Here is a 56,066-nt window from a genome sequence, read left to right on the forward strand (position 1 = left end):
AGGCTTTGCCGTCGATACCGGTGACACGCTTGACCTCGGTGGCCAGCAAGGTTTCGACACCTGCGGCGCACGGTAGAAAGAGTTGGAGTTGATTCATGACTGACTTTGAGGGGCGGGGCTGCGCGGCCTGATCGGGCGGCTAGAGTGATTTGCGCAAATTGGCGGGCGCGATGCGCAGGGCTTCGCGGTACTTGGCCACGGTGCGGCGCGCGCATTCAATGCCCTGCTCTTTCAGCATCTCGGAAATCTGGTTGTCGCTGAGAGGCTTCTTGAGGCTTTCGGACGAGACGAACTGCTTGATCAGCGCGCGCACCGCCGTGCTGGAGGCATTGCCGCCGGTTTCGGTGCCGAGTGCGGAGCCAAAGAAATACTTGAGCTCGAAGGTGCCGAAGGGCGTACCCATGTACTTGGCCGTGGTCACGCGTGAGATGGTGGACTCATGCAGGCCCAGCTCGTCGGCAATTTCGCGCAGCACCAGCGGGCGCATGGCGAGTTCGCCGTGTGTGAAGAAGTTTTTCTGCCGCTCCACAATCGCGCTGCTCACGCGCAGGATGGTGTCAAAGCGCTGCTGGATGTTCTTGATGAACCAGCGGGCTTCCTGCAGGCGCTGCTGCAAGGCCTGGCCACCCTGGCCCTTGTGCTGCTTGAGGGCATTGGCGTAAATGTCGTGCACGCGCAGGCGCGGCATGACGTCGCCATTGAGCGAAACCTTGAAGCCCCGGCCCGATTTGATGACGATGACGTCGGGAACGATCAGGTTGCGCTCCACGTTCACAAAGCGGCGCCCGGGCTTGGGGTCGAGCCGGCCAATCACCGTGATCGCGCCCTTGATGGCGGCTTCGGTGAACCCACACAGGTGCGACAGGCGCTTGACGTCGCGCTTGGCCAGCAGCTCCATGGGTTGCTTGCACATGGCAATGGCTGCGCGGGTTTCTTCGCAGTCCTTGCAGTCCAGCAGCTGCAGGCTCAGGCATTCGGCCAGGTTGCGCGCACCGACACCGGCCGGCTCCATGTGGTGCAGCAGCTTGAGCGCCATCGCAAAACGCTGCTCCAGCTCTTCCGCCTGCGCCATGTCATCTCCTGCAAGACCGGCCGCGAGCGACGCCAGGCTGTCTTCAAGGTAGCCGTCGTCGTTGAGCGACTCAATGAGGAAGTGCAGCGCGGCGCGGTCTTCTTCCGACAGGCGCAGGCTCAGCGACTGACGGTGCAGGTGGTCCTGTAGCGATTCATGGCTGCCGGTCAGGTCAGACGCCTCGGCTTCGCTCTCTTCATTGTTATTCTTGCGCGGCGGCGCATCGCTGCCCCACTCGCTGTCGTCGGGCGTGGTTTCTACCGTGCCATCGCCTTCCCAGCTTTCCTCGAGCTTGGGCTCCGCACTGACTTCGGTGTCATTTGGGGCTGTAGCGCTAGTCTCGTCTGTGCCGCCAGCTATCGAATCCGTAGCAGATTCAAACTCGCGGCTGTCCTGGCTCACCGGTGTGTTGATGTGCTCCAGCCCAAACTCTTCGCGCACCGCCGTCTCTTCCGACACTTCCAGAAACGGGTTTTCATCGAGCATCTGCTCGACCTCCTGGCTCAGCTCGAGCGTCGACAGCTGCAACAGCCGGATCGACTGCTGCAACTGGGGCGTCAACGCAAGATGCTGCGAGACGCGGAGTGACAGACCTTGTTTCACTGGAGGTTTAACTTGGCTCGTTGATAAAAGAGCGGAAAGAATTTTTCAAGCAGGGGCCGCGGATCTGGCTTTGCCAGGCCGCAGGCGCCGCCCCCTCGAGGGGGGAGGGAGCTACACGAAGTGAGCGACAACGGGGGGGAGTCATCTCTACATCTTGAAGTGTTCGCCGAGATAGACGCGGCGCACATCGGCGTTATTCACGATCTCGGACGGTGTGCCTTGCGCCAGCACATGGCCGTCGCTGATGATGTAGGCGTGGTCGCAAATGCCCAGTGTTTCACGCACGTTGTGGTCGGTGATCAGCACGCCGATGCCGCGCGATTTGAGGAAGCCGATGATGCGCTGGATTTCGATCACGGCAATGGGGTCGATACCGGCAAAGGGCTCATCCAGCAGGATGAAGCGCGGCTGGGTTGCCAGCGCCCGCGCAATTTCGACCCGGCGGCGTTCACCGCCCGAGAGAGCTGGCGCCGGTGAATTGCGCAAATGATCTACCCGCAAATCCTGCAGCAGGGCGTCGAGCCGCGACTCAATGTCTGCGCGCCCCAGCGGTTTTCCGGCTTTGTCGAGCTGCAGCTCCAGAACGGCACGCACGTTTTCTTCCACCGTGAGCTTGCGGAAAATAGATGCTTCCTGCGGCAGGTAGCTCAGGCCCAGGCGGGCGCGCAGGTGAATCGGCATGTGCTCGACCGACTCGCCATCGATGGAGATTTCGCCTGCATCGGCGCGTACCAGGCCCACGATCATGTAGAACGAGGTCGTTTTACCCGCACCGTTGGGGCCCAGCAGGCCCACGACTTCGCCTTTTTGCACAGACAGCGAAACGTCCTGCACCACCTTGCGACTGCCGTACGATTTTTGCAGACCTTGCGCAACAAGGCGGCTGGGGGTCGGGGAAGGAGCGACCGGGGCCGCTGAAGTGTCAGTCACCACATCCATCTGTGCAGGTCTTTCTAGTTCTTTTCATTGCCCAGCGTCGTGCTGGGGCGCAGAACCGGGGCGGGGCCTGCGGGCGGCGCCGCGACGGGTGCCGAGGCTGTCGCGCGGGGTGACAGCATGGCGCGAACCCGTCCAGTGGGGTTGCTGGCCGTACGGTTTTGCGCGCCGCCATCCACGGTGAAGACGTCGGTGTTGTTGTCGTAAACAATCAGGCCGCCGGTGGTTTCGTCCACCAGGGTGGCGCCGTTGTAGCGGCGCACCACGGCCCGCTTGATGAACTTCACCAGGTCGGCGCGGCTGTCATATTCAATGCGTTCGCCTTCGCCCTCGATGTATTCGTCTACGCCGTCACGCTTTTTCCGGTAGAACGCCAGCTTGCCGGGCGCCGCGATGGACACCGCCTGCTGGTAGCCCTCGGGATCCTGCATGACGTCAACGCGCTCGCCGCGCACGATGGTCGTGCCCTTGGTGATCACCACATTGCCGGTAAAAACGCTGGTTTGCTTCAGGTCGTCATAACGCAGGGCATCTGCCTCCGCGTTCATGGGCTTGTCCCGGTCGGCTTTTTCGGCACAGACCGGGAAAGCTGCCCCCAGCGCCAGGATGGCTGACAGGATGAGGGAAAAAATGGGGTGTTTCATAAGGCACGAATCTTGCTGCTTGGTGTTGGCCCATTGTAGCCATGCCAGCTGCGGGAATGACTTACTCCGAAAAAGTAGGGGCATAAAAAGCCATAAAAAAACCCGCCGTGCAAGGGGCGGGTTTTCGAAAGGGCGGCGCCGGCGTGGCTTTGCCGGGCCTTATTTTTTCGCGTTGCGGGACTGCCCAATCAGGTAATCGGTAACCTGAAGGGCTCGCGCCATGGTCTGGGTCATGGTGCCCGTGGTGTAGTAACGCCCGGCGATGCCCAGCGCGGGAACGCCGTCAACCTTGTAGACATCCTGCAGTTGCGTGGCCTTGCGTGCCTTGGTTGTCACCGAAAAGGAGTTGTACAACTCCACAAATTTGGCCTTGTTGAGGCCTTGCTTTTCGGCCCAGACGGCGACCGTATCGGCGGTATTGAGCGGCTGTTTTTCTACGTGAATGGCGTTAAACACCTTTTTATGCAGTTCTTCGACCTTGCCCATGGCTTCGAGCACGTAATAAAGACGCTGCTGGGGTTCAAAGTCCGGGCGGAAGGACACAGGCACGCGCCTGAGCACGACGTCTTTTGGCAATTGCTTCATCCAGGCTTCGAGCTGAGGCTCAAAGGCGTGGCAGTGCGGGCAGCTGTACCAGAAGAATTCCACGACTTCAATCCGGCCTGCCGGGGCTTCGGTCGGCGCGGGCTTGTCCAGCGTCAGGTAATCCGTACCGTCCTTGAAAGCCTTGGCTTGGGCATGCGCCGCGGTGGACAGCGTGGCGCCGCCCAACGTAGCAGCGGCCACCGAGGCGGCGGAAAGCGAAAACTCACGGCGTTGCATCAAATTTTTCTCCTGAATGACGGGAATACTCGTACTCGTTGGTACTGCGGCCCCTGAAAAAGTTCAGTCGGCCATCAAAGTGTCAGCGCTGGACCCTGACCAGGGCCGTTTCTATCGAATTGTTGTCCAGGCGCTCCTTGGCCTTGTCGGCATCTTCCTTTTTATCGAAAGGGCCAAGGCGCACGCGGTACACCGTGCGGCCGGCCTGCTCGCGCTCCGTCACTTTGGCCTGCATGCCCAGCAGCAACAGCTTGGCGCGTTGCTGTTCCGCATCTTCCGGCGTGCGAAAGGCACCGGCCTGAATGAAATAGCTGAAGGGATCCGCGCCCGGACCGGACGACAGGCCTTCGACCTTGGCCTTTGCCAGATCGCCCAGCGGATCGGCAGGCGCTGGTTTGGCCACTTTGGCCGGCGCTGAAGCGGCGGCCCTGGGTGCGGGCCCGGCGGAGGGGTCGGGTACTGGAACACCGGGCACTTCAATCGCTGCCGGAGGCGGCGGCTTGGGCTGGTTTTTACCGGCCAGCGGGGCGTTCGGATTCCAGTCCTTGTTTTTCTTGGCTTCCGCCGCGTCGCTGTCGGGATTGCGTGCCTGGCTCTTGTTCATGAACGGAACCGGCACCTTGGTGATGTAAACCGCCACCGCCAGCGCCGCGCCCAGGCCGATCAGCGCGCCAATGATCAAACCCAACAGGGTTCCGCCTCGTTGTGTATTCATACCTTGCCCACGTTCATTGTCTTGTCCTGAAATTCGCATGGTTTACATCTTGCGCGGGGCGCTCACGCCCAGCACTGCGAGGCCATTGTGCAACACCTGCGCGGTCGCGGCGACCAGCGCCAGACGGGCAAGCTTCACAGCTTCGTCGTCCACCAGGATGCGCTCGGCATCGTAATAGCTGTGATAACTTGCCGCCAGTTCCCGCAGGTAAAAAGCCACGTCGTGTGGTGCAAAACCATCAGCCGCGTTGGTCAGCATGTCGGGGTACTTGGCCAGCAGCAGCATCAATGACTGCGCCTGAGGGCTGTCCAGCGCCGAGAGGTCGACAGCTTTGAGGCTGGCTTCATCGCCACCCTGGCCGGCCCAGGTGGTGAGGATGGAGCAGATGCGCGCATGCGCGTACTGCACGTAGTACACCGGGTTTTCATTGTTCTTGGCCAGTGCCAGGTCGATGTCGAAGATGTATTCGGTGTCGGGCTTGCGGCTGAGCAAAAAGAAACGCACCGCGTCGGCGCTGGTCCATTCGATCAGGTCACGCAGGGTGACGTAGCTGCCGGCGCGCTTGGAGATCTTGACCTCTTCGCCATTGCGCACCACACGCACCATGGTATGCAGCACGTAGTCGGGGTAGCCCTGGGGAATGCCTTCGCCGGCGGCCTGCAAGCCGGCGCGCACGCGGGCGATGGTGCCGTGGTGGTCCATGCCCTGGATGTTGATGGCCTTACCGAAGCCGCGTTCCCATTTGGCCAGGTGATAGGCCACGTCCGGCACAAAGTAGGTATAGCTGCCGTCGCTCTTTTTCATCACGCGGTCTTTGTCGTCGCCGTAATCAGTCGACTTCAGCCACAGCGCGCCGTTCTGCTCGTAGGTCTTGCCGGCGTCTTTCAGTCTGGCCACGGCGGTGTCGACACGGCCCGAACTGTACAGGCTGGACTCTAGGTAGTAGTTGTCGAACTTGACTGAGAAGGCCTTGAGGTCCAGGTCCTGCTCGTGGCGCAGGTAGGCCACGGCGAACTGGCGGATCGAATCGATGTCTTCCACGTCGCCCGAAGCGGTGTATTCGCGGTCGTCAGACTTGACGGTTTTTTTGGCCAGGAAGTCGGCCGCGATGTCGGCGATGTAGTCGCCGTTGTAGGCCGACTCGGGCCAGCCGGCGTCGCCGGGCTTGATGCCCTTGGCGCGTGCCTGCGTGCTGGTGGCGAGCGTCTGGATCTGCACGCCCGCGTCGTTGTAATAGAACTCGCGCCAGACCTTTGCGCCTTGCGTGGCGAAGAGGTTGCAGATGGCATCGCCCAGCGCGGCCTGCCGGCCATGGCCCACATGCAGAGGGCCGGTCGGGTTGGCCGAGACGAACTCGACGATCATCTTGCGTGCCGGGTCGGCCGGCTGCACGCCGAACTGCGCGCCGGCGGCCAGCACTTCGCGCACGGTCTCCTGCTTGGCGGCGGGCTTGAGGCGGATGTTGATGAAACCGGGGCCGGCGATTTCGATGGCGTCTACCCAGCGTTCAAACGCGGGCTGCTTGAGCAGGTTGGCGCGCAGGCTCTCGGCCACCTGGCGCGGGTTGAGCTTGAGCGGCTTGGCCAGCTGCATGGCGGCCGTACAGGCGAAGTCGCCATGGGCCGCCACCTTGGGGGATTCAAAGGCAGCTTTGTCGCCTGCGCCGGGGGAAAGTTCTTCCAGCCCCGCGGCCAGAGCCGCGAGCAGGTCTTTTTTAATCGAGAGCATGGGCCGATTTTACGATTAAGCCATGTGCCGTCCGGAGCCCGCAGATACCCGGTCATCGAATTTGCCCGCCGCGGCGTTATGTGTTGGAATTCCAGCCGGAACTCAAACCTGTTTCCCCAACCCAATGGAGCCACCATGAAAAAGCTGTTATCCCTGATCGCCGCCGTTTTTGCCGTCTCGATGGCCTTGTCTCCGGTGGCGCACGCCGCGGACGCTCCAGCCAAAACCGCACAGCAAACCAAAATGGGCGCCTGCAACAAGGACGCTGAAGGCAAGAAGGGCGATGAGCGCAAGGCATTCATGAAAGAGTGCCTGAGCGCCAAGAAGGAAGCGCCAACGCAGCAAACCAAAATGAAGACCTGCAACGTCGAAGCCAAGGGCAAAAAGGGCGACGAGCGCAAAGCCTTCATGAAGGAATGCCTGAGCAAGTAAGCCAGCCGTATCAAGCCGAACCAGCCCGCCATGGATGTTATGGCGGGCTTTTTTGCGCCAAAATTCTTTCTGGATGCTATTAATTCGATAGCAGCTTGCGCTTGTCTACAAAGCGCAAGCGGTACTTGTTGTCTATAAACGCACCGTCACACCTGCAGCAGCTGCCCCTGTGCCGCCTGCTTGACCGCCTGCGTCAATCGTTGCGCCGCAGCGGGTTCACGTGCCCAGTGCTGCCAGTACAGCCGCACATCGACCGTGCAGCCCGGCAGCACTTCCTCCAGCGGCGGCTTGCGGGTGCGCGCGGCCAGCAACAGGTCGGGCACCATGCCCCAGCCCATGCCAAGCTCCAGCGCAAGCTCGAATGCATCCACCGCCGGCACGAAGTGGCGCGGGTACAGCGCGTCGCGCAGCCCGAAATGCTGTTCGAGAAAAGTGTCCTGCAGCGCGTCCTTGCGGTTGAAGATCACGGCGGGGCTGGCCAGCAGGCGATGGGCCAGGCGGCTTGGTGCAGCCTTGCCCCCCGCCGCAGGCTCGTTCCACTGCGCCACCAGCGCGGGCGAGGCCATGCAGCGGTAACGCATCACGCCCAGCGGTTCAGCCACGCAGCCCCGCATGGCCTGCGCCAATGCAGTCACGCAGCCCGTGACATCTCCGCTTTTCAGCGCTTCGTGGGTGTGGTCCTGGTCGTCCACCACGACATCGAGCAGCAGGCCGTGAGCGTGCAGGGCTGAGGCCACGCCCGGCAAGAACCACGTGCTCAGGGAGTCAGCGTTCACCGCCACGCTGAGGCATTGCAGGCGCGCGGGCTTTCCCCCGCCCTGCAGCCCTGCCAGCAGGTCGCCTTCCATGAGGCGAACCTGCCGGGTGTGCCCGAGCAAAGCCTGGCCGGCCGGTGTGGCGCGTACCTGTTTGCCGCGCACCAGGAGCCGCTGCCCCAGTGCGTTCTCAAGTGACTTGATCCGCAGGGACACGGCAGCCAGCGTCAGGCTCAAGGCCTTGGCGGCTTCGCCGAAAGTGCCGTGTTCGATCACGGCGGCCAAGGCCTCAAGTTGTCGGGCGTCCAGCATGCTGTTGGAGTAAGGTCGTTATGGAATCAATTATTAATTGATAAAAGCTAATTTTAGTTAATTTTGTTTAATCATTATGAGCCTTGGCACACACTTGGGCCATGAACCCCCTCATCACCCCCGCTTTCCTGACCGGCATGGTCCTCAGCCTCTCGCTCATCATGGCCATAGGCCCGCAAAACGCCCATGTGATCCGCATGGGCCTGCTGCGCCAGCACCTCTGGCTGACGGTTGCCGTCTGCGTGCTGACTGACGTGGCGCTCATCGGCCTGGGTGTGATGGGGCTCGCGCAGCTGGGCGGCCTGTCAGACAAACTGGTGGGCGCCATGACGGGCGCGGGTGCGCTGGTGCTGATGGTGTACGGAACACACGCGATGCGCCGCTTTGTGCAGCCGGCGCCGCAGGCGGCAGAAGGCGCGCCCCTTGTCGCCGAAGCCATGCCGCGCCGCAAGGCCATCGGGCTGGCACTGGCGCTGTCATGGCTCAACCCCCATGCCTGGCTGGACACCGCCGTCGTCATCGGCACTGCGTCGCTGGCTTATGCCCGGCCGGACAACGCCGTGTTCGGCCTGGGCGCCATCACGGGTTCATTGCTGTGGTTTACCGGCCTGGGCGTGGCGCTGTGGTGCGTGGGGCGCAAGCTCAACACGCCGGCCATATGGCGCGCCATGGACCTGCTGGTGGCGCTGATGATGTGGGGCACCGCCTTCTGGCTGGTGCTTGGCCTGTTTTCAGCCTGACCTCGGCTGCAGCACTGGCGTGCGCCTAGCCAAAGCCACGGGCCAGAAAGACGGCGGCCAGCGGAATGAACGGCAGGATGTGCGCCTGCACCATCACCAGCCGCCGCGCTTGTTTGACTTCCAGCGCGTCGGGCAGGGCACCGCCGGCGCGCAGCTCGCGGCGCCAGCGCGAAAACATCATGGTCGGCTTGATGGAAATCAGCCCGATCGCCAGGAACATGACGAGCTTGACGTACAGCAAGGGGTTGTGGGCGTACCAGGCCGCGCCCTTGCTGCCCAGAAATACGCGCGCCAGGCCGGTCAGGAACACCGCGCCGGCCGAGATGCCGTAGACCATGTCGATCTTGCCGAGCCTCTCGATCACAGCGGCGTTCAGCCACTCGGTGCGGCACAGTGCCGCCTCGCTCGCCAGAAAAACCACCATGGTGAGAATCGCCAGCAGGTGGGCATAGGCTAAAAGAGATTCGAGAACCATCGTCGGGATCCTTTCCAGTCAGGGTTTTGTGGTGGTGTTGGTGGTGGCAGCTGGCGACGAGCACCAGAACTCCGGTTGGCTGTAGTGGTGTTTCAGAAAATCCAGCCATAGACGAACCCGCAGCGGCAAGTGCTTGCGTTGCGGAAATACGGCGTATATACCATTGGGTGGCGCGGCAAAATCCTCCAGCACCGCCACCAGCTGGCCGGCGGCGATCTCCGCCTCGACCTCCCAGGTGCTGCGCCAGGCAATGCCGTAGCCCCCCAGGCACCAGTCATGCAGGACCTGGCCGTCCGAGCAGTCGAGCGGCCCGCCCGGCTTGAGGTGGATTACTTCCCCTTCGACCCGAAACGCCCAGCCCCGCGTTTGCGAGGCGTCGCTGGACAGCGTCAGGCAGTCGAATTTCGCCAGCTCGCTGGGGTGCTGGGGCGTGCCGTGGCGAGCCAGGTAGGCCGGCGTGGCGACGCACAGGCGGCGGTTGTCGGCCATACGCACACTCACCAGCGAAGAGTCCGGCATGTCGCCGACGCGCACTGCGCAATCAAAACCCTCGCCAGCCAGATCAACCACGCGATCACTCAGGTTCAGCGAGATCGTGACATCGGCATGCACTTCGCGAAAGCGCGTCACCAGCGGCGCCACATGGCGGCGGCCAAAGCCGGCAGGCGCCGTGATGCGCAAGTGCCCGCTGGCCTTGACGCCGCCGGCCGACACGCTGGCTTCGGCATTGGCAAAATCAATCAGCAGGCGCTGGCAGTCTTCAAGAAAGGCACTGCCTTCGTGTGTCAGCGTGATGCGCCGGGTAGTGCGCACCAGCAGCTTGACGCCCAGGCGGCCTTCCAGTGCATCCAGCCGGCGCCCCATGATGGCCGGCGCCACGCCTTCGGCATTTGCAGCAGCGGTCAGGCTGCCGCGCGTCGCAACCGACACGAAGGATTCAAGCTGCTTGAGTTTGTCCATGCTGGATTATGTCCATGAACGTCTGAAATCAGACGTTTTCAGCATTGATTCCGACACTTCCCACCCAGGAGGCACGGTGCGCGTGTCCTCTTACACTTTTTTAATAACTCAGCCGTGCCACCGACCGCAAGACGTCCGGTGTGGTGGTCGGCAGGCCAAAAAATTCCAGGTAGGCCGGGATCTGCTCGAACAGCATGTCCGAACCCACCTGCACGGTGCAACCTCGCGCCTTGGCCGCCGCCAGAAACGCGGTCATTTCCGACTTCATGACCACTTCACCCACGAAACTGCTGGCGGCGATACGTGAAACATCCATGGGCAGCGGATCGCCTTCGTTCATGCCCATGGGCGTGGCATTGACGACAAGGTCGTAGCCTGCCGGGTCGCTGGAGCCGGTGGAAAGTTCCAGCGTCGCGTAGTGCTGGCGCAGCCGCCCTGCCAGGGCCTGCGCGGAGCCCGCATTGACGTCGCACAGCCCCAGCGCGCGCGTGCCGGCCTTGGCGAGCGAAGCAGCGATTGCCGAGCCCACGCCGCCGCTGCCGACGACCAGGGCACGCTTGCCGCGCGGATCAAAGCCCTTGCGTTGCACGCCGCGCACAAAACCTTCCCCATCGAACATGTCGCCCACGAGCTTGCCGTTGGCGTCACGCTTGATGGCATTGCAGGCGCCGGCGATGCGTACCGTGGGTGTGGCTTCGTCCAGCAAATCGACTGTCGTGACCTTGTGCGGCATGGTGATCAGCGCGCCGCGGAAATTCTCCAGGCAAGACACCGACCGCAGAAAGGCCGGGTAGTCTTCGGCCTTGCAACCCATGGGCACGACCACCGCGTTCACCCCTGCCTGTTCAAAGTAGGGGTTGTAGATCATCGGCGCCTTGAAAGAATGCGTCGGGTAGCCGATGTGGGCGATAAGTTCGGTATGGCCATTGATCAGCATGAGGTTCTATTTCTTTGCTGCGTTGGCTGCGGAGACTGCCGCGCGCAGAGCCAGCAGGTAGCTGTCCGCGCCAAAACCGCAGATCTGCCCCTTGACGATTTCGGCGAACACTGACACATGGCGGAAAGGCTCGCGGGCGTGGATGTTCGACATATGCAGCTCGACCACCGGCACGGTGAGGATGGCCAGCGCGTCGCGGATGCCGTAGCTGTAATGCGTCCAGGCGCCGGCGTTGATCAGCACGGCATCGACCTTGTCGGTAAATGCCTGGTGAATCCGTTCACACATGTCACATTCGCTGTTGGTCTGGAAATGGTCCACCTCGGCGCCGAGCTCCCGGCCCAAAGCCTGCAGGCTGGTGTTGATTTCGTCCAGCGTGATGGTGCCGTACTGTGCCGGGTCGCGTTTGCCGAACATGTTGTGGTTGATGCCGTGAAGCATGAGCACTTTCATGGTGATTTCTTTCCTGGTGGTTGACGTTGTTTGTCGCTGTTTGTATTTGGGAGGACTGAATTGCTTAAGAAGTGGGCAGATCGATCACCTGGCCGGTTTGGGCGGCCTGCGCGATGGCCTCGGTGACGCGCAGGTTCAGCAGGCCGTCGCGGGCACTGACCAGCGGCGGCGCCTCACCACGAATAACGGCGCCGAAGTGCTCCAATTGGTGCTTGAGTGGATCGTCGCGCACCATGTCGGCCACGCTCTCGTCAAATGGCTTCCACCAGGAACGGTCTTCCGGCGTGGAATAGGTTTTCAGGCGCATGGTCGGAACCGACAGGCTTCCGTTGGTGCCCGAAATCACGTAACAGTCTTCGTCGCCATAGCTTGGGTAGGCCTTGTTTTCCTGGGAGGTTTGCTCCCAGCTGCGCGCGCAGGCGGCGGTGTCCGACAACATGAAGCTGCCCAGCGCGCCGTTGGCAAAACGCAGATTGATGGCCACCGTGTCTTCCACCGGAAAACCGCGTGTGGCATTGGAGGCAAAAGCCTGCACGGCCACAATGTCACCGCACAGCATGCGCAGGTTATGCACCTCATGGATCATGTTCAGCAAAATGGGGCCGCCGCCGACTTCGCGGCGCCAGGGTGCATCGTCGTAGTAGCGGTCAGGCTTGAAGAATGTGGCACTGCCCATCACCGCGACCAGCTTGCCGAGCTGGCCCGAGTCCACGATTTCTTTCGCCTTGGCCATGACGGGGCTGTGCGCGCGATGGTGGCCGATCAGTACCTTGGCGCCGGTTTCGGCGACCGCCTTGACCAACTGCTCGCCCTCGGCCAGCGTGGGTGCGATGGGTTTTTCCAGCAGGATGGGAACGCCCGCCTTGATGCACTGCAGGGCCTGCGGCACGTGCAGCTGGTTCGGCGTCGCAAGGATTACGCCGTCGGGCCGGTCTCTGGTGAACAGCTCCTCCAGCGATTGGTAGAGGGGCACACCCGCCTTGGCGGCGATGGCCTTTGCCGCCGGCGCAGGATCGACAATGGCCGAAAGGACGCAGGTTGGGCTCTCTTGAGCCACATCCATGTGGGCGAGACCGATGTAGCCGGCCCCTGCGACAGCGATGCGGATTTTGCTCATGAAGGAAAGATACCCGGAACCGGAATGAAAGAACAGGCCCACCCGGCGCTCCGGTGCACAGGGCCGGCCGGGCGTGAAATCTTATTTGCGCAGTTTGGCAAGCTCTGCCTGCAGTGCGCCGACCACATCGGCACCCACGATGGCCGAGTGCTTCTCGATCACGGGCTTCATCTTCTCGCGGAATTTGGCCATTTCTGCGGGGCTGAACTCGCTGACCTGCATGCCGTTCTTCTTCAGGTTTTCGAGCGCGGTGCCGGACTGTTCACGCGAGGCCTTGCGCTGGTACACAGCAGCTTCGGCGGCCGCATCCGAGAAGATTTTTTTCTCATCATTACTCAGGGTGTCCCACAGCTTTTTGCTAACGATCACGGTTTGTGGGTTGTACTGGTGGTTGGTCACCGCCAGGTACTTTTGCACTTCATAGAACTTGTTCGCGTTGATGACCGTGAACGGGTTTTCATGGCCGTCAATGGCTTTCTGTTCCATCGCGGCATAGACCTCGGGAAAAGCCATGGGCGTCGGGTTGGCGCCCAGTGCGGTCACCCAGTCGATGTTGATGGCATTGGGAATCACGCGCAGTTTCAGGCCGGCAATGTCGTCCACCTTGGTGATGGGGCGCTTGCTGTTGGTGATGTTGCGAAAACCGAGTTCCCAGTAAGCCAGCCCGTGGATGTTTTTGGCGTCAAGCCTGGAAAGCATCATTTTCCCGAAGGGGCCGTCCACCACGGCATCGGCTTCCTGCGAGCTGGCAAACATGAACGGAAAATCGAAAACGGCAAATTCCTTGGCCTGGCTGGCCAGGATGCCGGAATTCATCACCACCATTTCCAGCGTGCCGCCTTGCAGCGCGGAGATGTTCGGTGCATCCCCGCCTAGCACGCCGCCGGGGAAGAGGTTGACCTTGATCTTGCCGCCCGATTTCGCTGCCACGGTTTCAGCGAATTTTTTCATGCCTATCACAATCGGGTGGCCGTCCGGGTTTTGCGTAGCAAACTTGACGGTGCGTTCCTTGATGTCCTGGGCCGAGGCCATGCTGAAGGCCGCCAGGGCGACGGTGGCGAGGACGGATTTGATAAAGAGGCGTTTCATGGTTGTCTCCGGTTTTTTGAGGGGATGAGGTGTCACGGTACGCTTTGACGTGGCTGCCGGCCGTGGCGTACCCAGCACGCCCGGCAGCGCGGAAAGTTGTCAGCCGCCGTAGAACCAGCGCGCCGGAATGATGACGATTTGCGGAAAAGCCACCATCAGGAACATGATGGCGAACTGGGCCCACATGAAGGGCAACACGCCCTTGGTGACTTCGTCCATGCTCACCTTGCCCACCCCGGCCACCGTGTTCAGCACCGTGCCCACCGGCGGGGTGATCAGCCCGATGGCGTTGTTGATGATGAACAGCACGCCAAAGTACACCGGGTCAATGCCGGCGGCCTTGACGACCGGCATGAGCACCGGCGTCAGCAGCAAGATGGTGGGTGTCATGTCCAGCGCGGTTCCCACCACCATCACCAGCACCATGATGGCCAACATCAGCAACTTCGGGCTGTCCAGAAGCGGCTGCAGCAGGGCAACCACCTGGCCCGGTATCTGCGCCACCGTGATCAGCCAGGCCGACACCATGGCCGCAGCCACCAGGAACATCACGATCGCGCTGGTCTTGGCGGCGCCCACGAACAGCGGGTAGAGCTTCCTGAGCGTGAGTTCCTTGTAGACGAGCACGGAAACCAGCGTTGCGTACACCGCGGCAACCACGGCAGCCTCGGTCGGCGTGAAGATGCCGAACTTCAGGCCGAACACCACAATCAGCGGCAGCACCAGCGCCCAGGTCGACTCCTTCAACGCAACCAGCACCTCTGCGCGGCTCTTGCGCGGCGGGGCTTTCACCACTTCCTTGCGCACCAGCCACCACCAGGTGAGCCACAGCGACAACCCGAGCAGGACACCCGGGAAAATCCCAGCAAGGAACAACTTGGAAATTGACACATTGGCGGCCACACCGAAGATGACAAAGGCGATCGAAGGCGGGATGACCGGCGCGATGATGCCCGCCGATGCAATCAGCCCTGCGGAGCGCGCCTTGTCATGGCCGGCGGCCACCATCATGGGCAGTAAAAGCGACGCCAGCGCAGCCGCATCGGCCACGGCAGAGCCCGACAGCGCCGCCATGATGACTGCCGCCACAATCGTGACATAGCCCAGGCCGCCCTTGATATGGCCGACCAGGGCCATGGCGAGGTTGACGATGCGGCGCGACAGGCCGCCTGCGTTCATGACCTCGCCGGCGAGCATGAAGAAGGGCACGGCCAGCAGCGGAAAGCTGTCGGCGCCGTTCACGACGTTCTGCGCCAGGATCTGAGCGTCGAACATGTCGAGATGCCACATCAATGCAGCACCACACAGCAGCAGGGAGAACGCGATCGGGATGCCCAGCGCCATGGCGGCCAGCAGTGATCCGAGGAATATAGCGATGGTCATGCCGGACCTCCTTCATGCGGCGTGTCTTCGGATTCCCTGATCATCATCAGCTCGCCGTCACCGGTCTTGCCGCTGAGCAGCCGGACCAGGTCCCGCAGCAGCAACAGGCCGCCGAGCACGGCGAACACCATGCCCGAGCCATAGAACCAGCTCATGGACACTTCCATCACGGCACTGGTGGTGGTCCAGTTGATCTTGACCTGCTCCCATGCACCGCGGAACATCAGCCAGCAGGCAAAAAGCATGAGCAGGTAACTGATGCAGAGGCATATCTTTTTGCCCCTGGGCCCCAGGCGACCCACCAGCATGTCGGTGCCCAGATGCCCGCGCTCGTTGATCGCCACCACGGCACCGAGAAAGGTCAGCCAGACGAACAGCCAGCGGGACAGCTCCTCTGACAGATTGATGCCCGAGTTGAAGCCATAACGCAACACCACGTTGCCGAACACCAGCACCACCATCAGTGCCAGGAACAGCGCAATCACGCCGTCCAGCACCCGGCAAAACCGGTTTATCCACTTGTCCATGTTGTCTCCTTTTTATGCGTGGCTGCGCGCGCAGCCGTCAGGCGCTGAGTCTGTTGAGGATTGCCTTAACCCATAATGTACGAACTAGTTAGTTTTAAACGAATTGGTAGAAACCCGACATGCCGGCCCTCTGGCCGGCGCGATCCGGAAGTTACTTGCGCACGAAGCGCACGATCATTTCGATGATGCTGTCGCGCCGCGCCGTCATGGCGCGCCCCGACTGCGTGTCGCTCTTGAAGATCAGCCCGAAGGTGTGCTGGTTGGACACATTGAAGAAGGTCAGCGCGGAAATCGACGCGTGGATGTCGATCGGGTCCAGTCCCGTACGGAATATGCCCGCCGCCACGCCGCGCTCGTAAAGCTTGCGGATGGCATCGATGGCCGGCACATTGAGCTGCTGGATGATTTTGCTTTGCGCCAGATAGCTGCCGCGCTCCATGTTCTCGGACATCACCAGCCGGATATAGCCCGGGTTGCTGTGGTGATGGTCGAAGGTAAAGCCCACCAGACGGCGCAGCGCGTCTTCCGGCAGCAGGTCTTCCAGGTGCAGTTCCGCTTCGATGCTGCGCATGCGCCGGTACGACTCCTCCAGCACGGCGAGGTACAGCCCCTCCTTGCTGCCGAAGTAGTAATAGATCATGCGCTTGCTGGTCCGGGTGGCCGCCGCGATCTCGTCGATGCGTGCGCCGCTCAGGCCCTTCTCGGCGAATTCGGCCGTTGCCACTTCGAGGATGCCGGCCATTGTGCGTGCCGGGTCGTTTGTGCGCGTGGCCGTCTGCACAACCGGAGTTTTGCCTTTGCGCACACGCGACTTGGCCGGGGCTGCCTGCGAATGTACTGTTTCGTCCATTCGCGCAGTATAGGGGGCAGGCCGAGGTCATGTCATACCAGCGCAACGGTGATGCGTTCAATCGCAGCGCGTGTGTCGGGCCGCACGCCGCGCCACCATGCAAACGCTTCGGCCGCCTGCTCCACCAGCATGCCCACGCCATCGGCCAGCCGCCGGGTGCCCGCGTTTTGCGCCAGGCGTAAAAACGGCGTGAGCCCTTTTCCGTACGCCAGTTCGTAGGCCAGGCAGCCGGGGGCGAACACGCTTGCCGGCACCGGCGGCAGTTCGGCGCGCAGGCTTGCCGAGGTGGCATTGAACACCACGTCAAAGCTGTGCCCCGCCAGATCCGGATAGCCGCAGCCGCTGACGTTTGCCTGGGCCGCGCCCATGGCCTGCAGTTCAAGTGCCCTGGCAACCGTACGGTTGGCAATCACCAGTTCGGCCGGGGCCTGCGCCAGAAACGGCAGCAACGCGCCCCGGGCCGCTCCGCCTGCGCCCAGCAGCAGCACGCGTTTGCCTTGCAGCTGGCAGCCCAGGTTGTGCGTGACGTCGCGCACCAGGCCAACGCCGTCGAAGTTTTCGGCAATCACGCGTGTGCCGTCAAACCTCATGGCATTGGCCGCCCCCGCCAGCTGCGCCCGCTCCGAGCGTTCGGTGGCATAGGCAAAGGCGTCGAGCTTGAATGGCGCGGTAATGTTCATGCCTTTGCCGCCCAGGGCGCGGAAGGCATCAACGGCCCCGGTGAATCCGCCTGGCGGCCCTTCGATGGCCGTGTATTCCATGTCCTGCCCGCTAGCCTGCGCGAACATGCCGTGGATCAGCGGCGATTTGCTGAACCCTATCGGGTTGCCGATGACGGCATAGCGGTCGGTCATGGCTGCACCTCTGCATACAGCACGCCGTCGCGCTCCATCGCCTCAATGTCGGCAGCGCTATAACCAACGCTCGCGGCGATCTCGCGGTTGTGTTGGCCCATGCCGGGTGCAACGCAGGCGGGTGAGGTGTCGCACTCCGAAAACCTGAAAGGCAGGTTGGGCAGGCGGATTTTGCCCAGCACCGGGTGGTCCTGCTCAATCACCATGTTGCGCGCCTGAATTTGCGGGTCATTCAGCACTTCCTCGATGTTCTGCACCTTGGCGCAGGGCACGTCAATCGCATCCAGCGCGGCCAGGCATTCGGCCACGGTACGGCCCGCCACCCAGGCTTTCGCCAGGGCCAGTATTTCGGTGCCGTTTTCGTTGCGGCCTGCGGCGCTGTGAAAGCGCGCGTCAAGCGCCAGCGCTTCGCCGCCTATCAGCAAAGCAAAACGCTTCCAGGCGTCGTCGACCTGCGCGGCAATCACGAGGTAACCGTTGCTGGCGGCAAACACGCCGTACAGCGTGCTTTGAGGCATGTCGTGCCCGGTTTGCTGCGGAATTTCCTTGCCGCCCGAGAGGGTGTAGCACTGCACCGCATAGTCGTGCATGGACACCAGGCAGTCGTACAGGGACAAGTCAATATGCTGGCCCCTGCCCGACTTGATACGGCCCAGCAGCGCGGCACATACCGCCGCCACGCCATGGATGCCGGTGTACATGTCGCCCAGTGAAACGCGCAGCAGTGGCGGTGCGCTGCCGGGCTCGCCGACCATGGCCATGATGCCGCTCTTGGCCTCGGCAATCAGGCCGAAGCCGGCACGGTGCGCGTCCGGCCCGGTATGGCCATAGGCGGAAATCGAGCAGTACACCAGGCCAGGGTTGCGCCCGGACAGCTCTTCGTAGCCCAGGCCGAGTTTTTTCAATGCGCCGGGGCGGTAGTTCTCGACGAACACGTCAGCCGTGTCGGTGAGCTTGTGCATCATTTCCAGGCCACGCGGGTCCTTGAGGTTGATGCAGAGGCCTTTTTTACCCATGTTCTGCTGCAAAAAATAGCCGCTTTGTCCCTTGATGAAGTAAGCGTGGGCGCGTCCCGCATCCCCCTCCTTGGGCCGCTCGACCTTGATGACGTCTGCGCCCATGGCCGCCAGGCAGCGCGACAAATAGGGCCCAGCCAGGAAATGGCTGTAATCGACGACGCGGATGCCCGCCAGCGGCAGCGCCTGTGTAGTTTTATCCATAAAAACCTGAGTTCATCCTTGTATAGCGGGCGCAAGCAGCTATGCTTTTAATAGCAGATCATTTCTCAACTGATAGCCGGCGTGGCACCATCAGGCGGTGCTCGCCCTTTTGCACCACCTGCCCGGCCTGGTTGATCAGCTCGGCCGGCAGCACCACGATGCCCCAGCCCGGCCTGCTTTTGGAGGGCCGCATGCTGTCCACACGAAACTTCACATGCAGCGTGTCATTGATCTTGATGGGCAGCAGGAAGTCCCAGGTCCAGCCCAGCGACATGCCGGGCAGGAAGCGGTATTCGCTCTGGGTTTTCAGGCCGTCGGCAACCGACAGCCCCATCAGGCCGTGCGCAACACGGCAGCCGAAGTGCGAGGCATTGGCGTAGGCCTCATCCACATGCACCGGCGTGAAGTCGCCCGTGAGTTCGGCGTAGGCATCAATGCGCGCGGCGGTGAAGGTGTAGGACGGGCTGGTGCACTCGTCGCCGACCTGTGCGTCGTCCCAGTATTTTTCCGGCGTGGCGAACTGGATGTTGGGGTTGGGCATGAGGTGCCTTTCAGGCCGTGGCGGCTCTGGGATTGACGGCCAATACAGCAGATACGCTGCCTGCACTGGCCTGGATCAGCTCGACGGCCAGGCCATCGGGCAGCTGCAGCCAGTTGCGGCCCTGCGGCAGTTGTTTCACGCCCCATGCCTTCGCTCCGGCCAGTGCGGCTTCCAGGTCTTGCACCATAATGCCCAGATGCGCCAGCCAGCCAGCGTCGTTGGACGGCGGCGCCGCAAAGCCGGGCGTACTCATGAGTTGCAGGCCGCCAATCGTCCAGTACTGGTACGGTGCATCGGCGGGTCCGTCGATCTCGCGCACATCCATGCCCAGCACCTCCAGGAAGAAGTTGATGTGCCACCGGATGTCTTTGACGCGTACCGCAACGTGTTCTACATAGGATTTTTGTTTGTGAGGGGCCATGGTGTGCTCTTTCGAATCGCGTTGACGAGGCTGTGCGCGCTCAATACCCTTGATGCAGGCCACCAGGGCCTGGTTGACGGGCGTGGGCACGCCGCATTTCGCGCCCTGGCGCACCACCGCACCGTTCACAAAGTCGATCTCGGTGATGGAGCCTTTCTCCAGGCTTTGCAGCATCGAGGTCTTGAAGGCGTAGGGCAGGCCTTCGCCCGCATTGACCCAGGGCTGGCGCGGGTCGGTGGTGGCAAGCGTGATGCCGCTGGCTTTCGCCACCGCCATTGCTTCGGCCACGGCCGCAATGCCGCAGGCCTCAAGCTCGGGCACCTGGTACATATCGCCATAGGGCAGGCGCGTGGCGGCGCTGACAGCGCCGGTGGCCACATTGACCAGCAGCTTGTCCCAGACGGTGCCGATGATGTTGCGGCTGACGGTGGTGTCGAGCCCGGCGGCGTTGAAGGCGGCGGCGATGCGCTGCACGCGCTCCGTGATGCGGCCGTCCAGTTCGCCCAGGTGGGTGTCCTTGCCGCGCGTTCCAATCAGCACATGCCCGGCGCCAAGCTGCGTGCCGCCCGCATAGGTTTTGCCGGCCAGCACACGTTCGCGGCCCACGATGCTGCCCAGGATGTCTTCGTGTCCCAGCCCGTTTTGCAGTGACAGCACGACCGTGTCCGGCCCCAGCAGCGACAGGGCTGCCTCCATGGCCGGACGGGTATCGAAGGACTTGACCAGCACGATTACCAGGTGCACCGCACCGGTGTCCATGGCCACGCCTGCGGCGGAGGTCGCTGCATGCACCTGCACGCAACGGTCTACACCGCCGTCGCGCAGGATCAGCCCGCGGCTGTTCAGGGCCTCGACCTGGGCGGCATTGCGGTTGATGAGCCAGACCTCGTGTCCAGCCTCCGTCAGCACGCCGCCTAGGGCACAGCCCAGCGCGCCGGCGCCCAGAACACAAATCTTCACTGCACAACTCCTTCGTGATTCAGGAACGAATTCTGGGCGGGTCCAACCATGTCGTCCATGCAATGAAGGCAATACCAATCATTGCGTATAACAATAGAGGTATGGAAAAAGACCTGGACCTGCTGGACATCAAGTTGCTGCGGCTGCTGGACCAGCTCTACACCACCCGCAGCGTCACCCGGTCGGCCGAGGCCCTGGGGCAAAGCCAGCCCACGGTCAGCATCTGGCTGGCGCGCCTGCGCAAGCAGCTTGGCGACCCTCTGTTTGTGCGCACGGCAGGCGGCATGCTGCCCACGCCGCGCACCGATATGCTGATTGCCACGGTGCGCGAAGTGCTGGGCGGGTTGCAGCGGCTGGCCCAGTCAGAGGCTGCCTTTGAACCGTCTACGGCGCAGCGGCGCTTTCGCATCTGCATGACCGACGCCAGCCACGTCACGCTGTTGCCCCGGCTGCTGTCCCATGTGCGGGCTGTGGCGCCGGGCGTGGCGCTGGAAGCCGCGCGTATCGATGCCGGCCTGTCGCATGCCCTGCAGGCAGGCGAGGCCGATCTGGCTGTCGGCTTTTTGCCCTGGCTCGACACCGGCTTTTATCAGCAGACGCTGTACGGCCAGGACTGGATTTGCCTGGCCAATGCCCGGCATCCGCGGGTGGGCAGCGAATTGGGCGCCGACTGGAGCCTGGCTGTTTACCAGGCCGAGGCGCACATCGGCATCAGTTCCGGCACCGGCTACCAGCTGCTGGACAGCGCCCTGGCGTCACAAAACATCTCGCGCCGCGTGTTGCTGGAGCTGCCGGGCTTTCTGGGCCTCTCGGCGATCTTGTCGACCACCGACCTGATCGCCACACTGCCGCGCCACATCGGCGAAACCCTGGCCCGCGCCGCCGGCCTCCAGGTGCTGCCCTGCCCGCTGGCGATTCCCGGATTTACCGTGAAGCAACACTGGCATGCCCGCTACCACCACGACCCGGCCTCCCGCTGGCTGCGCAGCGTGTGCGCCGAGTTGTTTATGAAAAGTGACTCCAGCCCTTTATAGACGCGCGCGGGCAGCTATATGTTTTATAGCAACATAACTCAGCGCGTCACCCCGGTGGCCTGCAGCGCCTGGATCGCGTCCTCGCCGTAACCGAGCTCCCGCAGCAGTTCGCGCGTGTGCTCGCCCAGCCGGGGTGGGTTCAGGCGCACCCCGGGGCGCTTGCCGCCCAGGGTCAGCGGCAGCAGCACGGTGGCGCTTTCTTTTCCAGCGCGGGCGCCGTCAGTCAAGGTGATGGGCGCCAGCCCGCCGGTGGCCTTGAGGTGCGGGTCGTCAAACAAATCCTGTGGCCGGGTGATGGGTGCAAAGGGCAGTGCATGTTTTTCAAACACGGCGCCCAGTTCGGCGGCGCTGTGCCCAGCCAGGTGCGAGCGCAGCAGGGGCATCAGCCACTCGCGCGCAAGTACGCGCTCGTTGTTGGACAGCAGCCGCGGGTCGGCCCGCAGGTCTTGCAATCCAAAAGCCTCGCAGAAGACAACCCACTGTGTGTCGCTGACCACGGCCAGGAAAATCTGCTCGCCATCCCTGACCGTGAACACGTCATAAATCGCCCAGGCCGAAATGCGGCAGGGCATGGGCGCGGCGGGCTGCCCCGTCATCGCGAACTGCATCATGTGCTGGGCCACCAGGAAAACATTGTTTTCAAACAGCGCGGCCTGCACTTCCTGGCCCCTGCCCGTTTTCTCGCGCGCGGCCAGCGCAGCCATGGCGCCGATGGCGCCGAACATGCCGCCCATGATGTCGTTAACGCTGCTGCCGGCGCGCAGCGGGTCACCGGCGCGGCCCGTCATGTAAGCCAGGCCGCCCATCATCTGCACCACTTCATCGAGCGCAGTGCGATGGTCGTAAGGCCCCGGCAGAAAACCCTTGTGGCTCACGTAAATCAGGCGCTCATTAAGCTGCGAAAGGCTGGCGTAATCCAGGCCAAGCTTCTTCATGGTGCCGGGCTTGAAGTTTTCGCTGACGATGTCGGCGGTGGCAACCAGCTTGAGCACCAGCTCGCGGCCCTCGGGTGTCTGCAGGTCGACGGCAATGCTTTTTTTGTTGCGGTTGAACAGGGGGAAAAATCCCGCACCGGAGCCGAGCAGCTTGCGGGTGTTGTCCCCCGCGATTGGCTCGACCTTGATGACCTCGGCCCCCAGGTCGGCCAGCAGCATGCCGCAGGTCGGCCCCATGACCATATGGGTGAATTCGACGACACGCAGGCCTGCATAGGGCAGGCCTTGTTCGCCGGATACGCAGGCTTCAGGCATGCAAACGTCCTTGTACAAAATTTTTGGGGAGGCCCGCCTCGGGCGTCATGCCATATACCGGTTCGCCCGGCAATCCGGCCTTGAGCGGCTCGCGCGCAGCCATCAGCTTTGCAAGGTCCACCCCCGTGGAAATGCCCATGGCTTCAAACATGAAGACCAGGTCTTCGGTGACCACATTGCCTGACGCCCCCGGTGCATAGGGGCAGCCGCCCAGGCCACCCAGCGAAGCATCGAAGGTGCGCACGCCTTCTTCATACGCAGCCAGGCAATTGGCCAGGCCCAGGCCGCGCGTGTTGTGCATGTGCGCGGCGCCCGCCTTGTCGCCAAGCTCGGCACGCAGGCGCCTGAAGAGGCGGCGTACCTGCGCGGGGTTGGCATAACCCACGGTGTCCGACAAACCCGACTCATCCGCGCCGGCGGCAACACATTGCGCGGCCAGCCGGATCACATCATCCTCAGGCACCTCACCCTGCAGCGTGCAGCCGAACGCGGTGGAGATGGCGGCCTCGAGTTTTACTTGTGGTGCAAGTTCCCGGCGCAGGCCGGCAATGGCCCGCACTTCTTCGACCATCTCTTCGCGCATCTTGCGCACGTTGGCCAGCGAATGGGCCGCACTGGCCGACACCGGCATGGTCAGCTTGTGCACGCCGGCCTGTAGTGCTGCTTCAGCGCCGCGGCGATTGGGTACCAGGGCCATCACGGTGAGGCCGGGCAAGGTGAGCGCGTGCCGCACCACCTCCGCCACATCGGCCATTTGCGGCAGCAGCCTGGCGGGCACAAACGAGCCCACCTCGATTTCGTGCAGGCCGGCCGCGTGCAGGGCTGTGATCCAGCGCAACTTGTCGGCGGTCGCCATGGTGCGCGCAACACTTTGAAGGCCATCGCGTGGGCCGACTTCACTGATCAGCACCTGGCTGGGCTGCGTGGTTTGCATCATTCTTGGTATTCTGTAAGATAGAACTATATTCTTTCTCATAAAATGATGAAGCAGGTTGCCGGCACTGTCAAGCAGGCAATCGACACGAAAGTCCAGGAGATAGAGGCATGCCGCGCAAAGCCCAGACCGAATCCGTTGCAGACGTCCATGCCGCGCCCGGCGGTGCCGCTGCAGTGGACCGCGCCCTGTCGCTGCTGTCGGCCTTCAGGGCGGGCGACATCTCACTGGGCCTGAGCGAGTTGGCGGAGCGCACGCAGCTATACAAGAGCACGGTGCTGCGGCTGCTGGCTTCGCTGGAGCATGCGCGGCTGGTCCAGAAACTGGGCGACGGCCGCTACGCGCTGGGCGCTGAGGTGGCGCGCCTGCATGGTGTTTACGCCGCCTCGTTTTCGCTGGATCGTGTGGTGCTGCCGGTGCTGCGTGAGCTGGTGGCGGCCACCGGCGAGAGCGCGGCCTACCATGTGCGCCAGGGCGAGGCCCGCCTGTGCCTGTACCGCGTGGACTCGCCGCACCCGATCCGCGACCACATCAAGGCCGGCGACCTGCTGCCCGCCGACCGCGGCACGGGTGCTCGCATTTTGATAGCGTTCGGCGCAGGACAGCTAAGGGCTAGAGGCCAAAAAGACCGTCAGCTATACGCCAAAATCCGCGGACAGGGGTACTACACGGCTGTGGGCGACCGCCTGGCCGAGGTGGCAGGCATTTCGGCCCCGGTGTTTGGGGCCGACGGTGCACTGGCAGGCGCGCTGACGCTGACCATGCCCGGCAACCGTTACAGCGAACGCCATGTCAAGCCGGTACTGGAAGCAGCGCGCCGCCTGACGGGCCAGATTTAAGAACCCGCTCACGGTCTAAGCCTGTATCGCTGTTCAGCCTTGCGCGGCGACGGGCTCGATGCGCCACTGGATGCTGAGCGAAAACTGTTCCCCGGGCCCCAGCACGCGCAAGCCAGGCTGCCCTGGCAGGTGGAAAGCGTCGATGGGCTGCGTGATGGGCTCAAAACAAAACGCGGACCCCTGCGGCGGCCGGTAGACCAGGCAAAAGTGCTGCGCAGCACCGCCGTCGCGCGCAAAGTCCGGCATGCTGGCCGTGACCTGCAGGCCCAGCTCGGGCCAGGCAACGCAGGCCTTGCCGCCCCAGCCTGTGTAGCCGTTGTCGATGAGCGGGCCGTTGGCCGGCGCGCCTTCATTGAGGTCCCAGCCCGCCGGAAAGTCGGTCGTGTGCGCAACCGGCAGGGGGTCGTCACCGCAGAGCCAAAGGCCCTCCACCGGCGCGGTAATCCGTGTTTGCGGGGTGCGGGGAAACCAGGGATGCACGCCCAAACCATATGGCAGCGGCGCGATGCCCAGGTGGCGCACCTGCACCTTCTGGTCCAGCCCGCCATCAACCAGCCGGAAGGTTTGCACGGCCTCGTAGTCATACGGGTTGCCGTCGAAGCCGTGCGACACCAGCGTCATCATCAGCGTGTCGGCAGCAGGCTGTGAAACCTGCCACGGCTGCAGCCAGCCGTCGCCATGAATGGGATAGGGTTCGCCCGCGCGATTCGGGCGCATGGCGTGGGATTGCCCCTCATGCGTGAAGCCGCCACCGCCGATGCGGTTGGACCACGGCACCATGGCAAACGAAGCGGTCTGGTAGAGATCGTCCGTTTTGCCATCCCAGGGCCGCCAGAGGTCCAGCGGCCCTTGCGGACGGTCAAGCTGCCAGGCGGCCACACTGCCGCCGAGCGAAGGAACCAGTCCCAGGCGTTGGCCGGCGTGGCGCAGCCAGACAACAGGATGTGCTGAATCGGTCATGGGAGAACTTTCATGGCGAGGTGTTAAAGGAAACGCTTTGCGCGGGCGTCATCCGCCAAACAAGCCGGCTGGCACACCCGGACTGTCAATCGCCACCGCGAACAGGCCGCCGGCCAGCGGCTGGTCTGCGAGCTGCCCGGGCGTGAGCCCGGTGCGTGCCGTGCTGATAAAAAGCGTGCGCATGTCCGGCCCGCCAAAGGCGCAGTTGGTCACATGGCTTGTCGGCAGCGGCACGCGGCACAGTTCCTGCGCAGTGACCGGGTCATGGCAGCTGACGCAGGCACTGCCCCAGTGGGCAATCCACAGGCGGCCGTCGGCGTCGGTGGTCATGCCGTCGGGAACACCGTCGCCGGCCGCAAAAGCCAGCCACAGCCGCTTGCCTGACAGGGTTCCCGCCGCGCCGTCGAAGTCATACGCATGAATGCGGCCGTTGACGGTATCGTTGAAATACAGCGTGCGTCCGTCGGCGGACCAGGTGGGGCCGTTGGTCACCGCAAAACCTTCTTCATGGCGCGTGCAGCGGCCATCAGGGTCATAGCGATACAGCCCGCCGGTGGTGGCCACGCAGTCAAAGTCCATCGTCCCCGCCCAAAAGCGGCCTTGCCTGTCGCACTTGCCATCGTTGAAGCGATTGCCCGGCAACGCAGCCTCGGGTTGGTGCAGGTAGTGTGGTTCGCCGCCCTCAGCGGGGTCAAACAGCGCGAAGCCCCGCCGCAGCGCCACGATCAGACCGGGCGCATGCGCCCGCTCGGCCAGCGCGGAAATTTCCTCGTCAAAGGCCCAGCTGCTGCGCGCGCCGGTGGCGGGGTGAAAGCGGTGCAGGCGGCAGCCAAGAATGTCCACCCAATACAGGGATTGCTCCCGCGGCGACCACAAGGTACCCTCACCCAGCAGGGCCCCCGCCGCATGGACGCAATGCACCTTGCCTGGGACCGGCATGGCCAGCCGCTGCTGATGCCTATCCTTGGGCGTGTCTGGAATCAATGTCACTAATGTCTCCGTATTGCGGGGCTGTGCGGTGGCCTCTTGACGCGGTGGATGATATCAATGCATAGTGATGTTGGAAACTTATTCTTTTTATATTAATTGATACATAACTTGCAATGTCAAACATTCCCAGCTCTGCCCCCATGCGTGCCGCTCCCGCAAGCGAGACCCTCTCCGTCTTTCCCAGCCTGAACAAGCGGTCGGTGTTTGTCACCGGCGGAGGCAGTGGCATAGGCGCCGCCATCGTGACAGCCTTTGCGCAGCAGGGCGCGCGCGTTGCCTTCATTGATGTCGCGAAGGAGGCCAGTAAAGCGCTTGCGCAGGAGCTGGCGGATGCGGGGCACGCACGCCCATGGTGGCGTGCCTGCGATGTGCGGGACGTGGCCGCGCTGCAGTCGGCCATCACCGACGCAGCAAGCGCGCTGGGCGACTTCTCGGTGCTGGTCAACAATGTTGCCAGCGATGACCGCCACAGCCTGGAGTCTGTAACGCCCGCCTACTACGACGACCGCATCGCGATCAATGAACGACCCGCCTTCTTTGCAATCCAGTCGGTGGTGCCGGGCATGCAACGCCTCGGTGCCGGCTCCATCATCAACCTGGGTTCCACCGGCTGGCAAGGCAAGGGCGCAGGCTACCCCTGTTATGCCATCGCCAAATCGTCGGTGAACGGCCTGACGCGCGGCCTCGCGAAAACGCTGGGCCGGGACCGCATCCGCATCAACACCGTGTCGCCGGGCTGGGTCATGACCGAGCGGCAGATCAAGCTCTGGCTGGATGCCGAAGGCGAAAAGGAACTCCAGCGCAACCAGTGCCTGCCCGACAAACTGCTGCCCCACGACATCGCGCGCATGGTGCTGTTCCTGGCATCCGACGACGCCGCCATGTGCACTGCGCAGGAGTTCACGGTGGATGCCGGCTGGGTCTAACAACCTCACCCGGGGCGCCCTCGGCGCTTCCCCCCTCAGGGGGCGACACCAGCGGCCCGGCAGAGCCGGTTCCGCGGTGTCCCTGGCCTGCGCTGCGCGATTTTGTCAGTCCATCTCCAGCCTGCGACCGTAGAGTGTCAGGCTTGCCGTCTTCAGCGCTTTCATCATGACCTTGGCCGCTGGCGATGGCAGCCGGTCGGTGCGGGTGATGATGCCGAAGGCGTCCATGTGGCAGGGCATGTCCAGCGGCAGCACCGAGACGATACCGTGCGCGGCGTAATACCGCGCCACATCGGCCGCGACCACGGCCACCATGTCGCTTTGCTGCAGCATGCGCGTGATGAAAAGCAGGGCTGAAGACTCCACCACGTTGATGGGTGGTGCAAGCCCATCCTCCCGGAACATCAGCTCGAACCGGTGCCGCAGGACGCTGCCCGCGGGCGGCACAATCCAGGCGGCCGCCACCACGTCGCGCAGGGTGAGGCCTGACACACCCAGCAGTGGGTGCCCCGGCCTGGCCATGGCGCACACCGGCTCCTCGACCAGGGGTTCGTAGCGCAAATTGGTCTTGTCATGTTCGGCAAAAAGGCGTGCCACCAGGATGTCGAGCTTGCCCTGCTCCAGCCGCTCCAGCAGCACCGGGCTGGTTTCGATGTCCAGCGAAATGCGCAGGCTCGGGTGCTCCTGTTTGACCACGGCCACCGCAGACGGCAACAAGGCCAGCCCCGGCGACGTGATGGCGCCGATGCCGACCTGGCCGAAGTGGCCTGTTTTGAGCGCGGTGAGCTCGTCATGCGCCTGGTTCAGGCTGGCCAGTGCCATGCGCGCGTGCCGGATCATGGTTTCGCCATACCAGGTTGGCCGCATGCCGCGGGGCAAGCGCTCAAAAAGCTGGACCTCCAGAACATCTTCCAGATCCTTGAGCAACTTGGACGCAGCCGGCTGGGTCATGCTGAGAACCTGCGCCGCGCGATGAATATTGCCTTCTTCGGCCAGTGCAACCAGCAACAGCAATTGCCGTGTTTTGAGCCGCGCGCGTATGAACCAGTGGTTGTAGGTGCTCATCGGGTTTTCCAGAATGCGTAGAACGATATCTATTTTGTCAAAAAAACGATTGGATTGATATCAAAATTAATTCTAGACTACAGCGCTATGAAGACGAGGCTCTCACTCTCATGAAATTCGGCGAACTGCAACAAAACGCCCGGCACTACATCAATGGGCGCTGGGAAACCGGCACCACCACAGGCACCAGCACCAACCCCTCGGATACCCGGGAGGTGATCAGCGAGTACGCACGTGCCGACCGGAATCAGACCGAACTTGCGATCCGGGCCGCCGCCGAGGCATTGCCGCACTGGAGCCACAGCACGCCGCAACGCCGGGCTGATGTGCTTGACCAGATCGGCAGCGAGATCCTGGCGCGCAAGGATGAGCTGGGCATGCTGCTGGCACGTGAAGAAGGAAAAACCTTGCCTGAAGGTGTGGGCGAAGCGGCACGGGCCGGCCAGATATTCAAGTTTTTCGCAGGCGAAGCATTGCGTGTTCAGGGGGAGACCATGGCATCGGTCCGACCCGGCATTCAGGTCGACGTGACACGTGAACCTGTCGGCGTGGTGGGAATCATCGCGCCATGGAATTTCCCGCTGGCGATTCCGGCCTGGAAAATCGCGCCGGCACTGGCCTATGGGAACACAGTGATTTTCAAACCGGCCGAGCTGGTGCCCACCTGCGGTTGGGCTCTGGCCGAAATCATCAGCCGCTGCGGGCTGCCTGCGGGCGTCTTCAACCTTGTCATGGGAAGCGGCCGGGAGGTCGGGCAAACGCTGGTCGACCATCCCCTGGTCAATGCGCTGAGTTTCACGGGCTCGGTGACAACCGGCGAACGCATCCTTCAGTCGGCTTCCGCGCGCCGCGCCAAGGTGCAACTTGAAATGGGGGGCAAAAATCCGCTGGTGATATTGGCTGATGCCGATCTTGACCAGGCCGTCGAATGCGCCGTGCAAGGCTCGTACTTTTCGACCGGCCAGCGCTGCACGGCGTCAAGTCGGCTCATCGTGGAAGCGCCCGTACACGATGCATTCGTTGCGCGCTTGCGCCATCGCATTGCCGGGCTCAAGGTGGGCCACGCGCTGGAGCGGGGCATCGATATGGGTCCGGTGGTTGACCGCAGCCAGCTCGAACAGAACCAGTCGTATCTGGACATAGGGCGCAACGAAGGCGCCGAGCATGTCTGGGGCGGGGAGTTGCTTGAACGCCCGACACCGGGGCATTACATGAACCCGGCGCTTTTCCTGGCCCGGCCTGAGCACCGTATCGCGCGCGAAGAGATTTTCGGGCCCGTGGCATGTGTATTGCAGGCCGATGACTTTGAACACGCGCTGGCCCTGGCCAACGACACACCTTTCGGTCTCTGTGCAGGCATCTGCACGACTTCCCTCAAGCACGCCATGCATTTCAAGCGTCACGCGGAAGTCGGCATGACCATGGTGAACCTGCCTACTGCGGGTGTCGACTTTCACGTTCCGTTCGGCGGGCGCAAGGGGTCGAGCTACGGCTCACGCGAACAGGGCCGCTACGCCGCCGAGTTTTACACCACCGTCAAGACCGGTTACGTGCTAGCCTGAGCCAACGAAGATCACCAGAGAGCTGTCAGTTCCATTTCAACCAAGGAGACAAAATGAAGATCCATCGCCGCACCCTCGCCGTCGCGCTCGCGTGCGCCCCCCTTGCCGGCCTGTTGCCGGTTTCAGTATGGGCACAAAAGCCCATCGTGCTGGGCTTTAGCCAGGTCGGCGCGGAGAGCGAATGGCGCACCGCCAATACCGAATCCATCAAATCGGCCGCCAAGGACGCGGGCATCGAACTTAAATTCTCCGATGCCCAGCAGAAGCAGGAAAACCAGATCAAGGCGATCCGCTCCTTCATTGCCCAAAAGGTCGACGTGATCGCGTTCTCGCCCGTGGTCGAGTCGGGCTGGGAAACCGTTTTGCGTGAAGCCAAGGCCGCCAAAATTCCGGTAGTCCTGACTGACCGCTCCGTCAACGTGAAAGACACCTCGCTGTATGTCTCTTTCATGGGTTCCGACTTCGTGGAAGAAGGCCGCAAGGCCGGCCGCTGGCTGGTCGAGAACATGAAGGGCACAAGCGGCCAGGTCAACATCGTTGAGCTGCAGGGAACCGTAGGCTCCGCACCGGCGATTGACCGCAAAAAAGGTTTTGAAGAAATCATCAAGGCCGACCCGAAATTCAAGATCATCCGCTCGCAGACGGGTGATTTCACCCGGGCCAAGGGCAAGGAAGTGATGGAAGCCTTCCTCAAGGCCGAAGGCAAGAAGATCAATGTGCTTTTCGCGCACAACGACGACATGGCTATCGGCGCGATCCAGGCGATTGAAGAGGCTGGCATGAAGCCGGCAAAGGACATCACCATCATCTCGATCGATGCCGTCAAGGGCGCTTTCGAAGCCATGATGGCCGGCAAGCTTAACGTCTCCGTGGAGTGCAGCCCCTTGCTGGGCCCGCAACTGATGGCGGCAGTCAAGGATATCAAGGCCGGCAAGTCCGTTCAGAAACGTATCGTTACCGAAGAGGGAATTTTTCCGATGGAAGTAGCCGCCAAAGAATTCCCCAAGCGTAAATACTGATCAGCATCCGGGCCGGCGCCCCGATACTGGGGCGCTCTTTCAAACCTCCAGAAGGAAACTATTTCATGAAACGTACATTTCTCCAGACCCTGCTTGCCGGCCTCGTGCTGGGAACCCTCGGCATTGCGCCGTCAGTCCAGGCGCAGGACAAAGGCAGCATCGGCATTTCGATGCCCACCAAGTCCTCTGCCCGCTGGATCGCCGACGGCGACAACATGGTCAAGGTGCTCAAGGAGCGCGGCTACAAAACCGACCTGCAGTATGCCGATGACGACATCCCGAACCAGCTTGCCCAGATCGAGAACATGATCACCAAGGGCGCGAAGGTGCTGGTGATCGCCTCCATCGACGGCACCACACTGTCCAAGGCGTTGCAGAACGCGGCCGACAAGGGTGTCAAGGTCATCGCCTATGACCGTCTGATCAAGGGTTCGAAGAACGTGGATTACTACGCCACCTTCGACAACTTCCAGGTTGGCGTGCTGCAGGCCACTTCCATCGTCGACAAGCTGGGCCTGAAGCAGGGCAAGGGCCCTTTCAACATCGAACTCTTCGGTGGCTCCCCGGATGACAACAATGCATTTTTCTTCTACGACGGCGCCATGAGTGTGCTCAAGCCCTACATCGACAGCGGCAAGCTGGTGGTGCGTAGCAAGCAAATGGGCATGAACAAGGTCGGCACGCTGCGCTGGGACGGTGCGGTGGCACAGGCACGCATGGACAACCTTCTCTCGGCCTACTACGGCAAGGAAAAAGTCCACGCGGTCCTCTCGCCATATGACGGCCTGTCCATCGGCATTCTGTCCTCGCTCAAAGGCGTCGGCTACTGCACGGCGCAGCAGCCTTGCCCGGTGGTCAGCGGGCAGGACGCCGAAATTCCTTCGGTGAAGTCCATCCTGAAAGGCGAGCAGTACTCCACGGTGTTCAAGGACACGCGTGAGCTGGCCAAGGTGACGGCCAACATGGTGGATGCCACCCTCTCCGGCAAGCAGCCCGAGATCAATGACACCAAGACCTACAACAATGGCGTGAAAGTGGTGCCCTCCTATCTGCTCAAGCCGGTGGCTGTGGATGCGTCTAACTGGAACCAGGTTCTGATTGGCAGCGGTTACTACAAAGAGTCACAAATCAAGTAACCCGGCTGAAGGTTGAAAGCACGACGGTCCCGTGCCGGGGAGGCGCGGGACTGTTTGCGCCCATGGGTGTCCATCACCTGCGGAGCGATTTTTGTACCAAAGGACAGGCATTGGAAACGATTCTCGAGATGCGCGACATCCGCAAAACCTTCCCAGGGGTGGTCGCGCTGAACAAGGTCAACCTGCGTGTGCGCGCGGGTGAGATTCATGCCATCGTCGGTGAAAACGGCGCCGGAAAATCGACCTTGATGAAAGTGCTCTCGGGGGTCTATCCGCATGGCTCCTACAGCGGGGACATCGTCTACGAAGGCCAGGAGCGCCAGTTCCTCGGCATCCACGACAGTGAGCAGCTGGGCGTCATCATCATCCACCAGGAGCTGGCGCTGGTGCCGCTGCTGTCCATTGCGGAGAACATCTTCCTCGGCAACGAGACCGCACAGCGCGGCGTGATCGACTGGATGGCTGCGCACAGCAAGACGCAGGCCCTGCTGAAAAAAGTGGGCCTCAAGGAATCACCCGCCACGCTGATCACGGACATCGGCGTGGGCAAGCAGCAACTGGTGGAAATTGCCAAGGCCCTGTCCAGGCAGGTCAAGTTGCTGATCCTCGACGAGCCGACGGCGAGCCTCAACGAAAACGACAGCCAGGCCTTGCTGGACCTGTTGCTGGAACTCAAGGGGCAGGGCATCACCTGCATCCTTATTTCACACAAGCTCAACGAAATTTCACGCGTGGCGGACGCGATCACCATCCTGCGCGACGGCAGCACCGTCGAAACACTGGACTGCCGTGCCGAAGCCATCAGCGAGGACCGCGTGATCCGCGGCATGGTGGGCCGCGAGATGGCTGACCGATACCCGCAGCGCCAGCCGCAAATTGGCGAGACCGTGTTTGAAGTGCGCGACTGGAACGTCTATCACCCGCTGCACACGGACCGGAAATTCATCAAAGGTGTCAGCCTGCAGGTGCGGCGCGGTGAAATCGTCGGCATTGCCGGGCTGATGGGGGCGGGGCGTACAGAGCTTGCCATGAGCATCTTCGGCCGTTCGTGGGGGCGCCGCATCAGCGGCCACGTCCTTCTGAACGGCCAGCCTGTTGATGTCGGCACGGTAGAGAAAGCCGTTCGCCATGGTCTGGCCTATGTGACTGAAGACCGCAAGGGCAACGGGCTGATATTGAACGAAGACATCCAGTTCAATGTGTCGCTGGCCAACCTCAAGGGCGTTTCAAGTGCCTCCGTCATCGACAGCGGCCGCGAATACCAGGTCGCGCAGAGCTACCGCGAAAAACTCCGCATCCGGTGCTCAAGCGTCGGCCAGAAAGTCCTCAACCTCTCGGGCGGGAACCAGCAGAAAGTGGTGCTCGGGAAATGGCTGTTCACCAGTCCCGAAGTGCTCATCCTCGACGAGCCCACGCGCGGCATCGACGTGGGCGCCAAGTACGAGATTTACACCCTGATGGCCCAGCTCGCGGCAGAAGGGAAATGCATCATCATGATTTCCTCGGAAATGCCGGAATTGCTGGGCATGACGGACCGGATCTACGTCATGAACGAAGGCCGCTTCATCGCCGAGATGCCGACGGCCGAAGCCTCCCAGGAAAAGATCATGCGCGCGATCATGAAAGCAAGCTGAAATGAACAACGAGTCCTCCAACGCCACCGCGATTGCGGCAAAAACCGCCGCTGCCAGCGGCAAATCGCCGCTCGACTACCTGAAGCACAACTTCCGCGAGTACGGCATGCTGATCACGCTGGTGGCCATCATGGGCTTCTTCCAGTACATGACCGAGGGTACGCTCATGCAGCCCCTCAACCTCACCAACCTGGTCCTGCAGAACAGCTACATCGTCATCATGGCGCTGGGCATGCTGATGGTAATCGTGGCCGGGCATATCGACCTGTCGGTCGGTTCGGTGTGCGGCTTCATAGGCGCACTGGCGGCCGTGCTGATGGTGGAGTACGGCTGGCATTTCGTGCCGGCCTCGCTGGTGTGCCTGCTCTGCGGCGCGCTGATAGGCGGGGTTCAGGGCTGGTTTGTCGCGTTCTTCCGCATCCCTTCTTTTATCGTCACGCTGGCCGGCATGCTGGTGTTCAAGGGGCTGGCGTTGGCACTGCTGCAAGGCCAGTCGGTCGGTCCCTTCCCCGATTCATTCCAGATGCTCAGCTCGGGTTTCATGCCCGACCTGCTGAGCAGCGAAGGCCTGCGCATGACTTCGCTGCTGCTGGGCGTGGCGCTGGCCGCTGTGCTCGCCGTGGCCGGCATACACGCGCGGGCCAAGCAGCTCAAGCACGGCATCCAGGCCGAGCCCGCCGCCATTTTCTTCGTCAAAACGGCGATGTTCTCGGCGCTCCTGATCTATTTCAGCTACCTGCTGGCTTCTTACAGGGGGCTGCCGAATGTGCTGATCGTGATGGCCGCGCTTATTTTCCTGTTCCACTTCATCACAGGTCGCACCACCATCGGGCGGCGCGTCTATGCGCTGGGCGGTAACGAAAAGGCCGCCAAGCTGTCGGGCATCAAGACCGAGCGACTGGCCTTCTATACCTTCGTGAACATGGGCGTGCTGGCGGCGCTGGCGGGCCTGGTGTTCGCCGCGCGCCTGAATACAGCGACGCCCAAGGCCGGCCTGGGCTTTGAGCTCGACGTCATCGCCGCCTGTTTCATCGGCGGGGCCTCGGCCTCGGGCGGTGTTGGCAAGGTCATGGGCGCGGTGATCGGTGCGTTTGTGATGGGCGTGATGAACAACGGCATGTCCATCCTGGGCATCGGCATCGACTACCAGCAGGTCATCAAGGGCGTGGTGTTGCTGGCCGCCGTGTTTGTCGACGTCTACAACAAGAACAAGGCATGAGCCGTCCGGCCGTTTCGAAGACCAATACCGCAGCGCACAGCACGGAACTTGTTCTATGACCCTGGCCACTACCGCCACTGACATCGCCCCCGTGCTGGAACTCACGGGCATCCACAAGCAGTTTGCGGGCATTGATGCGTTACGCGATGTGCGTTTGCGTCTGTATCCCGGTGAAATCCATGCCTTGATGGGGCAAAACGGTGCGGGCAAGTCCACCCTGATCAAGGTCCTGACCGGAGTGCTCGAGGCCAGCGGGGGCCAGATGCAGCTGGCCGGCAAACCGGTGTGGCCGGGCTCTCCCCTGGCCGCACAGCGTCTGGGCATCAGCACGGTCTATCAGGAAGTCAATCTGTGCCCCAACCTCTCCGTGGCGGAAAACATCTTCGCGGGCCGCTATCCGCGGTACGGGTTTGCGCAGGGATTTCGCATCGACTGGACCACCGTGAACCGCCGCGCGCGCGAACTGGTCGCGCGCATGGGCCTGGACATCGACGTCACGCGCCTGTTGTCCAGCTACCCGGTCGCGGTGCAGCAACTCGTTGCCATCGCGCGTGCCATCAGCATCGAATCGAAAGTCCTTATCCTTGACGAGCCGACTTCCAGCCTGGATGACGACGAAGTCCAAAAACTCTTTGGGGTGCTGCGCCGCTTGCGCGACGATGGGCTCGCCATCGTTTTTGTAACCCATTTCCTGAACCAGGTCTACGCGGTGTCGGATCGCATCACCGTGCTGCGCAACGGCAGCTGGGTCGGCGAGTGGCGTGCCAGTGAACTGGGGCCGCAGGCACTGATCGCGGCCATGCTGGGCCGGGAACTGGCCGCGCAATCCGCCACCGCCGCCATGCCCCCGGAATTTGACGTTGCTGCGCCGGCACTTTTGCAAGCTGAAGGCCTGGGCAAGGCCGGCCAGCTGCAGCCTGTGGACCTGCGCGTGCGCGCCGGCGAGGTCGTGGGCCTGGCCGGGCTGCTGGGCTCGGGCCGCACTGAACTGGCGCGCCTGCTGTTCGGCCTGGAGACGCCGGACCGCGGCATGCTCAGAATCGACGGCGAGGCGGTCACGTTTTCCAATCCCGCCGAGGCGATCCGGCAGGGCCTCGCCCTATGTCCCGAGGAGCGCAAGACCGATGGCATCGTGGCCGAGCTCTCAGTCCGGGAAAACATCGTACTGGCGCTGCAGGCCCGCATGGGCATGCGCCGGTTTTTATCGCGTGCCGAACAAACAGCATTGGCCGAACGCTTTGTTCAGACGATGGGCATTAAGACCGCGAGTGTGGACACCCCCATAGGCCTGCTGTCGGGCGGCAACCAGCAAAAGGCCATGATCGCGCGCTGGCTCGCGACCGAGCCGCGCCTGCTGATCCTGGACGAACCCACGCGCGGCGTCGACGTGGCCGCGAAGCAGGAAATCATGGAGCAGATCCTGCGCCTGGCAGAAGCCGGTATGGCCGTGATTTTCATCTCTTCCGAAATGAGCGAAGTGGTCCGCGTGGCGCACCGCATTGTGGTGCTGCGTGACCGCCGCAAGGTGGGTGAACTGCCGGCAGGCAGCAGCGAAGACACCATCTATGAACTGATTGCGGCTACACCATGAAACACCCCCGAAGCGCCTTCGGCGCCTCCCCCTCAAGGGGGCGCCACCAGCGGCCCGGCAAAGCCGGTTCCGCGCTGGCCCTTGCACGATTCGCGCGATGTCACGCGCCATGGATGGCGGGTAGCGCCATGGAACACTGAAATGTCATCTTCCGTTTGGACCGTAGCGTTTCGCCACCGCTTGGCTTGGCCGCTCATCACGCTGTTCCTGCTGCTGGCTGTGAACACAGTGTTTAACGCCAGTTTCCTGCACGTCGAGTGGCGTGACGGTCATTTGTACGGCAGCCTGATCGATATTCTCAACCGTGCCGCGCCGCTGGTGCTGGTGTCGCTCGGCATGACGTTGGTGATCGCTACCCGCGGCATTGACATCTCCGTGGGCGCCGTGGTGGCCATTGCTGCCGCAGTGGCCGCCTGGATGATTGGCGGGTCGGTGGCAGGGAGCGTGAGCCGTTTCCCGATGCCGCTGGCAATTCTGGCGGCATTGGCCATCGCGCTGCTGTGCGGGCTGTGGAACGGGCTGCTGGTCGCCAGGGTAGGCATGCAACCCATCATCGCCACACTGATCCTCATGGTGGCGGGCCGGGGCATCGCGCAGCTGATCACCGGCGGGCAGATCATCACCATTTACTACGCGCCATTTTTCTTCCTGGGCAGCGGTTACCTGCTGGGCCTGCCGTTCTCGCTCTCTATCGTGGCCGTGGTCTTTGCGCTGCTGTACCTGGCGGTGACGCGCACCGCCCTCGGGCTGTTCATACAGGCTGTGGGCATTAATCCAACCGCAGCACGCGTCGCCGGCGTGCAGGCCAGGCGCCTGATGGTTGCCGCCTACGCCTTCTGTGGCTTGTGCGCGGGCATTGCGGGCTTGCTGATCAGCTCCAACGTCAAAAGCGCCGATGGCAACAACGCGGGCCAGTTGCTCGAGCTGGATGCCATCCTGGCCGTGACGCTGGGCGGTACCGCGCTCACCGGTGGGCGTTTCAGCCTCGTGGGCAGTGTCATCGGCGCGCTGATCATCCAGACGCTGACTTATGCCATTTACTCGCTGGGTGTGCCGCCCGAGATCAATCTGGTGGTCAAGGCCGTGGTGGTGTTTTTGGTGATGCTGCTGCAATCGGCTGAATTCCGGGCCGAGATCGGTATCTGGATGCGGCGGCCGGCTGCGCGGGGGATGCGGCCATGAGCACAACCGTCACCCGGCCCCCCGTAGAGGCCGCCTCCAGCCAACGGCCATCTGCCGCGCCGGCTTCCGGTTTTAACCCCAAATACCTGCCGCTGGCGGCCACCATATCGCTCTTCGTCGCCATGGCGACCATGGGTTCGGTGCTCTACAGCGGGTTCTTTTCGGCCCAGGTGTTCCTCAACCTGCTGATTGACAACGCCTTTCTGGTCATCATCGCCGTGGGCATGACGTTTGTCATCCTGTCGGGCGGCATTGACCTGTCCGTAGGCTCCGTGGTGGCGCTGACCACCATGGTGTCGGCCGCGCTGGTGGAGCACCACGGCTGGAGTCCGGCCGCGGTGATTCCGCTCGTGCTCCTCATGGGCACGGCGTTCGGCGCCTTCATGGGGTTTCTGATTGAGCGTTTTCGCCTGCAGCCTTTCATCGTGACGCTGGCCGGCATGTTTCTGGCGCGCGGCCTGTGCTACCTGATCAGCGTTGACTCCATCAGCATCACCAACGAGTTTTATTCAGATGTTTCGCAGCTGCGCATTCCCTTGTGGGAAGACGCCTCGCTATCGATCAGTGCCGTGATCGCCATCGCGGTGCTGCTGGCGGCGGTGTTCATTGCACACTGCACTCCCTTTGGCCGCGCGGTGTATGCCGTCGGCGGCAACGAGCAATCGGCACTGCTGATGGGCTTGCCGGTGCGCCGCACGCTGGTGGGGGTTTACACGCTGTCGGGCTTTTGCTCGGCGCTGGCCGGTGTGGTCTTCACCTTCTACATGCTTTCGGGCTACGGCTTGCACGCCACCGGCATGGAGCTTGACGCCATTGCCGCCGTGGTCATTGGCGGCACCTTGCTCAGCGGCGGCGTGGGTTATGTGGCCGGCACCCTGTTTGGGGTGTTGATGCTCGGGATCATCCAGACCCTGATCTCTTTTGACGGCACGTTGAGTTCCTGGTGGACGCGCATTGTCGTCGGCGTGTTGCTGTTTGTTTTTTGCCTCTTGCAACGGCTGCTGGCAAATCGCACACCCAAATCTTCCTGAAACCTTATTGGCCAGACCATCATGACAAGCACCAAACGAAAACTACGTTCCACCGAGTGGTTCGGCACGGCCGACAAAAACGGCTTCATGTACCGCAGTTGGATGAAGAACCAGGGCATTCCCGACCATGAGTTCGACGGCCGCCCCATCATCGGCATCTGCAACACCTGGTCAGAACTTACCCCTTGCAATGCCCACTTCCGCAAGATCGCCGAGCATGTGAAGCGCGGCATTTCAGAGGCGGGCGGCTTTCCGGTCGAGTTTCCGGTGTTCTCGAACGGCGAGTCGAACCTGCGGCCCACCGCCATGCTCACACGCAACCTTGCCAGCATGGACGTGGAAGAAGCGATTCGCGGAAACCCCATTGATGCCGTGGTATTGCTCACCGGTTGCGACAAGACTACGCCCGCACTGCTGATGGGTGCTGCGAGTTGCGACATTCCGGCCATCGTGGTGACCGGCGGGCCCATGCTCAACGGCAAGCTTGAAGGCAAAAATATCGGCTCGGGGACGGCGGTGTGGCAGCTGCACGAGTCGCTGAAAGCGGGCGAAATCCAGCTGCACCAGTTCCTGGCGGCCGAGGGCGGCATGTCGCGTTCCGCCGGCACCTGCAATACCATGGGCACAGCCTCCACCATGGCCTGCATGGCCGAAGCTCTGGGTACTTCGCTGCCGCACAACGCCGCCATTCCCGCGGTGGATGCGCGCCGCTATGTGCTGGCGCAGATGTCGGGCGCGCGAGCCGTCGAGATGGCGCGCGAAGGCCTGACGCTGTCGAAAATCCTCACACGCGAAGCCTTCGAAAATGCGATCCGCGTCAATGCCGCCATTGGCGGCTCCACCAATGCAGTGATTCACCTGAAGGCGATCGCGGGGCGCATTGGTGTGCAGCTGGACCTGGAAGACTGGACGCGGATTGGCCGCAACACGCCCACCCTCGTCGACCTGCAGCCCTCCGGCCGTTTCCTGATGGAAGAGTTCTACTACGCTGGCGGCCTGCCCGCCGTGTTGCGCCGTCTGGGTGAAAACAGCTTGCTGCCGCATCCCGATGCGCTCACCGTCAATGGCCGGTCGATATGGGACAACGTACGCGAGGCGCCGCAGTACAACGACGAAGTGATCCGCCCCCTCGACAACCCCTTGATCGCCGACGGCGGTATCTGCATCCTGCGCGGCAACCTGGCGCCGCGCGGTGCCGTGCTCAAGCCCTCCGCGGCCTCGCCCGAACTGCTCAAGCACCGCGGCCGCGCGGTCGTCTTCGAGAACCTCGAGCACTACAAGGAGCGCATCGTCGACGAGAACCTCGACATCGATGCCAGCTGCGTGATGGTGATGAAGAACTGCGGCCCCAAGGGCTACCCCGGCATGGCCGAAGTCGGCAACATGGGCCTGCCGCCCAAGCTGCTGCGCCAGGGCGTCAAGGACATGGTGCGCATCTCGGACGCACGCATGAGCGGCACCGCTTACGGCACCGTGGTGCTGCATGTGGCGCCAGAAGCAGCGGCCGGCGGGCCGCTGGCCGCGGTACGCGACGGCGACTGGATCGAGCTCGACTGCGATGCGGGCCGCCTGCACCTGGACATCAGCGATGCCGAGCTGGCTGAGCGCCTTGCTGCCCTGCAGAAGGCCCCTGCAGGCATGCGTGGCGGCTACCAGCGCCTGTATGTCGACCACGTGCTGCAGGCCGACGAGGGCTGTGATTTCGATTTTCTGGTCGGCTGCCGCGGCTCCGAAGTTCCCCGGCACTCCCATTAAATCGCGCAAGCAGTGAATTACTGAACTTTATTCAACCTGATCCAGTCCCCATGAACACGCTCCGCCAGCCGCGCTACCGCGGTATCTTCCCCGTTGCCCCCACCACCTTCACCGAAACCGGCGAGCTTGACCTTGAAAGCCAGAAGCGCTGCATCGACTTCATGATCGACGCCGGCTCCGACGGCATCTGCATCCTGGCCAACTTCTCCGAGCAATTCGTGCTTTCGGATGAAGAGCGTGAAACCCTGACCCGCACCATCCTCGAACATGTGGCCGGCCGCGTGCCGGTGATCGTGACCACCACACACTACGGCACGAAGGTTTGCGCCGAACGCAGCCGCCGGGCGCAGGACATGGGCGCCGCCATGCTGATGGTTATGCCGCCGTATCACGGGGCCACCTTTCGCGTGAGCGAGCCGCAGATTTACGAGTTTTATGCGCGCCTGTCGGATGCGGCCAACATTCCCATCATGATCCAGGATGCGCCCGCCAGCGGCACCGTGCTTTCAGCCTGCTTCCTCGCGCGTATGGCCCGTGAGATTGAACACGTCGCCTATTTCAAGATCGAAACCGCCGGTGCAGCATCCAAACTGCGCGAACTGATCCGTTTGGGAGGCGACGCGGTGGAAGGGCCCTGGGACGGCGAGGAGGCCATCACGCTGCTGCCCGACCTCGATGCAGGCGCGACCGGCTCCATGACCGGCGGCGGCTACCCCGATGGCATTCGTCCGATCATCGAGGCGCACCGCGCCGGTGATCATGACAAGGCCTACGCCCTTTACCAGCAATGGCTGCCGTTGATCAATTATGAAAATCGCCAGGCGGGGCTGTTGGCCGCCAAGACCTTGATGAAGGAGGGCGGCGTGATCGCCTGCGAAGCACCGCGTCATCCTTTTCCGGCCATGCACCCGGACACGCGCGCTGGGCTGCTGGCGACTGCCAGCCGGCTTGATCCGCTTGTGCTGCGCTGGGGGCGGTGAGCAGGGCACGCCGCAGGGGGGGCCGCGCGTTGCTCCTTTTTTTTATAGCTTCTTGCGCCCACCGGTTAACGGCTTCAGGCGCTTTTATGTCTTGGGCGACGTTCCGGAGCCGATCTGGCGCGCGAGATGCACCTGGTGCAGCGTTATTTTCCGCACCTCGGCCTGGCTGGTTTCGATATGGGCGCGCAGCAGCATGGCGGCCTGATCGCCACGCTTGGCGCGTACCGCCTTGAGAATCTTGGCGTGCTCTTCATAGGTCGCGTCAATGCGCGGCTGCTTGATGAAGTCAAGCCGGCGAATGATGCGGATGCGGTCGGTCACGTCGCGGTGTACCCGAGCCATTTCGGCATTGCCGGCGGCCGCCACCAGCGCGCAATGAAACGCCTCGTCCCACTGTGCAACCTGCACCATGTCGGTACTGCGTTGAGCTGGCGGCGCCAGCCAGATGGCCGCCAGTTCATCAAGTAGCGCCGTGTCCACCGCCTGGCTGCCGCTGCACAGGCGTTGCACTGCGGTGGTTTCCAGCACCATGCGCAGATCGTAGAGCTGCTCAAACTTGTCGAAATCAAAAGGCAGCACGCGCCAGCCGCTGCGAAACAGCACTTCGACGAAGCCTTCCTGCTGCAGGCGAAACAGCGCCTGGCGCACCGGCGTGCGGGAGACGCCCAGGCGTTCGCTGATTTCGGTTTCGGTGAAGCGGTCGCCCGGCACCAGCTTGAACTCGGCAATGTCGCGCTTGAGTTCGGCATAGGCCTCGTCGGCGCGCGAATGAAAGGCGCTGCCGGCAACAGGCGGGGCGGCGGCCGTGCGGCTCATGCCAGCAGGCTCACGTGGGCGGCCACCACACGCCAGCCATCCCGCGTACGCAACCAGGTCTGGCTTTGGCGCCCGGTCCTGTCGCTGCCTACACGTGCAAACTCTGTGTTGGCCGTGGCGAAGTCGCGTCCGTATGTTGTGATGACTGTGGCGCGCAAGGTACGCGCGAGCCCTTGCGGGGAGCGCCCCGCGCGAAAAGCACGGATGGCGTCATAGCTGTGGAGGTTCTCGGTGACGCCGTAGCGCAGGGTGTGCTCGCTGTTCCAGAACAGCTCGTCGAGCACTTCCACGTTGTTGTTGACCAGTGCGTCTTCGTAGCGAAAAAATGCGGCAGCCACTTCGGCATGAACGTCGGGCAGGTTGATGGCATGGATCATGATTTGCCGATTGTCAGCGAAGCCAGCGGAGCGCGGGCGATGCCGGCTGCCTCCAGTATGGCTGCCACGCGCAGCGCGTGGTCTTCACGCCAGGGTGCGGTGACGAGTTGCACACCCACGGGCAGGCCTTCATCTGGCCACACCGGCACCGCGCAGACCGGCAGGCCTATGCACGAAAAAGGCTGGGTCAACAAACCCATGCTTGGGCGCAGCGGCAGTCGTTTGCCGTTCAATTCCAGCCACTCGGTTCCTATGGTCGTGGCGGCGCAGGGGGTGGCGGCGGCGAGCAGCACATCAAAGTGTTCAAACAGCCCGGCCACGGCCTGGGCATAAAGGCGGCGCACGCGCTGGGCGCGGTCTACCCAGGCAGCCGGAAGCAGGCTGCCCGCCAGAAAGCGGTCACGCGACAGGGGCTCAAAATCGCCGGCGCGGCGCCGCAGGTCGTCCAGGTGCAGGGCGCCGCCCTCGGCATTGGTGATCAGGAAGGCGGCGGCGCGGCCCGCCTCGACCATCGGCAGCGACACCGTTTCGCGGGCGCCCAGCGCCTGGGCCACACGCTGCACGGCGGCCCGGGCCTGGGGCTGGACGTGGTCCTGGAAGTAGCCGCCCAGCACACCCACGCGCAGTCCGCCCATGCCTTGCACCAGCGATGGCAATACCGGCTCGGCGGTGCGCTGTGCGCAACCCGGGTCGCGGAGGGTTGATGGCCCGGCGGCTTCCGGGCCTTGCATGAGGTCATAAGACAGTGCCAGGTCGCGCACGGAACGCGCAAACGGCCCCAGGTGGTCCAGTCCGGAAATAAAGGGGTAACTGCCGGTACGCGGCAGCCGGCCGAACGTGGGTTTGAGGCCGAATACGCCGCACAGCGAGGCCGGCACGCGAATGGAACCATTGGTATCCGACCCCAGCGTCAGCGGAACCTGCCCCGCAGCCACTGCGGCGCCTGAGCCGCCGGATGAGCCGCCGGCAATGCACGTAAGGTCGTGCGGGTTGCGAGCCGGGCCGGCATGGCTGTTTTCGGTGGTGAAGCCGTAGGCGTATTCGTCCATGTTGAGCGCGCCCACCAGCACGGCGCCCGCTGCCTCTAGCCGCCGCACCAGCAGTGCGTCGGCGCGGGCGGGCGCCCGCTCGCGCTCGATGGCCGAGCCCGCCAGGGTGGGCAGACCTTCGATGTCGAACAAATTCTTCACGGCGAACGGCACGCCCAGCAGCGGCTGCGCCACAAGGCCGGGCACGCCGGCCTCCAGTTGCTGATCCAGCAGGGCCGCGCGTTGCCGCGCGCGTGCCGCCGTCACTTCGGTAAATGCATTGACGCTGGAATTGGTAGCGGCAATGCGCGTCAGGCTGGCCTCGACCAGCGCGCCGGCGCTGACCTCGCGCGAGCGCACCGCCTGCGCCATGGCCGTGGCGTCCTCACGCAGGCACTTGTCGGCGCGGCTCACTCGGCGGTCCTTGCAGCGGCAGGCGATGAAGCGGGCTCCACCGGCACGAACACCGGCGCCGGGTCGTCATGGGCGCTCAGGGTGATAGCGTCCAGTTGCGCGGCAAAGCCGGCCGCCAGCGCGAAGAACTGCAGCACACCGGGCCGGTGCTCGGGACTCAGCGGCAAATCCAGCGCCGCGGCTGCTGCATCCACATAGCGTTCTATCTGCTCAGGCGTCATGCCGTTTAGCGCCTGACTTCGCGCTGGAAAATTTCCAGGCTCAGTTTTTTAGTGCTGATGAAGCTGGCGTCCGACAGTGTCTCGACCGTGCGCGGACGCGCATCGCCATAAGGCAGGATCTCGGCCACGCGTGTCGGGCGTTTGGTCAGCAACAGCACCTGGTCGGCCAGGTAAACAGCTTCTTCCAGGTCGTGCGAGACCAGCAGCATGGTAGTGCCGGTCTGCATGAACACCTCCTGCAGTTTTTCGCGGATGAACAGCGTCATCTCAAAGTCCAGCGCCGAAAACGGTTCATCGAGAAACAGCACTTCAGGATTGGGCGCCAGCGCCCGCATGATGGATGCCGTCTGCTGCTGTCCGCCTGAGAGCTCATAGGGGTAGCGGTTCAGGTCGAACTTCACGTCGAAAGAGGCAACGAGCTCGGCCATGCGCCTGTCCACCTCGGCCTTGGATTTGCCTTCAAGCTTGAGCGGGTAGGCGATGTTGTCGATGGTGCGCATCCACGGGAACATGGCTTCGCGGTAGTTCTGGAAGACGTAGCCGATCTTGGTGTCCTTGAGCGATTTACCGTCAAACAGGATTTCGCCTGCGTCAATGGGGATCAGGCCCGCGATCATGTTGATCAGCGTGGACTTGCCGCAACCGTTGGGACCGAACACCGAGACGATCTTGTGCTTGGGGATGTCCAGGTTGAAGTCTTCATACAGCGGCCAGCCGGCGAAGTACTTGGTCAGGCCGCGTATGGTGATGTGCGTACCGGCCGGGCCGGGCTGGAACTCACGCACCGGGACATCGGCGAATACGGGGGCGTTGATTACAGCGGACATGACGCACTCCAGCAAGTTTCACAATTGAAGAATAGGCAGGCGGACCTTCCCTTCAAGCAGGGGCCGCGGAACTGGCTTTGCCAGGCCGCAGGCGCAGCGGCCCCCTCGGGGGGCAGAGAGCTACACGCAGTGAGCGAACGTGGGGGCGACATCACCGTCCACTCCAATGCACGATGCGGCGCTCAAGCACCAGGAAAAGAATGTTGAGTGCATACCCCAGCGCACCAGCGGCCAGGATGGACGCGTACATGTCCTTCACGTTCATGACCTGCTGCGAGTTGATGATGCGGTTGCCCAGGCCGGTGTCGGCGCCGATGAACATCTCGGCGACGATCACGATGACGAGTGCCATGGACACCGCCGAGCGCAGGCCGACAAAGCTCGGCTGCAGGCTTTCCCAGATCAGCACGTCCTTGAACACCTGCCAGCGCGAGGCGCCCATGACCCTGGCCGCCATCACGCGCTGCTTGCGCGCATTGATCACGCCGTAAGCACTGTTGAACACCACAATCAGCAGCGCGCCGAACGCGGCAATCGCCACCTTGTTGATGTCCGACACGCCGAAGATCATCAGAAAGAGCGGGATCAGCGCCGACGATGGCGTGGAGCGAAAGAAGTCGATCAGGAACTCGACGCTGCGGTAGGCTTTTTCATTGCTGCCCAGCAGCACCCCCAGCGGCATGCCGACCGCGGCGGCGATCAGGAAGGCCTGCACGGTGCGCCACACGGTGACCGCAAAGTCCTTGAGCAGCGGCCCGCCGGCCAGGCCGCTGAGCAGTGCGCCCAGCGCGTCGATCGGTGGTGGCAGCAGGATGGCCTTGATGAAGCCCAGGCGCACCACCAGGTCCCAGATGATGAAGAGCACAACCGGGCCGATGAAAGGCAGGGCCTTGTCCAGCGCCGGCTTGCGCTGCAGGGCGGCCGCCGGTGCGGCCGGGGGTGCCCAGGGTTTGGCGGGCGGTGCCGCTGCGGAAGTGGTGTCCATCGCGTTCAGCCCTTGTAGAGCATGGTGTCCACGATGAGGCGCGAACTGAAGATGCCTTTTTCGGAGAACAGGTCGAAGAATTTCTGGAAATGCGCCACGTCGGCCGGGGTGAACTCGTTGTACATGGTGTAGGCGGCCAGCGGCACCTCGCCGGTGAGCGGGCCTTCGATGGCGGTATAGCCTTTCAGATACTGGCGCGCCTCGACCGATTTGCTGCGCACGTAAGCCACGCCCTTGCCATAGGCGGCGACGAATTTTTTCGCCGCGTCGGGGTTCTTCTTGATGAAGTCGGAAGACAGCGAGGCCGAGCCGCCGAACCACGGCGCCATCGGGTCACCCAGCACATAGCGCGCGATGACACCGGCTTCGAGCACGCGGGTGGTGCCGTTCATGCGGCCTATGGTGCCGGTGGGCTCCAGCGTGTAGGCGCCGTCGATCTGACCGGCAGCGAGTGCCGCCACATGCTGGCCTATGGGTAACTCGACCACTGTCGCGCCGGTGGCACCACCGCGCTCCAGCACGGTTTTGGCCAGCGTCACGTTCTGGATCCCGGGGCCGGAGCCGACGCGCTTGCCTTTGAGGTCGGCCATGACCTTGGCCGGGCTGGCCGCCGGCACGATCACCTCGTCGAGCACATTCTTCGCGTTGCTGGGGTTGGAGCAGAAGATCTTGAAGGTGCCGGGCTGGGCGATCTCGCCGATGGCGATGTTGGCCGAACCGGTGCCGTTGGCGGTGCCGTCGGCGCGGCCGGAGAGCACCGCCTCCATCACCTGCTGCGCACCGGCGAACTTCAGCGGCTCCACGTCCAGGCCGGCCTCCTTGAAGTAGCCCAGCTCAAGGGCCGAATAGAACGGCAGGCCGGCGGCGATGGGCCAGTAGCCGATGCGTATCTTGGGGCCGCCCTGCGCGTGCAGGAAGGCCGGCATGCCCAGCAAGCCCAGTGTGGCGCCGGTGGCCGTGGCCTTGAGCAGCGAGCGGCGTGCCGGGCCGTGGGGGGCGGATGACGGTGTGGGAACGGGCTTCATGAAATGCTCCTGCTGGTGATGGATAAGTGGTGAAGGAATGGGTTGGTGAAGAGGACAAAAAGCTTTCACGCCTGCGCGACTGGCTTCAGCGAGTCGAGGTAAGCGCGCCAGCCGCCCAGATGCGTGATGTCCTCGGCGCCTTGCAGCGCGTGCGCTTCGCAGACAAAACCCTGGACACTGCCGCCGTCCTCGAGCGCCAGCGTTCCTATGCCCAGCGGCGCGGGAATCAGCGCCACGAAGGAGCCGTAGTGCTGCGCTGGTATCTCCCAGATTTCCAGCGCGATGCCCGCACCTTCGTTGGCCGCCACGCGCAGCAGCCCCGGTTTGGGTGGCACCGTGCCCGGCAAGGCGTAGAAGCGGTAGTCCGGCGCGGTGCGTGCCGGGCCGACCAGCGTGGCGCCGCGCGTTGTCAACTGGCTGTTCAGCGGCATGCCCGAAAGGTGCGCGCCCACCACGGCCAGCCTGATGGTGGCCGCCGGCTGGATACACGGCAAGGCCACGAGCGCGGGCAACGCTTCGTTCAATGCGCCCTGCGGCAAGCCGCTGGCGTGGTGATAGCGCTGCCCGAGTTCGGCCAGCTGCCAGTCGCTGCCTGCCAGCCCCACCAGCGTGATGCCGAAAGGCAGGCCGTCAGGCCGCAGGCTGCTGGGCACGGAAAGGGCCGCATAGTCCAGCAGGTTAACGAAATTGGTATACGTGCCCAGGTGGCGGTTCAGCGTGACGGGGTCGCGCTGCATGGCCTGCAGCGTGTAGTGCGTGGGCGCGGTCGGCAGCAGCAGTACATCGATGTCATGCCACATCGCGGCCGCCTGCTGGCCCAGTGCGCGCAGTTTCGTCTGGGCCGCATACAGGTCGGCGGCGCTGTATTGGCGGCCTGCGCCGATGATGCTGCGCACTGGTTCGATCACCGCGTCTTCATGTGCGTCGAAAAAATCGCGCACGGCGGTATAGCGTTCGGCCACCAGCGCGCTTTCATAGAGCAGCGCGGCCGCCTCGGCCAGCGGCGCGAAGTTGACAGAGACCGGCACGCCGCCCAGGGCTTGCATGCGCTGGACGGCCTCACCAAAAGCCTGCTCGGCCAGCGCATCGCCATAGAAGCTCAGTGCCGAAGGCACCCCGAAACGAAAGCCCATAGGCAAGGCTGACCCGGCCATCGCCAGCGTTCGCGAATACGGATCCAGCGGGTCATAGCCCATCGCCGCTTCAAGCACCCGTACAGCGGTGGCTACGGTGCGCGCGAAGATGGACACGCAGTCCACGCTTTGCGCGGCAGGCACCACGCCGCGCGCACTGATGAGGCCTTTGGAGGGTTTCAGGCCCACGATATTGTTGAGGCCCGCTGGTACGCGCCCTGAGCCCGCGGTGTCGGTGCCCAGCGCAAAGTCCGCCTGCCCCGTCGCCACCACATAGGCGGAGCCGGAACTGGACCCGCCAGATACATAGTCGGCGTTGATAGCGTTGGGCACCGCACCATACGGCGAGCGTGTGCCGTTCAGGCCGCAGGCAAACTGGTCCATGTTGGTCTTGCCCAGCAGTTGCGCACCCGCATCGAGCAGCTTTTGCACCACGGCGGCGTGCGCCGTGGGGGTGTAGGCAAAGGCGGGGCAGGCCGCAGTGGTCGGCACGCCCGCCACATCAATATTGTCTTTGGCCGCAAATGAGAGCCCGGCCAGCGCGCCGCTGCGGACGGGCGGGAAAGACGATGTCCTGGTAATCCAGGCCTCGGGAGCCCGGCCGGCGTCCGTGCCCGCAGATGCCGTCACCTGCTCAGGTGCAGCAAGCGATTGAGGAGAGTTCGGCGATGAAGAGATGTGCACCAATTGAAAGCATCCATACTTGTGTACAAGATGAGATGCAAGAGCTGTGCCAATCCGCAGAGCCGTCTGGGCACCACCAGCGACGAAAAGTACTTTGATGTCTGCTGGTTATCCAATTGGGTGCGTAAATGTCATGGATAAAGCGATTCTTGGGTAATTAATCATGCTCGATGTATCAAATACAGTAGAGGTCTATGGAAAAGTCTCGCTCCAATCCAACGCCCAAGCTTCGTGCCGTGCTGTTTGACGCCTACGGCACGCTGTTTGACGTGTACAGCGTGGGCTTGCTGGCGGAGCAACTGTTTCCGGGCAAAGGCGAAGCGCTGGGCGTGCTGTGGCGAGACAAACAGATTGAGTACACGCGCCTGGTGACCATCAGCAATGGCGGCGCGCATTACCGGCCCTTCTGGGACCTCACGCGCGCAGGCCTGCGTTATGCGTGCAAACGCCTGGGGCTGGATTTGAATGCCGCCCGTGAGGAGCAGCTCATGAACCAGTACCGCCACCTGTCGGCGTTTCCCGAGAACCGGGAGGTTCTGCAGGCGCTGAAGGCGCGCGGCATCGCCACCGGCATCCTGTCCAACGGCGACCCCTCCATGCTGGATGTGGCCGTCAAGTCGGCAGGGCTTGAAGGCCTGCTGGACCACATCATCAGCGTGGACAGCATCCGCAAATACAAGACCGCGCCTGAAGCCTATGCGCTCGGGCTGAAAGCCACCGGGCTGGAGGCGAAACAGATCGCCTTCGTGAGCTGCAACAGTTGGGACGCGCTGGCGGCCACCTGGTATGGCTACCAGACGCTGTGGGTTAATCGTTACCAGCTGCCGTTTGAAGAGCTGGGCACGCAGCCCCTGTACACCGGCAGCAGCCTGCGCGAAGTGCTCTCGCTGCCGCTGCACTGATTTCGCAGACACGTTCCATTTTTTGTCTTTTTAGTTTTTTTGACTCTTCTGATGCTTTTGAGAAAAGGGACCGCACCATGAACACAACAACCAACGCACGCACCTCCAGCCACCGCCTGCAGGTCGCTACCGGGCTTTACCGTTTCATCGAAGACGAGGTGTTGCCCGGCACGGGTGTGGCCAGCGGCGCTTTCTGGAAGGGCTTTGACGCCATCGTGGCCGATCTGGCGCCCAGGAACCTCTCCCTGCTGGCAGAGCGCGACCGCCTGCAGGCCGAGATGGACGCCTGGCACAAGGCCAACCCCGGCCCCATTGCGGACATGAAGGCCTACCGCGCTTTCCTCGAAAAAACCGGCTACCTCGTGCCTTCGCCGAAGAAGGTCACTATCACCACCGGGAATGTCGATGCCGAACTCTCCAAACAGGCCGGCCCGCAGCTGGTGGTGCCCATCCTGAACGCACGTTATGCGCTCAACGCCGCCAACGCGCGCTGGGGCAGCCTCTATGACGCGCTGTACGGCACCGACGTCCTCTCTGAAGAAGGCGGCGCCACCAAAGGCAAGGGCTACAACCCCATGCGCGGCGCCAAGGTGATCGAGTACGCACGCTACGTGCTGGACCGCACCGCACCCCTGAAGAAGGGCTCGCACATCGACTCCACCGGCTATGCCATCAAGGGCGGCAAGCTGGTTGTCACGCTCAAGGGCGGCAAGAAGGGCACGGAGACCACCACGCTGGAAGACGCAAGTCAGTTCATCGGCTACCAAGGCAAGGCATCAGCTCCATCGTCAGTGCTGCTGCAGCACAACGGCCTGCACCTGGACATCCGCATTGACCGCACAACGCCCATCGGCAAAACGGACGCGGCCGGCGTGAGTGACCTGGTGGTTGAAGCCGCCCTGTCGACCATCCTGGATCTGGAAGATTCAGTCGCGGTGGTGGATGCCGACGACAAGGTGCTGGCCTACCGCAACTGGCTGGGCATCCTGCAGGGCACGCTGACCGAAAGCGTGACCAAGGATGGCAAGACCTTCACCCGCGGCCTGAACCCGGACCGCGAGTACATCTCGCCCAAGGGCAAGCCCGTCACGCTGCACGGCCGCTCGCTGATGTTTGTGCGCAATGTGGGCCACCTGATGACCAACCCGGCTGTGCTGTACACCGCCGCGGACGGCACGACGAAAGAAATCCCGGAGGGCATCCTCGACGCCGTCGTCACCACCGCCATTGCGATTCATGACTTGAAGCGCAAGGGCAAAGCCGGCATCAAGAATTCGCGCAAGGGCTCGGTCTATATCGTCAAGCCCAAGATGCACGGCCCCGCCGAAGTCGCCCTTGCCGACGAACTCTTTCGCCGCGTCGAAAAGGTGCTGGGCCTGCCGGACAGCACCGTCAAGCTCGGCATCATGGACGAAGAGCGCCGCACCAGCGTCAACCTCAAGGCCTGCATCGCCGCCGCTTCCAGCCGCGTGGCCTTCATCAACACCGGTTTCCTGGACCGCACCGGCGACGAAATGCACACGGCCATGCAGGCCGGCCCGATGATCCGCAAGGGCAACATGAAGATCAGCCCCTGGCTCAGCGCCTACGAACGCAGCAACGTGCTGGTCGGCCTGGCCTGCGGCCTGCGCGGCCGCGCCCAGATCGGCAAGGGCATGTGGGCCATGCCCGACCTGATGGCCGACATGCTCAAGGCCAAAATCTCGCACCCGCAGGCCGGCGCCAACACCGCCTGGGTCCCCTCGCCCACGGCCGCCACGCTGCACGCGCTGCACTACCACCAGGTCAACGTGGCGGCGGTGCAGAAAGACATCGAGAAGACGGTCGACCTGAAGTCGGAAATCGCCCGCCTGCTGCCCGAGCTGCTGTTGGTGCCGGTCTCTCCCGACGCCCAATGGACGCCCGCCGAGAAGCAGCAGGAGCTGGACAACAACGCCCAGGGCATCCTCGGCTACGTGGTCCGCTGGATCGACCAGGGTGTGGGTTGCTCCAAGGTTCCCGACATCCACAACGTCGGCCTGATGGAAGACCGCGCCACGCTTCGTATTTCCAGTCAGCACATCGCCAACTGGCTGCTGCATGGCGTGGTCACGAAAGCGCAGGTCAAGGAAACCTTCGAGCGCATGGCCGCCGTGGTAGACGGCCAGAATGCCGGCGACCCCCTCTACAAAAAGATGGCGGGCAACTTCGAGACGTCAGCGGCCTACAAGGCTGCGTGCGACCTGGTCTTCAAGGGCCTGGAGCAACCTAGCGGCTACACCGAACCGCTGCTGCACGCCTGGCGGCTGAAGGTAAAAGCCGGCTTGTGAGCCGTTAAGTCCGCGGCAGGCTTGCGGGTGGCGGCTTGCGCCTGCTGTAGCCAGCGCCTGACTGGGTCAGTTTGCTACTGAATTAATAGCTGCTAGCGCAAGCTGTTATTGGCCTGGAGGCCAAATATCCCTGAAATCCGGGTGCGGCCCGCTGGCGCCGGTGTGCTCGTGGCGGATGGCTGGCGGTCAGGCGTTGATAACGCCGTGAGCTTGCCGATGTGTTGCGCCAAACTGACCTTTACAAAGGGCCGCCGATCTTGCAAAACCGGCCGCTCATCGCCATTCGCGGGATTTAAGGGCTGGTTGCGGACCGTTCCGTGACAAAAGCCCTGTAATTCATATGTATGCGTTGGAAACCAAGTGAAACACTTTGCAATTACTTTAATGAAATCGCGGTTGGCCCTTACGCTAGCGTCTCCCCCCTCTCCGGCCACAGATTGGTTGCAAGCTGGCCGGTCAATGTGATTAATACCAATTTCCCCGAACTCCTCGATGGCTTCGCAACCTGACGTCCTTCAATCCTGTCTTCAGGCGGCTGCCAAAGCAGCCCGGCCTGCGCTGGAACGGTGCATTGATGACGCCGTGGCGGGGCTGCAGATTGCCGAGTCACAAAGCCCAAAACAGGCCGAACGCGACGAACTCGCGGCGGCCTGGCGGGGACTTCAACAAAACAAGCTCGTCTGGGTCGTGCAATACCCGGCAGACCTGCTGGTGCATTTCAAGGCGAATGTGGCTGTTGCGGTGCAGGCGGTGCGCACGCCGGCAGCATCGCCAGACCAGCTCGCTGCCTCAGCCGCCGCCGCATCCAGCACCTTTGCCGCCCTGTCTTATGCCAGCTTCGCCCTCGTTGATGACGAGGACGTGTCCCAGGCCATTGAATCGTCACGGCTGCTCCAGCTGGTGCTGCCGGCGGTCGACCATGTCCTCGCCGAACTCAACAAGCTGATCAGCACCGTGCAGGGGTTGCCGAATGTGCGCCCGGAGCTCAATCCGCTGCGCCCTGAAGTGTTTGCACAAACCCTGCGCGAAATGATCACCGCAAGCAATGCGGGCCCGGCCGTCGTTTCGCTGTGGCTCAGGTATCTTGCCGAGCCTCTGGGGCGCGAACTCGGGCAGGTCTACGAACGCCTGGTTAACCAGCTCGAACTTGCCAACGTGCAGGGCGCCAGCTACCGCGTATTGCAGACCCCTGCGAGTGCAGCCCCCGGCCGTGGCAGGGGCACCGGCGGCGCAGGCTCCGGGTCGGGCGCCGGTACCGGAGGAGGAGGAGGCGGCGGTGAGGGCGGAAACGGTGGGGGCTCCGGCGAATCCGGCCGCCACCAGCCGCCCCCGCAATATGCCGACCTCTCCAACTATGAGATCCGCGACGAGCTGTTCCAGGATTTCCTGTTCCATGGCGGCAGCAACGCCCATCACGGGCTGGCGCCGTCGTATTACGAAACGGTCGAGGAAGAGCTGGTCGCCCTGCAGGAAGCGCCCGACTCTTCCGGCGCGCCGCTGGGTGAGTCGCAAGCCCCGCCCTCACATGAATACCAAAACCTGCCGGCGGTAGACCGTCCGCAGCGGATGGTCGATGAGAGCAGCCAGCTCAGCCCGCAGGTTTGGGGCTCGTACGCCCGCCCCCGCGAGCGCGCCATCGTCCGGACCCAGCTGAAGAAGGAAGCCAAGCAGGTCGGCCAGGTGCTCGGCCTGGAAGTGGTGCGCAAGCTGGTCAAACAGGTCGCGCAAGACCCGCGCCTGCTGGTGCCGGTGCGGGAAGCCATCGTGGCGCTGGAGCCTGCGTTGCTGCGCCTGGCCATGGTGGATCCGCGCTTTTTCAGCGACGAAGGCCACGCCGGGCGCCGCGTCATGGAGCGCGTGGCACAGCGCAGCTTCAAGTACAACGACGAATTCAGCCCTGAGTTCCTGGCGTTTTTTGAGCCGGTCACTCGCGCTTTCAACGGACTGAACAGCCTGACGATTGAAGATGCACAGCCTTTTGCGATGGCACTGGCCGAACTCGAATACGGCTGGGACGAGCAGGACCAGTTCGAAGCGGAGAACCGCAACAACGTGCTGCAGGCCCTGCGTTTCGCCGAAGAGCGCCAGACGCAGGCGGACCAGATCGCCTTTGAGCTGAGCACGCGCTCGGACCTGGACAAGGTGCCGGGCCTGGTGCTGGACTTCCTGTTCGGCCCCTGGGCGCTGGCCATGGCGCACGCCAGACTCTCCGATACACGCAACCAGGTTGATCCGATGGGCTTCGGTTCGGTGGTGCCTGACCTGCTCTGGAGCGTCAAGCGGGAAGTCACCCTGAAACGCCCGGCCAAACTGATCGAGATGATTCCCAGCCTTTTGGGCAAGCTGCACGAGGGGCTGGAGCTGCTGGGGCAGGACCCGCGCGAAAGCGAGCCTTTCTTCGAAGGCCTGATGATGCTGCACCGGCCCGTGCTCAAGCTGCGCCGCCTGAAGAGCCGGCGTGACGCCGAAGAATCGGGCGCCGTACCGCTGGAGCCCGAAGAAGATTCGGCCACGCCTGAACAGCGTCTTGCCAAGGCCGCCGCGCACCCTTGGCTTGCGCGCGACGACCTGGACGCCGCCGGTTTTGAAGACACCCTGCCGACCGTGCCCGGAGAACTCGCTCCGCTCGAGGAAGACGAGCCGCCGCCGATAGAACCCATGCAAGCGGCAAATGAGCCCGACTCCAGCCATCCGGAATACCTTGCCGCGGCGGCAGCCTCACCAAATGCGGTGCCCGCGATGGCTCAAAGCGAAGCTGAGCGCCTGTTGCTCAGCCTGCGTTCCGGCCACTGGGTGGATATGTACTCCAGGCGCCGCTGGCTGCGGGCCCAGCTGATCTGGGCCAGCACCAAGGGCACGCTGTTCATGTTCGTGAGCCACGGCGGCCAGCCCCACTCGATGACCAAACGCAGCTGCGAACGGCTGATCCGCGAACGCCTGCTCAGGCCGGTCGACAGCCAGGGCGTGGTGGCGCAGGCCCTGGATGCGGTCGCTTCGGAAGTCGCAACCACTGCGCAACCGGAATCCCAGCCGGTCTGAAGGCGGGGTTTCCGCACGAGGCGGCAGTTACCTGCCGCCGGATACGTGGCGGAACCCACCCGTACCGCTTAAAGCCTCATGACCTCCTGGCCCGACCTTAATCAATTTCCTGCCGCTGCTGTACCTGCAGGCCCGGCTGAATTGCAGCCGCCAGCGCATGCCCAGCCGTTTGTGCACGACGACGGAAACACCCGGTCGCTTCACTTCACGATGGGTGAACTGCAAAGCCGCATGCTGATGCACAGCCCCTGGCGCCTGGAAGTGGACTACACACTGACGATGATGGGCTTCCTGCTCTTTCGGCCAGCGCCCCTGCACATCGGAATGATTGGCCTCGGGGGCGGCTCGCTGGCCAAGTACTGCCACCGGCAGCTGCCGTCCAGCCAGATGACCGTGCTGGAGATCAACCCGCAGGTGGTGGCGCTGCGACGCGAATTCCACGTGCCCGACGATGACGCGCGTTTCCGCGTCATCGCCGCAGACGGGGCCGATTTCCTGCAGGCTGGTACCTCCCGGTTCGACGTGCTGCTGATCGACGGGTTTGACCACCAGGGGCAACCACCGGCCCTCTGTTCGCAGCGCTTTTATGACGACTGTTTTGCCGCGCTGTCGCCGGGCGGCGTACTGGTGGTGAACCTGCACTACGATGACCC

The 56,066-nt window shown here is 63.1% G+C and carries 53 protein-coding genes and 1 pseudogene (2 of these 54 cut by a window edge); 19 read left to right on the forward strand and 35 right to left on the reverse strand.

Annotated features, from left to right (window positions below):
* The 7 genes from AC1DYR_RS20160 to argS form a co-directional block, all read right to left on the reverse strand.
* Positions 1–97: the start of a THUMP domain-containing class I SAM-dependent RNA methyltransferase gene (locus AC1DYR_RS20160; protein WP_477706670.1), read on the reverse strand. 1,334 nt of this gene lie to the left of the window's left edge; 97 of the gene's 1,431 nt are visible here — the first part of the coding sequence; it begins with the start codon at positions 95–97; its stop codon lies off the left edge, out of view.
* A gap of 42 nt (positions 98–139) precedes the next feature.
* Positions 140–1,675 carry an RNA polymerase factor sigma-54 gene (locus tag AC1DYR_RS20165; protein ID WP_477706671.1) on the reverse strand — a complete coding sequence of 512 codons (1,536 nt, stop codon included), beginning with the start codon at positions 1,673–1,675 and terminating at the stop codon, positions 140–142.
* Positions 1,676–1,822: 147 nt separating this feature from the next.
* On the reverse strand, positions 1,823–2,614 hold the full coding sequence (lptB, locus tag AC1DYR_RS20170) for an LPS export ABC transporter ATP-binding protein (RefSeq protein ID WP_477706672.1): 792 nt from the start codon (positions 2,612–2,614) through the stop codon (positions 1,823–1,825).
* A gap of 14 nt (positions 2,615–2,628) precedes the next feature.
* Positions 2,629–3,255 carry a lipopolysaccharide transport periplasmic protein LptA gene (gene lptA, locus AC1DYR_RS20175; RefSeq protein WP_477706673.1) on the reverse strand — a complete coding sequence of 209 codons (627 nt, stop codon included), beginning with the start codon at positions 3,253–3,255 and terminating at the stop codon, positions 2,629–2,631.
* A 159-nt stretch (positions 3,256–3,414) separates the two neighbouring features.
* Positions 3,415–4,077 (reverse strand): thiol:disulfide interchange protein DsbA/DsbL, encoded by a 663-nt coding sequence (locus tag AC1DYR_RS20180; protein WP_477706674.1) that lies wholly within the window; start codon positions 4,075–4,077, stop codon positions 3,415–3,417.
* 82 nt (positions 4,078–4,159) lie between these two features.
* Positions 4,160–4,792 carry an SPOR domain-containing protein gene (locus AC1DYR_RS20185; protein ID WP_477706675.1) on the reverse strand — a complete coding sequence of 211 codons (633 nt, stop codon included), beginning with the start codon at positions 4,790–4,792 and terminating at the stop codon, positions 4,160–4,162.
* 42 nt (positions 4,793–4,834) lie between these two features.
* Positions 4,835–6,520, reverse strand: coding sequence for an arginine--tRNA ligase (gene argS / locus AC1DYR_RS20190; protein WP_477706676.1), 1,686 nt, complete (start codon positions 6,518–6,520; stop codon positions 4,835–4,837).
* A 135-nt stretch (positions 6,521–6,655) separates the two neighbouring features.
* Here argS and AC1DYR_RS20195 point away from each other — a divergent pair, with 135 nt between their 5' ends.
* Complete coding sequence (locus AC1DYR_RS20195; protein ID WP_477706677.1) at positions 6,656–6,952, forward strand: PsiF family protein; 297 nt, start codon at positions 6,656–6,658, stop codon at positions 6,950–6,952.
* Between the two features lie 146 nt (positions 6,953–7,098).
* Here AC1DYR_RS20195 and AC1DYR_RS20200 read toward each other — a convergent pair whose 3' ends face one another.
* Entirely contained in the window at positions 7,099–8,019 is a 921-nt protein-coding gene (locus AC1DYR_RS20200; protein WP_477706678.1) for an HTH-type transcriptional regulator ArgP, read from the reverse strand.
* Positions 8,020–8,120: 101 nt separating this feature from the next.
* Here AC1DYR_RS20200 and AC1DYR_RS20205 point away from each other — a divergent pair, with 101 nt between their 5' ends.
* Entirely contained in the window at positions 8,121–8,759 is a 639-nt protein-coding gene (locus AC1DYR_RS20205) for a LysE/ArgO family amino acid transporter (protein ID WP_477706679.1), read from the forward strand.
* Between the two features lie 25 nt (positions 8,760–8,784).
* Here AC1DYR_RS20205 and AC1DYR_RS20210 read toward each other — a convergent pair whose 3' ends face one another.
* From AC1DYR_RS20210 to AC1DYR_RS20275, 14 genes and pseudogenes are all read right to left on the reverse strand, one after another.
* Positions 8,785–9,234: a DUF2214 family protein gene (locus tag AC1DYR_RS20210; RefSeq protein ID WP_477706680.1), complete on the reverse strand. Its 450-nt coding sequence runs from the start codon at positions 9,232–9,234 to the stop codon at positions 8,785–8,787.
* Between the two features lie 18 nt (positions 9,235–9,252).
* Entirely contained in the window at positions 9,253–10,194 is a 942-nt protein-coding gene (locus tag AC1DYR_RS20215; protein WP_477647182.1) for a LysR family transcriptional regulator, read from the reverse strand.
* A gap of 100 nt (positions 10,195–10,294) precedes the next feature.
* Positions 10,295–11,128: a shikimate dehydrogenase family protein gene (locus AC1DYR_RS20220; protein WP_477706755.1), complete on the reverse strand. Its 834-nt coding sequence runs from the start codon at positions 11,126–11,128 to the stop codon at positions 10,295–10,297.
* A gap of 9 nt (positions 11,129–11,137) precedes the next feature.
* Positions 11,138–11,584 carry a type II 3-dehydroquinate dehydratase gene (gene aroQ / locus AC1DYR_RS20225; RefSeq protein ID WP_477656463.1) on the reverse strand — a complete coding sequence of 149 codons (447 nt, stop codon included), beginning with the start codon at positions 11,582–11,584 and terminating at the stop codon, positions 11,138–11,140.
* A 64-nt stretch (positions 11,585–11,648) separates the two neighbouring features.
* Positions 11,649–12,701, reverse strand: coding sequence for a Gfo/Idh/MocA family protein (locus tag AC1DYR_RS20230; RefSeq protein ID WP_477706681.1), 1,053 nt, complete (start codon positions 12,699–12,701; stop codon positions 11,649–11,651).
* Positions 12,702–12,782: 81 nt separating this feature from the next.
* A complete protein-coding gene (locus tag AC1DYR_RS20235) occupies positions 12,783–13,790 on the reverse strand; it encodes a TRAP transporter substrate-binding protein (RefSeq protein WP_477706682.1) in 1,008 nt (335 codons plus the stop codon).
* Positions 13,791–13,889: 99 nt separating this feature from the next.
* Complete coding sequence (locus tag AC1DYR_RS20240) at positions 13,890–15,173, reverse strand: TRAP transporter large permease subunit (protein ID WP_477670671.1); 1,284 nt, start codon at positions 15,171–15,173, stop codon at positions 13,890–13,892.
* Positions 15,170–15,700: a TRAP transporter small permease gene (locus AC1DYR_RS20245; RefSeq protein WP_477706683.1), complete on the reverse strand. Its 531-nt coding sequence runs from the start codon at positions 15,698–15,700 to the stop codon at positions 15,170–15,172. The genes AC1DYR_RS20240 and AC1DYR_RS20245 overlap by 4 nt, the downstream gene beginning before the upstream one ends.
* Positions 15,701–15,851: 151 nt before the next feature.
* Positions 15,852–16,550, reverse strand: coding sequence for a TetR/AcrR family transcriptional regulator (locus AC1DYR_RS20250; RefSeq protein WP_477706684.1), 699 nt, complete (start codon positions 16,548–16,550; stop codon positions 15,852–15,854).
* A 32-nt stretch (positions 16,551–16,582) separates the two neighbouring features.
* Entirely contained in the window at positions 16,583–17,404 is an 822-nt protein-coding gene (gene aroE / locus AC1DYR_RS20255; protein WP_477706685.1) for a shikimate dehydrogenase, read from the reverse strand.
* Positions 17,401–18,624: a CaiB/BaiF CoA transferase family protein gene (locus tag AC1DYR_RS20260; protein WP_477706686.1), complete on the reverse strand. Its 1,224-nt coding sequence runs from the start codon at positions 18,622–18,624 to the stop codon at positions 17,401–17,403. The genes aroE and AC1DYR_RS20260 overlap by 4 nt, the downstream gene beginning before the upstream one ends.
* 58 nt (positions 18,625–18,682) lie before the next feature.
* Entirely contained in the window at positions 18,683–19,165 is a 483-nt protein-coding gene (locus AC1DYR_RS20265; RefSeq protein ID WP_477706687.1) for a MaoC family dehydratase, read from the reverse strand.
* 10 nt (positions 19,166–19,175) lie between these two features.
* Positions 19,176–19,586, reverse strand: a complete 411-nt coding sequence (locus AC1DYR_RS20270) for a VOC family protein (RefSeq protein WP_477706756.1) — start codon at positions 19,584–19,586, stop codon at positions 19,176–19,178.
* Between the two features lie 18 nt (positions 19,587–19,604).
* Positions 19,605–20,546: pseudogene (locus AC1DYR_RS20275) on the reverse strand (ketopantoate reductase family protein); the annotation flags it as partial.
* Between the two features lie 101 nt (positions 20,547–20,647).
* Between AC1DYR_RS20275 and AC1DYR_RS20280 the strand changes: the two are divergent.
* Positions 20,648–21,580, forward strand: coding sequence for a LysR family transcriptional regulator (locus AC1DYR_RS20280; RefSeq protein ID WP_477706688.1), 933 nt, complete (start codon positions 20,648–20,650; stop codon positions 21,578–21,580).
* Between the two features lie 38 nt (positions 21,581–21,618).
* Here the strand turns inward: AC1DYR_RS20280 and AC1DYR_RS20285 are convergent, their stop codons facing one another.
* Both AC1DYR_RS20285 and AC1DYR_RS20290 read right to left on the reverse strand, forming a co-directional pair.
* Positions 21,619–22,830, reverse strand: coding sequence for a CaiB/BaiF CoA transferase family protein (locus AC1DYR_RS20285; protein WP_477706689.1), 1,212 nt, complete (start codon positions 22,828–22,830; stop codon positions 21,619–21,621).
* Positions 22,823–23,767: a hydroxymethylglutaryl-CoA lyase gene (locus tag AC1DYR_RS20290; protein ID WP_477706690.1), complete on the reverse strand. Its 945-nt coding sequence runs from the start codon at positions 23,765–23,767 to the stop codon at positions 22,823–22,825. Before AC1DYR_RS20290 ends, AC1DYR_RS20285 begins: the two co-directional genes overlap by 8 nt.
* 107 nt (positions 23,768–23,874) lie before the next feature.
* On the opposite strand from AC1DYR_RS20290, the gene AC1DYR_RS20295 reads away from it, so the two are divergent.
* The gene (locus AC1DYR_RS20295; RefSeq protein WP_477706691.1) at positions 23,875–24,603 is read left to right on the forward strand and encodes an IclR family transcriptional regulator; all 729 of its coding nucleotides are present in this window, start codon (positions 23,875–23,877) and stop codon (positions 24,601–24,603) included.
* A gap of 33 nt (positions 24,604–24,636) precedes the next feature.
* Here the strand turns inward: AC1DYR_RS20295 and AC1DYR_RS20300 are convergent, their stop codons facing one another.
* Together AC1DYR_RS20300 and AC1DYR_RS20305 are read right to left on the reverse strand one after the other, a co-directional pair.
* Positions 24,637–25,563 carry an aldose 1-epimerase gene (locus tag AC1DYR_RS20300; RefSeq protein ID WP_477706692.1) on the reverse strand — a complete coding sequence of 309 codons (927 nt, stop codon included), beginning with the start codon at positions 25,561–25,563 and terminating at the stop codon, positions 24,637–24,639.
* A 48-nt stretch (positions 25,564–25,611) separates the two neighbouring features.
* Positions 25,612–26,502 carry an SMP-30/gluconolactonase/LRE family protein gene (locus AC1DYR_RS20305; RefSeq protein ID WP_477706757.1) on the reverse strand — a complete coding sequence of 297 codons (891 nt, stop codon included), beginning with the start codon at positions 26,500–26,502 and terminating at the stop codon, positions 25,612–25,614.
* 191 nt (positions 26,503–26,693) lie between these two features.
* Between AC1DYR_RS20305 and AC1DYR_RS20310 the strand changes: the two genes are divergently transcribed.
* Positions 26,694–27,479 (forward strand): SDR family NAD(P)-dependent oxidoreductase, encoded by a 786-nt coding sequence (locus AC1DYR_RS20310; protein WP_477706693.1) that lies wholly within the window; start codon positions 26,694–26,696, stop codon positions 27,477–27,479.
* Between the two features lie 105 nt (positions 27,480–27,584).
* On the opposite strand, the gene AC1DYR_RS20315 is transcribed toward AC1DYR_RS20310, so the two are convergent.
* A complete protein-coding gene (locus tag AC1DYR_RS20315) occupies positions 27,585–28,544 on the reverse strand; it encodes a LysR family transcriptional regulator (protein WP_477670682.1) in 960 nt (319 codons plus the stop codon).
* Positions 28,545–28,654: 110 nt separating this feature from the next.
* Here AC1DYR_RS20315 and AC1DYR_RS20320 point away from each other — a divergent pair, with 110 nt between their 5' ends.
* The 10 genes from AC1DYR_RS20320 (at position 28,655) to AC1DYR_RS20365 (ending at position 41,653) form a co-directional block, all read left to right on the forward strand.
* Entirely contained in the window at positions 28,655–30,106 is a 1,452-nt protein-coding gene (locus AC1DYR_RS20320) for an aldehyde dehydrogenase family protein (RefSeq protein WP_477706694.1), read from the forward strand.
* A gap of 53 nt (positions 30,107–30,159) precedes the next feature.
* Positions 30,160–31,125, forward strand: a complete 966-nt coding sequence (locus tag AC1DYR_RS20325; RefSeq protein ID WP_477706695.1) for an ABC transporter substrate-binding protein — start codon at positions 30,160–30,162, stop codon at positions 31,123–31,125.
* A gap of 65 nt (positions 31,126–31,190) precedes the next feature.
* Complete coding sequence (gene chvE, locus AC1DYR_RS20330; protein WP_457282346.1) at positions 31,191–32,261, forward strand: multiple monosaccharide ABC transporter substrate-binding protein; 1,071 nt, start codon at positions 31,191–31,193, stop codon at positions 32,259–32,261.
* Between the two features lie 62 nt (positions 32,262–32,323).
* Positions 32,324–33,895, forward strand: a complete 1,572-nt coding sequence (gene mmsA / locus AC1DYR_RS20335) for a multiple monosaccharide ABC transporter ATP-binding protein (RefSeq protein ID WP_477706696.1) — start codon at positions 32,324–32,326, stop codon at positions 33,893–33,895.
* Position 33,896: 1 nt separating this feature from the next.
* A complete protein-coding gene (gene mmsB / locus AC1DYR_RS20340; RefSeq protein WP_477706697.1) occupies positions 33,897–35,114 on the forward strand; it encodes a multiple monosaccharide ABC transporter permease in 1,218 nt (405 codons plus the stop codon).
* Between the two features lie 55 nt (positions 35,115–35,169).
* Complete coding sequence (locus tag AC1DYR_RS20345; RefSeq protein ID WP_477706698.1) at positions 35,170–36,705, forward strand: sugar ABC transporter ATP-binding protein; 1,536 nt, start codon at positions 35,170–35,172, stop codon at positions 36,703–36,705.
* A 141-nt stretch (positions 36,706–36,846) separates the two neighbouring features.
* On the forward strand, positions 36,847–37,887 hold the full coding sequence (locus AC1DYR_RS20350) for an ABC transporter permease (protein ID WP_477706699.1): 1,041 nt from the start codon (positions 36,847–36,849) through the stop codon (positions 37,885–37,887).
* On the forward strand, positions 37,884–38,918 hold the full coding sequence (gene yjfF, locus AC1DYR_RS20355) for a galactofuranose ABC transporter, permease protein YjfF (RefSeq protein WP_477706700.1): 1,035 nt from the start codon (positions 37,884–37,886) through the stop codon (positions 38,916–38,918). The genes AC1DYR_RS20350 and yjfF overlap by 4 nt, the downstream gene beginning before the upstream one ends.
* A 21-nt stretch (positions 38,919–38,939) precedes the next feature.
* A complete protein-coding gene (locus AC1DYR_RS20360) occupies positions 38,940–40,673 on the forward strand; it encodes an IlvD/Edd family dehydratase (RefSeq protein ID WP_477706701.1) in 1,734 nt (577 codons plus the stop codon).
* 50 nt (positions 40,674–40,723) lie between these two features.
* Positions 40,724–41,653, forward strand: coding sequence for a dihydrodipicolinate synthase family protein (locus AC1DYR_RS20365; protein WP_477706702.1), 930 nt, complete (start codon positions 40,724–40,726; stop codon positions 41,651–41,653).
* A gap of 84 nt (positions 41,654–41,737) precedes the next feature.
* Here AC1DYR_RS20365 and AC1DYR_RS20370 read toward each other — a convergent pair whose 3' ends face one another.
* From AC1DYR_RS20370 to atzF, 8 genes are all read right to left on the reverse strand, one after another.
* Positions 41,738–42,469 carry a GntR family transcriptional regulator gene (locus AC1DYR_RS20370; protein ID WP_477706703.1) on the reverse strand — a complete coding sequence of 244 codons (732 nt, stop codon included), beginning with the start codon at positions 42,467–42,469 and terminating at the stop codon, positions 41,738–41,740.
* Positions 42,466–42,846 carry an oxalurate catabolism protein HpxZ gene (hpxZ, locus tag AC1DYR_RS20375; protein ID WP_477706704.1) on the reverse strand — a complete coding sequence of 127 codons (381 nt, stop codon included), beginning with the start codon at positions 42,844–42,846 and terminating at the stop codon, positions 42,466–42,468. Before hpxZ ends, AC1DYR_RS20370 begins: the two co-directional genes overlap by 4 nt.
* Positions 42,843–44,288 carry an AtzE family amidohydrolase gene (locus AC1DYR_RS20380; RefSeq protein ID WP_477706705.1) on the reverse strand — a complete coding sequence of 482 codons (1,446 nt, stop codon included), beginning with the start codon at positions 44,286–44,288 and terminating at the stop codon, positions 42,843–42,845. The genes hpxZ and AC1DYR_RS20380 overlap by 4 nt, the downstream gene beginning before the upstream one ends.
* On the reverse strand, positions 44,285–44,509 hold the full coding sequence (locus AC1DYR_RS20385; RefSeq protein ID WP_477706706.1) for an AtzG-like protein: 225 nt from the start codon (positions 44,507–44,509) through the stop codon (positions 44,285–44,287). The genes AC1DYR_RS20380 and AC1DYR_RS20385 overlap by 4 nt, the downstream gene beginning before the upstream one ends.
* 5 nt (positions 44,510–44,514) lie before the next feature.
* The gene (locus tag AC1DYR_RS20390) at positions 44,515–45,336 is read right to left on the reverse strand and encodes an ABC transporter ATP-binding protein (protein ID WP_477706707.1); all 822 of its coding nucleotides are present in this window, start codon (positions 45,334–45,336) and stop codon (positions 44,515–44,517) included.
* 151 nt (positions 45,337–45,487) lie between these two features.
* Entirely contained in the window at positions 45,488–46,321 is an 834-nt protein-coding gene (locus AC1DYR_RS20395) for an ABC transporter permease (protein WP_477706708.1), read from the reverse strand.
* Positions 46,322–46,326: 5 nt separating this feature from the next.
* Complete coding sequence (locus tag AC1DYR_RS20400) at positions 46,327–47,346, reverse strand: ABC transporter substrate-binding protein (RefSeq protein WP_477706709.1); 1,020 nt, start codon at positions 47,344–47,346, stop codon at positions 46,327–46,329.
* 65 nt (positions 47,347–47,411) lie between these two features.
* Complete coding sequence (gene atzF / locus AC1DYR_RS20405) at positions 47,412–49,109, reverse strand: allophanate hydrolase (RefSeq protein WP_477706710.1); 1,698 nt, start codon at positions 49,107–49,109, stop codon at positions 47,412–47,414.
* Between the two features lie 248 nt (positions 49,110–49,357).
* Between atzF and AC1DYR_RS20410 the strand changes: the two genes are divergently transcribed.
* The 4 genes from AC1DYR_RS20410 to AC1DYR_RS20425 all read left to right on the forward strand — a co-directional run.
* Positions 49,358–50,065, forward strand: a complete 708-nt coding sequence (locus AC1DYR_RS20410; protein ID WP_477706711.1) for a haloacid dehalogenase type II — start codon at positions 49,358–49,360, stop codon at positions 50,063–50,065.
* A 77-nt stretch (positions 50,066–50,142) separates the two neighbouring features.
* Positions 50,143–52,374, forward strand: coding sequence for a malate synthase G (locus AC1DYR_RS20415; RefSeq protein ID WP_477706712.1), 2,232 nt, complete (start codon positions 50,143–50,145; stop codon positions 52,372–52,374).
* A 492-nt stretch (positions 52,375–52,866) separates the two neighbouring features.
* On the forward strand, positions 52,867–55,413 hold the full coding sequence (locus AC1DYR_RS20420; RefSeq protein WP_477706713.1) for a DUF1631 family protein: 2,547 nt from the start codon (positions 52,867–52,869) through the stop codon (positions 55,411–55,413).
* A gap of 78 nt (positions 55,414–55,491) precedes the next feature.
* Positions 55,492–56,066: the 5' portion of a fused MFS/spermidine synthase gene (locus tag AC1DYR_RS20425; RefSeq protein WP_477706714.1), read on the forward strand. The gene runs 244 nt beyond the window's last position; only the first 575 of its 819 coding nucleotides appear in the window; it begins with the start codon at positions 55,492–55,494; its stop codon lies beyond the right edge, outside the window.

The sequence above is a fragment of the Polaromonas sp. P1_F9 genome, from assembly GCF_056405615.1.

Coding starts and splice junctions, on each gene's coding strand:
- AC1DYR_RS20250 (WP_477706684.1), bottom strand. CDS start 16,550: ATGGACGAAACAGTACATTCGCAGGCAGCCCCGGCCAAGTCGCGTGTG.
- AC1DYR_RS20400 (WP_477706709.1), bottom strand. CDS start 47,346: ATGAAGCCCGTTCCCACACCGTCATCCGCCCCCCACGGCCCGGCACGC.
- AC1DYR_RS20350 (WP_477706699.1), top strand. CDS start 36,847: ATGTCATCTTCCGTTTGGACCGTAGCGTTTCGCCACCGCTTGGCTTGG.
- AC1DYR_RS20320 (WP_477706694.1), top strand. CDS start 28,655: ATGAAATTCGGCGAACTGCAACAAAACGCCCGGCACTACATCAATGGG.
- AC1DYR_RS20180 (WP_477706674.1), bottom strand. CDS start 4,077: ATGCAACGCCGTGAGTTTTCGCTTTCCGCCGCCTCGGTGGCCGCTGCT.
- AC1DYR_RS20385 (WP_477706706.1), bottom strand. CDS start 44,509: ATGACGCCTGAGCAGATAGAACGCTATGTGGATGCAGCAGCCGCGGCG.
- AC1DYR_RS20185 (WP_477706675.1), bottom strand. CDS start 4,792: ATGAATACACAACGAGGCGGAACCCTGTTGGGTTTGATCATTGGCGCG.
- AC1DYR_RS20200 (WP_477706678.1), bottom strand. CDS start 8,019: ATGCTGGACGCCCGACAACTTGAGGCCTTGGCCGCCGTGATCGAACAC.
- AC1DYR_RS20410 (WP_477706711.1), top strand. CDS start 49,358: ATGGAAAAGTCTCGCTCCAATCCAACGCCCAAGCTTCGTGCCGTGCTG.
- AC1DYR_RS20280 (WP_477706688.1), top strand. CDS start 20,648: ATGGAAAAAGACCTGGACCTGCTGGACATCAAGTTGCTGCGGCTGCTG.
- AC1DYR_RS20390 (WP_477706707.1), bottom strand. CDS start 45,336: ATGTCCGCTGTAATCAACGCCCCCGTATTCGCCGATGTCCCGGTGCGT.
- AC1DYR_RS20235 (WP_477706682.1), bottom strand. CDS start 13,790: ATGAAACGCCTCTTTATCAAATCCGTCCTCGCCACCGTCGCCCTGGCG.
- AC1DYR_RS20270 (WP_477706756.1), bottom strand. CDS start 19,586: ATGGCCCCTCACAAACAAAAATCCTATGTAGAACACGTTGCGGTACGC.
- AC1DYR_RS20205 (WP_477706679.1), top strand. CDS start 8,121: ATGAACCCCCTCATCACCCCCGCTTTCCTGACCGGCATGGTCCTCAGC.
- AC1DYR_RS20415 (WP_477706712.1), top strand. CDS start 50,143: ATGAACACAACAACCAACGCACGCACCTCCAGCCACCGCCTGCAGGTC.
- hpxZ (WP_477706704.1), bottom strand. CDS start 42,846: ATGATCCATGCCATCAACCTGCCCGACGTTCATGCCGAAGTGGCTGCC.
- lptB (WP_477706672.1), bottom strand. CDS start 2,614: ATGGATGTGGTGACTGACACTTCAGCGGCCCCGGTCGCTCCTTCCCCG.
- yjfF (WP_477706700.1), top strand. CDS start 37,884: ATGAGCACAACCGTCACCCGGCCCCCCGTAGAGGCCGCCTCCAGCCAA.
- AC1DYR_RS20290 (WP_477706690.1), bottom strand. CDS start 23,767: ATGATGCAAACCACGCAGCCCAGCCAGGTGCTGATCAGTGAAGTCGGC.
- AC1DYR_RS20310 (WP_477706693.1), top strand. CDS start 26,694: ATGCGTGCCGCTCCCGCAAGCGAGACCCTCTCCGTCTTTCCCAGCCTG.
- chvE (WP_457282346.1), top strand. CDS start 31,191: ATGAAACGTACATTTCTCCAGACCCTGCTTGCCGGCCTCGTGCTGGGA.
- AC1DYR_RS20240 (WP_477670671.1), bottom strand. CDS start 15,173: ATGACCATCGCTATATTCCTCGGATCACTGCTGGCCGCCATGGCGCTG.
- AC1DYR_RS20300 (WP_477706692.1), bottom strand. CDS start 25,563: ATGACCGATTCAGCACATCCTGTTGTCTGGCTGCGCCACGCCGGCCAA.
- AC1DYR_RS20260 (WP_477706686.1), bottom strand. CDS start 18,624: ATGGATAAAACTACACAGGCGCTGCCGCTGGCGGGCATCCGCGTCGTC.
- aroQ (WP_477656463.1), bottom strand. CDS start 11,584: ATGAAAGTGCTCATGCTTCACGGCATCAACCACAACATGTTCGGCAAA.
- AC1DYR_RS20285 (WP_477706689.1), bottom strand. CDS start 22,830: ATGCCTGAAGCCTGCGTATCCGGCGAACAAGGCCTGCCCTATGCAGGC.
- AC1DYR_RS20370 (WP_477706703.1), bottom strand. CDS start 42,469: ATGAGCCGCACGGCCGCCGCCCCGCCTGTTGCCGGCAGCGCCTTTCAT.
- mmsB (WP_477706697.1), top strand. CDS start 33,897: ATGAACAACGAGTCCTCCAACGCCACCGCGATTGCGGCAAAAACCGCC.
- aroE (WP_477706685.1), bottom strand. CDS start 17,404: ATGACCGACCGCTATGCCGTCATCGGCAACCCGATAGGGTTCAGCAAA.
- lptA (WP_477706673.1), bottom strand. CDS start 3,255: ATGAAACACCCCATTTTTTCCCTCATCCTGTCAGCCATCCTGGCGCTG.
- AC1DYR_RS20210 (WP_477706680.1), bottom strand. CDS start 9,234: ATGGTTCTCGAATCTCTTTTAGCCTATGCCCACCTGCTGGCGATTCTC.
- AC1DYR_RS20360 (WP_477706701.1), top strand. CDS start 38,940: ATGACAAGCACCAAACGAAAACTACGTTCCACCGAGTGGTTCGGCACG.
- AC1DYR_RS20365 (WP_477706702.1), top strand. CDS start 40,724: ATGAACACGCTCCGCCAGCCGCGCTACCGCGGTATCTTCCCCGTTGCC.
- AC1DYR_RS20345 (WP_477706698.1), top strand. CDS start 35,170: ATGACCCTGGCCACTACCGCCACTGACATCGCCCCCGTGCTGGAACTC.
- AC1DYR_RS20325 (WP_477706695.1), top strand. CDS start 30,160: ATGAAGATCCATCGCCGCACCCTCGCCGTCGCGCTCGCGTGCGCCCCC.
- AC1DYR_RS20265 (WP_477706687.1), bottom strand. CDS start 19,165: ATGCCCAACCCCAACATCCAGTTCGCCACGCCGGAAAAATACTGGGAC.
- AC1DYR_RS20245 (WP_477706683.1), bottom strand. CDS start 15,700: ATGGACAAGTGGATAAACCGGTTTTGCCGGGTGCTGGACGGCGTGATT.
- argS (WP_477706676.1), bottom strand. CDS start 6,520: ATGCTCTCGATTAAAAAAGACCTGCTCGCGGCTCTGGCCGCGGGGCTG.
- mmsA (WP_477706696.1), top strand. CDS start 32,324: ATGGGTGTCCATCACCTGCGGAGCGATTTTTGTACCAAAGGACAGGCA.
- AC1DYR_RS20305 (WP_477706757.1), bottom strand. CDS start 26,502: ATGCCGGTCCCAGGCAAGGTGCATTGCGTCCATGCGGCGGGGGCCCTG.
- AC1DYR_RS20230 (WP_477706681.1), bottom strand. CDS start 12,701: ATGAGCAAAATCCGCATCGCTGTCGCAGGGGCCGGCTACATCGGTCTC.
- AC1DYR_RS20215 (WP_477647182.1), bottom strand. CDS start 10,194: ATGGACAAACTCAAGCAGCTTGAATCCTTCGTGTCGGTTGCGACGCGC.
- AC1DYR_RS20395 (WP_477706708.1), bottom strand. CDS start 46,321: ATGGACACCACTTCCGCAGCGGCACCGCCCGCCAAACCCTGGGCACCC.
- AC1DYR_RS20420 (WP_477706713.1), top strand. CDS start 52,867: ATGGCTTCGCAACCTGACGTCCTTCAATCCTGTCTTCAGGCGGCTGCC.
- AC1DYR_RS20315 (WP_477670682.1), bottom strand. CDS start 28,544: ATGAGCACCTACAACCACTGGTTCATACGCGCGCGGCTCAAAACACGG.
- AC1DYR_RS20295 (WP_477706691.1), top strand. CDS start 23,875: ATGCCGCGCAAAGCCCAGACCGAATCCGTTGCAGACGTCCATGCCGCG.
- AC1DYR_RS20195 (WP_477706677.1), top strand. CDS start 6,656: ATGAAAAAGCTGTTATCCCTGATCGCCGCCGTTTTTGCCGTCTCGATG.